The organism is Acidobacteriota bacterium (assembly GCA_030949985.1).
Taxonomy (GTDB): domain Bacteria; phylum Acidobacteriota; class Polarisedimenticolia; order J045; family J045; genus JALTMS01.
In genome coordinates this window covers 115,344-169,073 of sequence record JAUZRX010000051.1, presented here as the reverse complement: position 1 = coordinate 169,073, position 53,730 = coordinate 115,344, and the positions used below count along the sequence as shown (strand labels likewise).

At 70.4% G+C, this 53,730-nt stretch carries 54 protein-coding genes (1 of these 54 cut by a window edge); 23 read left to right on the top strand and 31 right to left on the bottom strand.

The window, feature by feature from the left end; translation table 11 throughout:
- The 7 genes from Q9Q40_11905 to metG form a co-directional block, all read left to right on the top strand.
- The coding region (locus Q9Q40_11905; GenBank protein MDQ7007926.1) for a hypothetical protein at positions 1-238 on the top strand (238 nt) is incomplete at its 5' end.
- A gap of 299 nt (positions 239-537) precedes the next feature.
- Entirely contained in the window at positions 538-1,212 is a 675-nt protein-coding gene (locus Q9Q40_11900; protein MDQ7007925.1) for a hypothetical protein, read from the top strand.
- The gene (locus tag Q9Q40_11895; protein MDQ7007924.1) at positions 1,206-2,276 is read left to right on the top strand and encodes a hypothetical protein; all 1,071 of its coding nucleotides are present in this window, start codon (positions 1,206-1,208) and stop codon (positions 2,274-2,276) included. The genes Q9Q40_11900 and Q9Q40_11895 overlap by 7 nt, the downstream gene beginning before the upstream one ends.
- Complete coding sequence (locus tag Q9Q40_11890; protein MDQ7007923.1) at positions 2,273-2,794, top strand: hypothetical protein; 522 nt, start codon at positions 2,273-2,275, stop codon at positions 2,792-2,794. Before Q9Q40_11895 ends, Q9Q40_11890 begins: the two co-directional genes overlap by 4 nt.
- Positions 2,795-2,940: 146 nt before the next feature.
- Positions 2,941-3,687: an NAD-dependent protein deacylase gene (locus Q9Q40_11885; protein ID MDQ7007922.1), complete on the top strand. Its 747-nt coding sequence runs from the start codon at positions 2,941-2,943 to the stop codon at positions 3,685-3,687.
- Positions 3,684-4,928 carry a nickel pincer cofactor biosynthesis protein LarC gene (larC, locus tag Q9Q40_11880; GenBank protein ID MDQ7007921.1) on the top strand — a complete coding sequence of 415 codons (1,245 nt, stop codon included), beginning with the start codon at positions 3,684-3,686 and terminating at the stop codon, positions 4,926-4,928. The genes Q9Q40_11885 and larC overlap by 4 nt, the downstream gene beginning before the upstream one ends.
- A 3-nt stretch (positions 4,929-4,931) precedes the next feature.
- Positions 4,932-5,273, top strand: coding sequence for a methionine--tRNA ligase subunit beta (metG, locus tag Q9Q40_11875; protein MDQ7007920.1), 342 nt, complete (start codon positions 4,932-4,934; stop codon positions 5,271-5,273).
- Between the two features lie 6 nt (positions 5,274-5,279).
- On the opposite strand, the gene Q9Q40_11870 is transcribed toward metG, so the two are convergent.
- Positions 5,280-5,852, bottom strand: coding sequence for a hypothetical protein (locus Q9Q40_11870; protein ID MDQ7007919.1), 573 nt, complete (start codon positions 5,850-5,852; stop codon positions 5,280-5,282).
- Entirely contained in the window at positions 5,849-6,625 is a 777-nt protein-coding gene (ricT, locus tag Q9Q40_11865) for a regulatory iron-sulfur-containing complex subunit RicT (protein MDQ7007918.1), read from the bottom strand. Before ricT ends, Q9Q40_11870 begins: the two co-directional genes overlap by 4 nt.
- 376 nt (positions 6,626-7,001) lie before the next feature.
- Here ricT and Q9Q40_11860 point away from each other — a divergent pair, with 376 nt between their 5' ends.
- The 4 genes from Q9Q40_11860 to smpB all read left to right on the top strand — a co-directional run bounded on the left by Q9Q40_11860 (position 7,002) and on the right by smpB (position 10,945).
- Positions 7,002-7,241 (top strand): hypothetical protein, encoded by a 240-nt coding sequence (locus tag Q9Q40_11860; GenBank protein ID MDQ7007917.1) that lies wholly within the window; start codon positions 7,002-7,004, stop codon positions 7,239-7,241.
- 67 nt (positions 7,242-7,308) lie between these two features.
- Positions 7,309-8,334 (top strand): hypothetical protein, encoded by a 1,026-nt coding sequence (locus Q9Q40_11855; GenBank protein ID MDQ7007916.1) that lies wholly within the window; start codon positions 7,309-7,311, stop codon positions 8,332-8,334.
- Positions 8,331-10,364 carry a thrombospondin type 3 repeat-containing protein gene (locus tag Q9Q40_11850; protein ID MDQ7007915.1) on the top strand — a complete coding sequence of 678 codons (2,034 nt, stop codon included), beginning with the start codon at positions 8,331-8,333 and terminating at the stop codon, positions 10,362-10,364. Before Q9Q40_11855 ends, Q9Q40_11850 begins: the two co-directional genes overlap by 4 nt.
- Before the next feature lie 92 nt (positions 10,365-10,456).
- Positions 10,457-10,945, top strand: a complete 489-nt coding sequence (gene smpB, locus Q9Q40_11845; protein ID MDQ7007914.1) for an SsrA-binding protein SmpB — start codon at positions 10,457-10,459, stop codon at positions 10,943-10,945.
- Here the strand turns inward: smpB and Q9Q40_11840 are convergent.
- The 3 genes from Q9Q40_11840 to Q9Q40_11830 form a co-directional block, all read right to left on the bottom strand.
- Positions 10,881-11,576 carry a hypothetical protein gene (locus tag Q9Q40_11840; protein MDQ7007913.1) on the bottom strand — a complete coding sequence of 232 codons (696 nt, stop codon included), beginning with the start codon at positions 11,574-11,576 and terminating at the stop codon, positions 10,881-10,883. The two genes, smpB and Q9Q40_11840, sit on opposite strands and share 65 nt — an antisense overlap.
- A 112-nt stretch (positions 11,577-11,688) precedes the next feature.
- Entirely contained in the window at positions 11,689-11,964 is a 276-nt protein-coding gene (locus Q9Q40_11835) for a hypothetical protein (protein MDQ7007912.1), read from the bottom strand.
- Between the two features lie 12 nt (positions 11,965-11,976).
- Positions 11,977-13,320: a Glu/Leu/Phe/Val dehydrogenase dimerization domain-containing protein gene (locus Q9Q40_11830; protein MDQ7007911.1), complete on the bottom strand. Its 1,344-nt coding sequence runs from the start codon at positions 13,318-13,320 to the stop codon at positions 11,977-11,979.
- 80 nt (positions 13,321-13,400) lie between these two features.
- Between Q9Q40_11830 and Q9Q40_11825 the strand changes: the two genes are divergently transcribed.
- The 6 genes from Q9Q40_11825 (at position 13,401) to Q9Q40_11800 (ending at position 18,057) form a co-directional block, all read left to right on the top strand.
- Positions 13,401-13,796: a GIY-YIG nuclease family protein gene (locus Q9Q40_11825; protein MDQ7007910.1), complete on the top strand. Its 396-nt coding sequence runs from the start codon at positions 13,401-13,403 to the stop codon at positions 13,794-13,796.
- 71 nt (positions 13,797-13,867) lie between these two features.
- Entirely contained in the window at positions 13,868-14,587 is a 720-nt protein-coding gene (locus Q9Q40_11820; GenBank protein MDQ7007909.1) for a response regulator transcription factor, read from the top strand.
- Complete coding sequence (locus Q9Q40_11815) at positions 14,587-16,053, top strand: ATP-binding protein (GenBank protein ID MDQ7007908.1); 1,467 nt, start codon at positions 14,587-14,589, stop codon at positions 16,051-16,053. The genes Q9Q40_11820 and Q9Q40_11815 overlap by 1 nt, the downstream gene beginning before the upstream one ends.
- Positions 16,054-16,190: 137 nt before the next feature.
- A complete protein-coding gene (locus Q9Q40_11810; GenBank protein ID MDQ7007907.1) occupies positions 16,191-16,877 on the top strand; it encodes a spondin domain-containing protein in 687 nt (228 codons plus the stop codon).
- Positions 16,878-16,949: 72 nt separating this feature from the next.
- Positions 16,950-17,453, top strand: coding sequence for a DUF4920 domain-containing protein (locus Q9Q40_11805; GenBank protein ID MDQ7007906.1), 504 nt, complete (start codon positions 16,950-16,952; stop codon positions 17,451-17,453).
- A gap of 19 nt (positions 17,454-17,472) precedes the next feature.
- The gene (locus Q9Q40_11800; protein MDQ7007905.1) at positions 17,473-18,057 is read left to right on the top strand and encodes a PepSY-associated TM helix domain-containing protein; all 585 of its coding nucleotides are present in this window, start codon (positions 17,473-17,475) and stop codon (positions 18,055-18,057) included.
- Between the two features lie 24 nt (positions 18,058-18,081).
- Here Q9Q40_11800 and Q9Q40_11795 read toward each other — a convergent pair whose 3' ends face one another.
- The 5 genes from Q9Q40_11795 to Q9Q40_11775 all read right to left on the bottom strand — a co-directional run bounded on the left by Q9Q40_11795 (position 18,082) and on the right by Q9Q40_11775 (position 25,012).
- Positions 18,082-18,927 carry a hypothetical protein gene (locus Q9Q40_11795; protein MDQ7007904.1) on the bottom strand — a complete coding sequence of 282 codons (846 nt, stop codon included), beginning with the start codon at positions 18,925-18,927 and terminating at the stop codon, positions 18,082-18,084.
- Positions 18,927-20,135, bottom strand: coding sequence for a glycosyltransferase family 87 protein (locus tag Q9Q40_11790; protein MDQ7007903.1), 1,209 nt, complete (start codon positions 20,133-20,135; stop codon positions 18,927-18,929). The genes Q9Q40_11795 and Q9Q40_11790 overlap by 1 nt, the downstream gene beginning before the upstream one ends.
- Positions 20,135-21,250, bottom strand: coding sequence for a glycosyltransferase (locus Q9Q40_11785; GenBank protein MDQ7007902.1), 1,116 nt, complete (start codon positions 21,248-21,250; stop codon positions 20,135-20,137). The genes Q9Q40_11790 and Q9Q40_11785 overlap by 1 nt, the downstream gene beginning before the upstream one ends.
- Positions 21,243-22,307, bottom strand: a complete 1,065-nt coding sequence (locus Q9Q40_11780) for a glycosyltransferase family 9 protein (protein MDQ7007901.1) — start codon at positions 22,305-22,307, stop codon at positions 21,243-21,245. The genes Q9Q40_11785 and Q9Q40_11780 overlap by 8 nt, the downstream gene beginning before the upstream one ends.
- A gap of 110 nt (positions 22,308-22,417) precedes the next feature.
- Positions 22,418-25,012, bottom strand: coding sequence for a trypsin-like peptidase domain-containing protein (locus tag Q9Q40_11775; GenBank protein MDQ7007900.1), 2,595 nt, complete (start codon positions 25,010-25,012; stop codon positions 22,418-22,420).
- Between the two features lie 248 nt (positions 25,013-25,260).
- Here Q9Q40_11775 and Q9Q40_11770 point away from each other — a divergent pair, with 248 nt between their 5' ends.
- Positions 25,261-29,016, top strand: coding sequence for a hydantoinase B/oxoprolinase family protein (locus Q9Q40_11770; GenBank protein ID MDQ7007899.1), 3,756 nt, complete (start codon positions 25,261-25,263; stop codon positions 29,014-29,016).
- 53 nt (positions 29,017-29,069) lie between these two features.
- On the opposite strand, the gene Q9Q40_11765 is transcribed toward Q9Q40_11770, so the two are convergent.
- The 5 genes from Q9Q40_11765 to aroC are packed head-to-tail and all read right to left on the bottom strand — an operon-like array spanning position 29,070 to position 33,930.
- Positions 29,070-30,104, bottom strand: coding sequence for an anion permease (locus Q9Q40_11765; GenBank protein MDQ7007898.1), 1,035 nt, complete (start codon positions 30,102-30,104; stop codon positions 29,070-29,072).
- A gap of 4 nt (positions 30,105-30,108) precedes the next feature.
- Positions 30,109-30,750, bottom strand: a complete 642-nt coding sequence (locus Q9Q40_11760) for a DUF47 family protein (GenBank protein ID MDQ7007897.1) — start codon at positions 30,748-30,750, stop codon at positions 30,109-30,111.
- The gene (locus Q9Q40_11755; protein MDQ7007896.1) at positions 30,747-31,202 is read right to left on the bottom strand and encodes a type II 3-dehydroquinate dehydratase; all 456 of its coding nucleotides are present in this window, start codon (positions 31,200-31,202) and stop codon (positions 30,747-30,749) included. Before Q9Q40_11755 ends, Q9Q40_11760 begins: the two co-directional genes overlap by 4 nt.
- Positions 31,199-32,788, bottom strand: a complete 1,590-nt coding sequence (locus Q9Q40_11750; GenBank protein ID MDQ7007895.1) for a bifunctional shikimate kinase/3-dehydroquinate synthase — start codon at positions 32,786-32,788, stop codon at positions 31,199-31,201. The genes Q9Q40_11755 and Q9Q40_11750 overlap by 4 nt, the downstream gene beginning before the upstream one ends.
- Positions 32,785-33,930, bottom strand: coding sequence for a chorismate synthase (gene aroC, locus Q9Q40_11745; GenBank protein ID MDQ7007894.1), 1,146 nt, complete (start codon positions 33,928-33,930; stop codon positions 32,785-32,787). The genes Q9Q40_11750 and aroC overlap by 4 nt, the downstream gene beginning before the upstream one ends.
- Positions 33,931-34,126: 196 nt before the next feature.
- On the opposite strand from aroC, the gene Q9Q40_11740 reads away from it, so the two are divergent.
- Together Q9Q40_11740 and Q9Q40_11735 are read left to right on the top strand one after the other, a co-directional pair.
- A complete protein-coding gene (locus tag Q9Q40_11740) occupies positions 34,127-35,761 on the top strand; it encodes a fumarate hydratase (GenBank protein ID MDQ7007893.1) in 1,635 nt (544 codons plus the stop codon).
- The gene (locus tag Q9Q40_11735; protein ID MDQ7007892.1) at positions 35,754-36,593 is read left to right on the top strand and encodes an HAD family acid phosphatase; all 840 of its coding nucleotides are present in this window, start codon (positions 35,754-35,756) and stop codon (positions 36,591-36,593) included. Before Q9Q40_11740 ends, Q9Q40_11735 begins: the two co-directional genes overlap by 8 nt.
- 8 nt (positions 36,594-36,601) lie before the next feature.
- Here the strand turns inward: Q9Q40_11735 and Q9Q40_11730 are convergent, their stop codons facing one another.
- The 3 genes from Q9Q40_11730 to Q9Q40_11720 all read right to left on the bottom strand — a co-directional run bounded on the left by Q9Q40_11730 (position 36,602) and on the right by Q9Q40_11720 (position 38,720).
- Complete coding sequence (locus Q9Q40_11730; protein MDQ7007891.1) at positions 36,602-37,426, bottom strand: mechanosensitive ion channel family protein; 825 nt, start codon at positions 37,424-37,426, stop codon at positions 36,602-36,604.
- A gap of 194 nt (positions 37,427-37,620) precedes the next feature.
- Positions 37,621-37,989 (bottom strand): thioredoxin domain-containing protein, encoded by a 369-nt coding sequence (locus Q9Q40_11725; protein ID MDQ7007890.1) that lies wholly within the window; start codon positions 37,987-37,989, stop codon positions 37,621-37,623.
- Positions 37,990-38,078: 89 nt separating this feature from the next.
- Positions 38,079-38,720 carry a redox-sensing transcriptional repressor Rex gene (locus Q9Q40_11720; GenBank protein MDQ7007889.1) on the bottom strand — a complete coding sequence of 214 codons (642 nt, stop codon included), beginning with the start codon at positions 38,718-38,720 and terminating at the stop codon, positions 38,079-38,081.
- A gap of 605 nt (positions 38,721-39,325) precedes the next feature.
- Here Q9Q40_11720 and Q9Q40_11715 point away from each other — a divergent pair.
- Positions 39,326-39,817: a hypothetical protein gene (locus Q9Q40_11715; protein MDQ7007888.1), complete on the top strand. Its 492-nt coding sequence runs from the start codon at positions 39,326-39,328 to the stop codon at positions 39,815-39,817.
- A 47-nt stretch (positions 39,818-39,864) separates the two neighbouring features.
- On the opposite strand, the gene Q9Q40_11710 is transcribed toward Q9Q40_11715, so the two are convergent.
- The 10 genes from Q9Q40_11710 to Q9Q40_11665 are packed head-to-tail and all read right to left on the bottom strand — an operon-like array spanning position 39,865 to position 49,478.
- Positions 39,865-40,716, bottom strand: a complete 852-nt coding sequence (locus tag Q9Q40_11710) for a shikimate dehydrogenase (protein ID MDQ7007887.1) — start codon at positions 40,714-40,716, stop codon at positions 39,865-39,867.
- Entirely contained in the window at positions 40,713-42,014 is a 1,302-nt protein-coding gene (gene aroA / locus Q9Q40_11705) for a 3-phosphoshikimate 1-carboxyvinyltransferase (protein MDQ7007886.1), read from the bottom strand. The genes Q9Q40_11710 and aroA overlap by 4 nt, the downstream gene beginning before the upstream one ends.
- Entirely contained in the window at positions 42,004-43,053 is a 1,050-nt protein-coding gene (gene aroF / locus Q9Q40_11700; GenBank protein ID MDQ7007885.1) for a 3-deoxy-7-phosphoheptulonate synthase, read from the bottom strand. Before aroF ends, aroA begins: the two co-directional genes overlap by 11 nt.
- Positions 43,050-43,832: a tryptophan synthase subunit alpha gene (trpA, locus tag Q9Q40_11695; protein MDQ7007884.1), complete on the bottom strand. Its 783-nt coding sequence runs from the start codon at positions 43,830-43,832 to the stop codon at positions 43,050-43,052. The genes aroF and trpA overlap by 4 nt, the downstream gene beginning before the upstream one ends.
- Positions 43,829-45,070, bottom strand: coding sequence for a tryptophan synthase subunit beta (gene trpB / locus Q9Q40_11690; protein ID MDQ7007883.1), 1,242 nt, complete (start codon positions 45,068-45,070; stop codon positions 43,829-43,831). The genes trpA and trpB overlap by 4 nt, the downstream gene beginning before the upstream one ends.
- The gene (locus Q9Q40_11685) at positions 45,067-45,675 is read right to left on the bottom strand and encodes a phosphoribosylanthranilate isomerase (protein ID MDQ7007882.1); all 609 of its coding nucleotides are present in this window, start codon (positions 45,673-45,675) and stop codon (positions 45,067-45,069) included. The genes trpB and Q9Q40_11685 overlap by 4 nt, the downstream gene beginning before the upstream one ends.
- Positions 45,672-46,487, bottom strand: a complete 816-nt coding sequence (locus tag Q9Q40_11680) for an indole-3-glycerol-phosphate synthase (GenBank protein ID MDQ7007881.1) — start codon at positions 46,485-46,487, stop codon at positions 45,672-45,674. Before Q9Q40_11680 ends, Q9Q40_11685 begins: the two co-directional genes overlap by 4 nt.
- Complete coding sequence (gene trpD / locus Q9Q40_11675; protein MDQ7007880.1) at positions 46,484-47,509, bottom strand: anthranilate phosphoribosyltransferase; 1,026 nt, start codon at positions 47,507-47,509, stop codon at positions 46,484-46,486. Before trpD ends, Q9Q40_11680 begins: the two co-directional genes overlap by 4 nt.
- Complete coding sequence (locus Q9Q40_11670) at positions 47,506-48,096, bottom strand: aminodeoxychorismate/anthranilate synthase component II (GenBank protein ID MDQ7007879.1); 591 nt, start codon at positions 48,094-48,096, stop codon at positions 47,506-47,508. Before Q9Q40_11670 ends, trpD begins: the two co-directional genes overlap by 4 nt.
- The gene (locus Q9Q40_11665) at positions 48,093-49,478 is read right to left on the bottom strand and encodes an anthranilate synthase component I family protein (protein MDQ7007878.1); all 1,386 of its coding nucleotides are present in this window, start codon (positions 49,476-49,478) and stop codon (positions 48,093-48,095) included. The genes Q9Q40_11670 and Q9Q40_11665 overlap by 4 nt, the downstream gene beginning before the upstream one ends.
- Positions 49,479-50,487: 1,009 nt before the next feature.
- On the opposite strand from Q9Q40_11665, the gene cyoE reads away from it, so the two are divergent.
- Together cyoE and Q9Q40_11655 are read left to right on the top strand one after the other, a co-directional pair.
- Positions 50,488-51,447, top strand: coding sequence for a heme o synthase (cyoE, locus tag Q9Q40_11660; GenBank protein ID MDQ7007877.1), 960 nt, complete (start codon positions 50,488-50,490; stop codon positions 51,445-51,447).
- A 4-nt stretch (positions 51,448-51,451) separates the two neighbouring features.
- A complete protein-coding gene (locus Q9Q40_11655) occupies positions 51,452-52,546 on the top strand; it encodes a DUF3179 domain-containing (seleno)protein (GenBank protein ID MDQ7007876.1) in 1,095 nt (364 codons plus the stop codon).
- Here Q9Q40_11655 and Q9Q40_11650 read toward each other — a convergent pair.
- The 3 genes in view from Q9Q40_11650 to Q9Q40_11640 are tightly spaced (at most 12 nt apart) and all read right to left on the bottom strand, a layout consistent with a single transcriptional unit that may run on beyond the window.
- Positions 52,500-53,105: a cytochrome c oxidase subunit 3 gene (locus Q9Q40_11650; GenBank protein MDQ7007875.1), complete on the bottom strand. Its 606-nt coding sequence runs from the start codon at positions 53,103-53,105 to the stop codon at positions 52,500-52,502. The genes Q9Q40_11655 and Q9Q40_11650 overlap by 47 nt on opposite strands.
- Positions 53,102-53,440, bottom strand: coding sequence for a cytochrome C oxidase subunit IV family protein (locus Q9Q40_11645; GenBank protein MDQ7007874.1), 339 nt, complete (start codon positions 53,438-53,440; stop codon positions 53,102-53,104). Before Q9Q40_11645 ends, Q9Q40_11650 begins: the two co-directional genes overlap by 4 nt.
- Positions 53,441-53,452: 12 nt before the next feature.
- Positions 53,453-53,730: the final stretch of a cytochrome c oxidase subunit 3 family protein gene (locus Q9Q40_11640; GenBank protein MDQ7007873.1), read on the bottom strand. 550 nt of this gene lie beyond the right edge of the window; the window shows 278 of its 828 coding nt (coding positions 551-828); its start codon lies beyond the right edge, outside the window; the stop codon is at positions 53,453-53,455.

Sequence of the window (53,730 nt, the reverse complement as noted above, 5' to 3'; positions counted from 1 at the left end):
CCACGGGGTGTGGCTGAACTACGTCAAGCTGCGCGCCGAGCGCCAGCCCCGGGCCGGTACCCGGGCCATGCATGCCGGGCTGAGCGACCGGCCCTGGGACTGGACGCGGATCCTCGCCCGCCGGCTCCAGCCCTTCGAGGTGGACCTGCCGCCGACCTGGGAGGCGGTCTATCGCCGCCGCCTGCCCTTCCCGTCCCACCTGGAAGTCAAGCCCCACGACCTGAAGAACGCTGTCTGAGCGCGCCCGGCCGGCCCGGCCGATGGATCCCGGGGCGCCCCCGCGCCCGGCGGCGCCGGGAGGGGGGGCCTGTGGGCGCTCCCCGGGCCGTCACCGGCTGGCGAGGGGGGGGCTGCGGGGCGCACCGGGCGCGCTCCGGGGGCCGGCGCCCGGCAGGAGGGGGCACCCCCCCGGCCGGGCAGCCAGGAACAACCTTGTTCGCTCCACGGTGGGGGGGTTGCCCTGCCGTGCGGAGGAGCCGAGCTTGCCCCCAGAGCCCGCGCCTCCCCCGGCGCAGAGGCCCAGTTGGCGAGGTCACCATGGCAGGTGCTCGTTGCCCGCGATGCGGCGGGCCCCGGGAAGACCGACAGCCCGATCCCCTTTCCCGCTGCGCCTACTGCGGGGCCCTGCTGGCCGCCCTCGAACCGGCCCGGCGCCTCGAGGCCCGGCCGCGGCTGGACGCCGCCGCCGCTCGCCGGCGGGTGGCCCGGACTCTGCTGCGCCGGGGGGAGAGGGGCTGGCGGACCCTCGAACCACGACCGGTGGTCTACCCCCTTCTCAGACAAGCCGATCCGCGTCATCCCTACCAACCCCTGGCCCCCCTGCCGCCGGCCCTGACCGGGCGGTGGCGTCCGTCGGGAGCCGACCTGGTGATCGACGAGAACTGGGCCGCCGCGGGCTCCTGTGCCAGCCGGGTGCCGATCTCCATCGAGCCGCCGGCCGGGGCCTCGGTGGTGTTCTATCCCTTTTTCCGCGTCCCTCTCAGCCGGGGCGACGAAGAGACCGCCGCCTGGGTCGACGCCGTCGATGCCCAGGTCATCCTGCCCGGCGAGTTGGGCCAGGGAGCGGGCGACGATCACCGGGGCCTGGAGCGGGCGCTGACCGTGGGCCTGGCCGGCGGCACGGGAGCGGGACTGCTGCTGCCGCTGCCCCTTTCCGCGGTGGCCGCCACGATGCTGGGAGCCTGGCTCTGGTGGAGGGCCGAGCGGTGGTGAGTCGGCTCCTGACCCCCGCGACCCGGCGGCTGGAAGCCGTCGCCTGCCCCCGCTGCGGGGGCAGTCCCGATCCGGAGGGGGGAGCGGGTTTCCTGGCCCGCTGCCCGGACTGCGGTGTGCTCGGTCGCATCGAAGACGCGGCGGGCGCCGGGCGGCTGGTGGCCCTGCCGGCCGTGGATGCCGACTTCGCCGCGCGGGCCGTGGAAGAGGCCCTGGGGCAGGAAGACCTGTCCGGCCCCTTCCGCCTCCACGACAGCGAGTTGATCTTCGCGCCCTTCTGGAGGATACGCAGCCTGCTGGCGGGCCATCTCTCCGGATTGCGGCGACGTTCCCGGCGGGTGCTCGAACGCACGATCCTCGAAAACGGCAACACGGCCTACCAGTGGACCGAAGTCGACGATGGACGGGAAAAGGTGACCCGGGAGATCCAGCGGGACCACCTGGCCGTGATCTCCGCCTGCCCGCTCGAAGAGTTCGGTGTCCCCACTCTCGACGGGCGGCGACAGGGAAGCGGCGGTCTGGGAGCCGGCCTGCCCCTCGAACAACTGGGCGTCGTGCAGGTCTTCCACCCCGACGTGCGCCGCCAGGGCACCGTGCTCGACCCGCTGCTTCGACGAGACGAGGCCGAGGCCGAGGCCGGCCGCCTGCTCGAACGTGTGCGCGAGGGCCTGTGTGCCGGGCTCGAGGAGGCCTTCAGCGAGACCTCCGTACTGGCCCGGGAAGTCGGACTTCTGTTCTACCCCCTCCACCTGATCCGCTTCCAGGTGGGCCGGCGCCGTGGCAGCGCCGCTGTGGATGCCATCCGCGGCCGGGTGGTAGGGCTGCGCCTGCCCGCGAGCGGCGACCGGCTGCACGATCGTCGGCTGGTGCTGATCGCCTCCCTCGCCGCCGGCTGCCTGAGCGCCGCGACGGCACGCCTGGCCCTGCTGCCACCGCAAGCCCTGGCCGACGCCGACGCCACGGGCTTCCGCCTGCGCCTCCTGGGGGCCGCCCTGGCCGCGGCGAGTCTCTCTGTGGTGAGCCTGCGCCGCTGGATCCACCGCCGCGGGGAGCGCCGGCGATGAAGGCCGCCCGCTTCGTCCCCCTGCTCTGTCCCCGCTGCAGCGGTGACCTCAGCGGCCGTGCCATCGACCGTGTAGCCTTCTGTCGCCCTTGCCGCGCGGCCTACCTCTGTTCGGGACAGGGGCTGGTGGCCATCGAAACCGCCCGGGTGATCGGACCCCCGTCCGGCGAAGGCGCCCTGATCCACCTGCCCTTCTGGGTCGAGGCGCCGGCGGTGATGCCGGCGTTCTACTCCGGTCGCCCCCTGACCCTCAGCCGCGTCGCCGCGCAGCGTCTCGACACCTGGGAGGTGGAACAGGACCTGCCGAATCCGCCTCCTTTCGGCGCCCGCCTGGATCCGACCCGCATCGCCGAGGTGGCCCGCCTCGCCGGCACGCCCCCCCCGAACGGGGTCCCCCTGACCCTGCTGGCCGTGCCCGCCCGCATCGACGGCGCTCAACTCCGGATCCCCGGCTACGAAGGCAAGCTCTACGGCGAGGACGTGGTGGAATCCCGCACCCTGATCCACCTCGCCTGCTGATCGCCCCCCCTCCCCGGACGACGGCCGGGCACTCCCCGGAGCCCCTGGAAGAGGCCCGGGCCCTCCATACATCCCCCGGCCCGCCGACGGCTGCGGAGTTCGCTGGGCTCACCCGCTCCCCCTACAATCGCCGCAGGAGGACGACGATGAGCGACTCGCAGCCGTCTCTGGCCCGGGCCCTGGTCACGGCCCGCCGAGTGGCGGTGATGACCGGGGCGGGGATTTCCGCCGAATCGGGGGTACCCACCTTCCGCGACGCCGACGGCCTGTGGGAAGGACGGCGGCCGGAGGAGGTGGCCACGCCCGAGGCCTTCGCGGCCGATCCGGTGATGGTCTGGGAGTTCTACGATGCCCGCCGGGCCAACCTGGCCCGCTGCCGGCCCAACGCCGGCCATCGAGCCCTGGCGCGACTCGAGAGTATCGTCCCCGAACTGACCCTCGTCACCCAGAACGTCGATGGCCTCCACCAGCTCGCCGGCTCCACCGGGGTCCACGAACTCCACGGCAACATCTGGCGCCTGCGCTGCGAGAGAGAGTGCGGCGTGGACCGGGAAGACCGCCGGGTCCCTCTCCCGCGCCCCCTGCCTCCCCCCTGCCCCTGCGGCGCCCGACTGCGGCCGGGGGTGGTGTGGTTCGGTGAGCCCCTTCCCCCCGCCCCCTTCGCAGCCGCCGAGCGGGCCGCGCGCCGGGCGGAGCTCTTCCTCGTGGTGGGCACATCGGGGGTGGTGGAGCCCGCCGCTTCCCTGGCCCGTATCGCTCACTCGGCGGGAGCACGGGTGGTCGAAATCAATCCCCGGGAAACGGCCCTGAGTTCCGTGGCCCACGACCGGCTGCGGGAGACCGCCGCCACCGCTCTGCCACGGCTGGTGGAGCCCGGAGACCCATCGCCATGAATCGACATCTGCACATCGATCCGGTCGGGGGCGTAGCCGGTGACATGTGGCTCGGCCTGCTGGTGGACCTGGGGCTGGAGCTGGAGGAGATCGAAGCCCTGGTCCGCCGCCTGGGCCTCGAGGGTGTGGAACTGCGCCGGGAAAGCGTGCGCCGCGGCGCCATCGCGGCGACCAAGGTTCACGTGGTGGTCGGCGGCTGGGAAGAGCCGCCCGGAGAGCAGGCCGGAGCCCCCGCCCCCCACGGGCATCACCGCCACCTGGGCGAGATGCTGGCCATGGTGGAGCGGGCGGAGCTGGGTGAGCGGGCCGCCTGCCGGGCCCGGCGCACCCTCGAGGCCCTCTTCGCCGCCGAGGCCCGGGTTCACGGCTGTCCGGTGGAAAAGGTCCACCTCCACGAGGCGGGCGCCGACGACGCCCTGGTGGACATCCTGGGCACCTGCCTGGGGCTCGACGCCCTGGAGATCACCACGGTGAGCTGCAGCACGCCCCTGCGGGTGGGCGGCGGACAGATACGCTGCGCTCACGGCCTGCTGCCGGTGCCGGTACCTGCCGTCAGTGTCCTTCTCGAAGGCCTCGAAATCGAGGGGGGGCCCATCGACAAGGAACTGATCACACCCACCGGAGCGGCCTTGCTCAGGGCGGTGGTGGACGACTTCGGCACCGTCCCGGCCCTGCAGGTGGAGGGTTCGGGCCACGGGGCGGGGGGCCGGGACGATCCGGGTCTGGCCAACGTGCTGCGGGGCCTGCTGGGCCAGGCTCCCGGACCGGCCGCGCCCCTGCGACGGCGGGTGGGAGTGGTGACCACCGCCCTGGACGACATCTCCCCCCAGGATCTGCCTCCCCTGGCCGAGGCGCTGTGGGCCGCCGGCGCCCTGGACGTGTGGACCCAGCCCCTGTCGATGAAGAAGGGCCGTCCGGGCTTCCTGCTGACCGTGATCACTCCCGCCGGGGAAAGCCGCCGGCTGGCCCAGGTGCTGCTGCGGGCCAGCCCCACCCTGGGCGTGCGAGTGCGGGAGGAGGAGCGACTGGAGTGGGCCCGGGATACGATGCCCGTGGAAACGCCTTGGGGCACGGTACGCATCAAGCGCGCCCTGGACAGCGCCGGTCACGTGCTGCGGGGCGTTCCCGAATTCGAGGACTGCCTGGACCTTGCCCGCTCCACCGGCCTCGGAGTGGACCGGGTACGGCGGGCCGCCCACCAGGCCTTCGAAGAAGGCCGCCGGAAAGACACGGAGGAATGAGGCGTGAACCGGGATGAAGGACTGATCTCCATCGACCAGGTGGGCAGCGTGGAGTTGCGCGCCGGGCGCATCCTTGTCGCCGAGCCCCACCCCGAGGCCGACCGCCTGCTGCGCTTGCAGGTGGATCTGGGCGCTGAACAGCGGCAGATCATCGCCGGTATCGCCGAGGCCTACGAGCCCGCAGAGTTGGTGGGACGCACCATCGTCGTGGTGGCCAACCTCAAGCCTGCGCGCCTGCGGGGCCAGATCTCCGAGGGCATGCTGCTGGCGGCCACCGGCGAGGATGGCCGGCCCCACCTGCTGACCCTGGACGGCGATCTGGCGCCGGGCGCCAGGGTGAGCTGAGCACCGTCAGTCGGCCAGACGCTCGGCCAGGGCGCCGAGCGTCTCGGAGTTCCAGCCGCCGGCCACCACTTCCACACCGTCGGCCGTTCCCGAAACGGCCGTGCTCCCCCCTTCGAGCACCAGCACCACGCGCACCCGCCCCGGCGGCTCCGCCGCCAGGGGCAGCAGGGAGGCCCCGCCGACCAGGGTGATCCCGGCGGGATCGACCCAGGGATCTTCGGCCAGCATCTCGAGGGCAGCGAGGACCTGTCGCTCGAGGGCGTCGGGACGCGGCGGAGTCTCGACCACCCACAGGGAGCGCCCCCCCCGCGCCCAGAAGTCGAAGGCCCGGACCGCCGGGCGGGCCCGGCGAGGGGTGTCGGCCCAGACCAGCATCGCCGGACGTCGGGAGGTGGCCGCCTCGCAGCGGTAGACAGCCGCCGGCAGCTCCGAGCCATCGTCGTCGATCAGGCTCAGCTCCTGGCGACAGCCGGCGGCGGGAGGCGGAGGCACGGAGAGTTCCGCCAGGTAGACTGCGGCCCCACCCACTCCCGCGAGCACCGCCGCGGCGATCAGGGCCCAGCGGGTCGAGGGCCTCATGACGGTTTCGTGGGAGGCCTCTCCCCGCCGGATGGGCCCGCCGGATCCGGGCGGGAGGAACGCTTCTGGGCGCACCCTCCCCCTTTGCAGCCACCACCCGAGCAACGCCGCGCCCCCTTGCGCCGGGCCTTGCCGCCTTGATCCGGACCTTCGAGTTCATAGCGCAGGCAGCACATCAGCCGGCCACACTGGCCGGAGATCTTCGACGGGTTGAGGGGCAGGCCCTGGGCCTTGGCCATGCGCATGGAAACCGGCGCGAAACCGTCGAGAAACCGCGCGCAGCACAGGGACTGGCCGCAGTGGCCCACGCCGCCCTGCAGCACCGTGGCGTCGCGCACGCCGATCTGCCGCAACTCCACCCGGGCCCTCAGGCGCCGCGCCATGTCGCGCACCAGGGCCCGAAAGTCCACCCGGCCCTCCGCCACGAAGTAAAAGGTGACCTTTCCCCCCGAGGGGGTCAGATCCGCGCGCAGCACCCGCATGGGCAGCCCATGCTCGAGGACCATCTCCCGGGCGATCTCCAGCCACTCCTGGCGCCGGGCCTCGATGTGGGACTGGCGTTCTTCGTCGGCCCTGCTGGCGCGGCGCAGCACCTTGCCCCGGGGCTTGCGCTCGCCCCACTCCAGTTCGAGGGGCACCCGCACCACCCAGGCGAAGGTCGTCTTGCCGTCGATCTCCACCAGCAGGCGGTCACCGATGCCGAGATCCTCGAAACGGGTCGAGCAAGTGACGGGCTTGGCCTGACCGGGAATCTCCACTTGGATGCTGAGCACGAAGCGATCTCCTCCGACGCCAATCGTAACCGATCCCCGCCACCCTTCCCCATCCCCCGCGCGCCCCGCCCCACGCAGCACACCCCGCGCAAACCCATCCCGCTAACTCGTAGGAGACGTGGTGAGCGAAGCCAGCCCTCTCCTCAACGTGCATCTGGAACACGATCCGAATCCCCGACAAACGATCACCACACGACAGCCACCGGACTTACATCGCCTGCCGTGGCACTTTCCAAGAAGAGCTTTGCTCCTCCCACCCACCGGCGTACCGTTATCCTCGAGTGCAGAACGTTCCGTAACCAGGAGGGGAGTCCATGATGCGTACGATCCGGCGGAACAACCCGTTCAGCTCTCTCCCCCTCTCTTCGCTTTGACCATGTTTTCGCTCTTCGGCGCAGGCTTCAGCTTCGCCCAGCAGCAGGTGGGCTACGGCTGCTTCTCCGAGCCGGTGGACATGGACGAGGCGCTCCTGCTCGAGCACCCGGGGCCGATTTACGCGATTCTCTGCCCCGATCCCATCGATCCACCGTGCACCGAGCCGGCTGCGCCCCAGGTCTCCCCCGTGCTCAAGCGGGGCACCTCCGAGACCTCGCATCCATGCCCAGTCGCGGCCTGACGGCAACTCGGCCTACAGCAACATCTGGTCCGAGGGCAACAAGGGGTACATCTCGTCCCGAGATGCCGTGCGACCCGAGTTCCGCACCTACAACGGCACCGCCGCCGTCTTCGAGGCCGCCGGCCTCGAAAAGGGCACATCCCACCGTTTCCGGGTGTCCTTCTGCCGCGAGGAGGACGGCGTCACCGGCTGCACCTGCCGGTCCGAGTGGACCGCCGCAGACACGCCGGGGACCTTCACCTCGGCGCCGGTCTCCCACGAAACACCCCAGCTTCACGAGGACTACTTCGATTGCCGCGAGCCCAAGCCCAAGCGCAAGCGAACCGGCGCTCTGCCCGCCGGCGGACGGGGCGACGGTATCGGCCCCGACGAGGCCTGGCAGGACGAGTGGCTGCTTCCCAACGGTTCGTCCCTCGACGTGGGCAACGGAGCCCACATCAGTGAGGACGCCGCGAGCGTACCCTTCGCCCTGGTGCCCACCCAGTCCTTGCTCGGCCTCCAGGCCGTCCAGGCCCAGGACCCCCACGTCTGGGCCGAGGTGGAGTTTCAGAGTCTCTCTACCGCGGAAGTCCCCAATCCGGGCAATGCCCAGAGCTACAACCTGGAGCTTCACGCGCGGTTTCTTTCCGTCGGCACGATCAGCAATTACATCATCTATTCCTACATGCTGAAGTTCCTCTACGAACCTGATGATTTCTCCCTCACTTCCACGCCCACCCTCAGGGTGTACCGCAACAACGGTACTCCGGTGGGCACCCAGGGGGACCTTGTCGGTAGCGTCACGCTGGCCGACTTGGAGACCGCCGACCCCTCCGACGACTGCAAGGACATCGACCAACTCGAGAACGGGAATGTGGATGCCTTGTTGCAGATTCGGGTTGAGAATGGGCAGAACAACCCGACGATTCATGCAACGGTCGCCCGGGGATGCACACTGACGAGCTGCTCGCACATCTGCAACAGGAGCGTTTCGGATCTACAAACCGTTCCAGGAGATCCCCTTTACGAGGCAAAGAATCGCTGGGCGATCTTCACTCACCATTGGGATCACCGGCTGGATGTCTTCCGTGTGGGGAGCACGCTTGCGCCATGAGCGGCTCAAGTGTTGCCGCAAAGGCCCTCCGGATCTACGCACTTGCAGCTCTCGGAACTGCTACAGGCGTTCTCGGCTCGGCGACCGCGCAAGCGCCAATCGTCATCGACCTGGCGACGGACACCGATTCTCTGCGTATCGACAGCACCGAGGTCAACGACGAACTTGGACGGGAAGCGGTGGCTTGCGACCTCAATGGCGACGGTATCCAGGATCTGGTCATCGGCGCCCCGGGAGCATCCGGCGTAACCAACGAACGATGGCAGGCGGGGGAAGTTTCGGTGATCTATGGCCGCCGAGGCCGCTGGGCCGGCGTCTTTCCAGTCGAAACCCTCCACGATCTCTGGATCATCGGCGAAGGGGGCTACGACGACCTCGGCGAGGGGCTGGGCTGCGGCGACCTCGACGGGGACGGCACCGACGATTTGATCCTCGGCGCTCCTCTGGCGGACGCCGAAGGCAATCTCAAGGATGCCGCGGGTCAGGCTCACATCATTTTCGGCGATCCGGCTCTGAGCGGCACCATCGATCTCTTCTACGATCCCGGAACGGTGATCTACGGCGCCCGGGCGGACGACCGTTGCGGCGACGAGGCCATTCCCACCGGTGACGTGAACGGCGACGGCCTGGTTGACCTGGTCTTGTCCCGTAATCGATCCCATGGCAAACAGCAGTTTTTGCTCTTCACCGGCCGTTTCGACATTCTCTTCGGACGCTCCACGTGGCCGGCAGTGATCGATCTCACCAGTGACAGCGATGTCACCGTGTGGGGGAAGGAGCAGTCCGACTTCATGGGTATCAACATGGGTGCCGCCGATCTCGATCAAGACGGCACTGTCGACATCATCGCTTCGGCCAGCGGCGCGGACGGCCCAGGTAACACCAGAGATCGGACGGGCGATCTCTACGTCTTCCGAGGCAGGCCGAATTGGCCACCGGAAATCGAGCTGCGCCTTGTCGACTCCGATCTGACGGTCTACGGCCCGGACGCTCTTGACCGAATCTGCAACCCGGACCACTTGGCCACGGGAGACCTCGACGCGGACGGAATGCCGGAGATCTTCTGTGGGGCTGTCAATGCGGATGGACCCGACAACGGGCAACCCTACACGGGAGAGGCACGCATATACGAACCCGGCGCGACTTGGCCGGCAACGGCAGACCTCCTGACGGACACCGACTACGTGGTTTATGGACAGGAAGCCGAAGATCAAGCGGGCGAGGTCCAACTGGGGGACATCAACGGCGACGGCGCAGATGACATCTGCCTCAGCGCAAGCGCCGCCGACGGACAGGACAATGCGCTTGTTGGCTCGGGAGAGGCGTCGGTCTACTTCGGGCCGTTTTCTTTTCCTGGAGAGAACCAGATCGGGGATCCGGACGAGGATGTTCACATTTACGGCCCCGACGAGGACGGGGCTCTCCATTTCGAATCCCCGGTCGACATCAACGCCGACGGCATCGCCGACATGGTTCTGGCTTCCTCGGTGACCGGCGGTACTCGCGTCTCCTCGGTCTGGGTGGTCAGTCCGGTGGACATGGACGGTGACGGCATCACCCAGCTCGCCGACAACTGCCCCCTGGTGGCCAACGCCGACCAGGCGGACGGCGACGGTGACCTGGTGGGCGATGCCTGCCAGGACGACTACGACGGCGACGGCCAGGCGGACGCCGCCGACTGCGCCCCCAGCGACAGTAGCGGGGGCGTCCCCGAAGAGGTGGCCGGCGTGCACCTGGAAGGATCCTCTCCCACGGTGATGACCTGGCAGCCGGCTCCCTTCGGCGACCTCTACGATGTCTCACGGGGGCTGCTGAGCCAGCTCGCGGGCGACGACTACGGCGCCTGCCAGAACCACCGCGACGCCGACCGCAGCGACACCCGATTCGAGGACGCCGAGACTCCCCCCCCCGCCGACGGCTTCTTCTACCTGGTCCGCGCCTTCAACCGGGTCTGCCCCGCCACCGGCCCCTGGGGTCGCCACAGCGACGGCACAGCCCGCGCCAACACCAACCCTGACGCCTGCCCTTAGACTTCGGCTCGAGTGCAGCGACCCACGCAGCAAGAGCGGGGCTTGGCCGCCCGGGCGGGTAGCCGCTATGCTGGCGAGGAAAGGGCGAGAGTGTGGGAAAGAGCAAGAGGGACGGCGGCCAGCGCTACCGGAACCTGGCCGTCCATCGCCAGGCCCGCCGGGACTTCGAGATCATCGAGACCTACGAGGCCGGCATCGCCCTCGAAGGCACCGAGGTCAAATCCTGCCGCGAGGGGCGGATCCAGATCAAGGACGCCTACGCCCGGGTGAAAGACGGCGAGGTGTGGCTCCACGACTGCCACATCGCCCCCTACTCCCACGCCACCCACAGCAACCACGAGCCCGAACGGGTGCGCAAGCTCCTGCTGCACCGCCATGAGATCGCCCGCCTGCTGGGCAAGACCGAGCGCAGCGGTTTCACGCTGATCCCCCTACGCTTCTACATCGAGGGTTCGTGGATCAAGGTGGAGATCGCCCTGGCCCGGGGTCGAGCCAAACACGAGAAGCGGGACGCGATCAAGAAGAAGATACAGGAGCGGGAGATTCAGCAGGCGATGCGTGCCCGGGGCGGGGGTCGCTGACCCCTTCGGCTTCCAGGTCGATCCGCAACCGCCCCGCACCGGCGGCCGACTGGGCCGAGAAGACGATCGCCGCCGGGCGCATGGGTGGCAGCGCCAGGGCGATGGTGATCTCTCCGCTGGCACCCGCGTGCCCCTCGAAGAGCCGGGCCGGATCGAACCCCGGCGACACCAGGCGAGCCGAGACCTCCACGCCGGGGGCCGCTTCTCCCGCAGGGCCGACGATGGAGAGGGTGCCGCTCAGGCCAAAACGGCAGGCCTCGTCCGGCTTCCAACTCAACTCGAGGGGCATGATCACATCGGCGCTCAGATCACCGCCGAGCAGGCCGTCTTCCAGGTCGCCGAACACATCGGCCAGGGTCGGGGGACCGCCGGGCACGAAGCCGCCGTGCCGCGCCCGCCTGACCAGGTCACGGTGCTGAGCTTCCAGGCGACGGGCCAGGGCCCGGTCCAGTTCGTGGCCTTCGAGACCCTGGTCGAGCAGATCCCGGTAGCTCGTCTTCTCCTGGTGGAGGATCTGACCGCCACAATAGACGAGACTGTCGAGGATCGGGTTGTCGAGTCCACGGTCCTCGCTCTGCACGTGATAGGTCACGCCGTCGAAGTTCACATCGGTATTGAATCCGGTCAGCATGGTCTCGCCCTTCGCCGGGAATGTCGGCTCCGGGACCGGCCAGGTCAAATCCCGGCGAAAGGAACCCGAACGGGGGGACCGAGCCCACCGGCCGACGCACGCCCGGCGACGGTCAACGACGCAGGCGGGAGGGCAGCCGGGGCGCAAGGGGGCGAGGCCCTTCGTCCTTGACGTGCCCCAGGCGGCTGACCGCGTGCTGCACCCGGCGCCGGAACTCCTTGACATCGAAGGCCGCAAGGCGCTCGGCGGCCTCGTCGAGGATGGTGGCGATCTCCGCGTGGCCGGCGGCCCGCACCTCGCCCCGGACCTCGTCGAGACGGGTGCTCAAGCGGGAAAGCTCGCCGAAACGCAAGCTGTTGAGGGTGTCGATCAGGGCCTTCTTGTTCATGGGCCGCGTATTCTATCCCGCCTCGGGGGCCGTGCCAGCAGGGCTCGAGGCCCAGCCGCCCGCCACCAGAGAATCGATGATGAGCCGGCCTCGATGGCCCCAGATCGGATGTTCTTCCAGCGAGCGCCGCTCGGCGATCTCCAGGGCCACCCGGGCCGGGGGAAGCTGCCGCCGTGCGGCCTCCTCCAGCACCGCCAAGCCCAGGCGGTAGATGCTGTTCTCCCATTGATCGCCCAGGTGCGCCTCGAAGGCCGGATCCTGGTCCACCGAGCCGAAGGGCTCGTCGGCACAGTTGACGATGCCCATCCGGTTGACCAGGAAATCAGGCATGTAGAGCACGCCCCGCTCGGCCAGGGCCAGGTCGTCCCGCTGGTCGTCCTCGAGTTGGTTGTTCGCCGCGCCGCAGACGACAGGGGCGCGAATACCCGGAATCGTCGCCGGCGAGAGGATACCCCCCGTCGCGCAGGGCGCGAGCACGTCGGCCTCGGCGGCGAGGATCGACAGGTCGCCTCGCTCCACCGTGCGCAGGTCCATCTCAAGCTCCGGGTAGAGCCGGCGCAGGGCAACGGGGCGCCGGGGATCCAGGTCGGCACCGATGACCCGGGCCACGCCTCGCTCCTGCAGGAAGCCGATCAGGGGTTCGCCCACGTGGCCCAGGCCCTGGATCGCCACGGTCTTGCCTGCCAGGCCGCCCCGCCCCAGGTGTTCGAGGGCCGCTTCCATGCCCCGCACCACCCCCAGGGCCGTGGGCACCGAAGGATTGCCGCTGCCCCCCAGTTCGGGCGGAATGCAGGTGGTAAAGCGGGTGCGGGAGAACACCGCCGCCATGTCCTCCACCGAGGTACCCACGTCTTCGGCCGTCACGTAGCAGCCCCGCAGGGAGGAGATGAAGGCGCCATAGTCCTGGTAGACCCGGCGGCGGTACCCGGGATCCGCCGAAGCCGCGCCGCTGTTGCGCGCCATCACGCCCTTGCCCCCACCCCACCACAGCCCCGCCAGGGCGTTCTTGAGGGTCATGCCCCGGGCCAGCCGCAGGCCGTCGCGGATGAGATCCTCCACCGTGTCGTAGTGCCAGTAACGCACCCCCCCCGCAGCCTGGCCGCGACAGGTGCGATGCACGGCGGCGGCCTGGAGCACACCACTGGTCGGCCCGACCTGGGCGAAGAAACCCTCGTGGTGGTCGAAGTCCCGCCGATCGCCTTCCAGGAGCGCGGCCAGGGGCTCGAGGACGGGATGGGAAGCCCGCACCCGGCCCGCGTCCCGGTCCCAGACCAGGTAGAAGCGTTCGATGCCCTGCTCGCCGAGGGCCTGGACGAAGCTCTGGGGAGAGAGCCGGAGCCAATCGATAGATGTCATGGTCGTATCACCAGCAGGAGGGGGGAGCGCCCAGCTTGCCGCGAAAGCCGGGCGGCCACAAGCCGGGGGATAATCGTCCCATGCCGGCCATCAGCTACCAGCTCCTGATCCTCCTGGGGCGGCCCGTCCGGCTGCAGGTGGGAGCCCTGGGGCGTTTCTGCTTCCCGGCCGGGCGATGGGTCTACACCGGCAGCGCCCGTCGGCACATGGATGCCCGCCTGGCTCGTCACCTTGCCGGGCCCGCGGGCAAGCGCCTGCGCTGGCACATCGACTACCTGCTGGCCCATCCCGCCGCGCGGATCGTCGCCTGGCGCCGCTCTCCGGTGGCCGAGTGCCGCCTCCAGGCCGCCACCCCGGGAGACACTCCGATCCCCGGATTCGGCGCCTCCGATTGCCGCGCCGGTTGCGGGGCCCATCTCAAGCTGCTGCCGGAGGCACTGGGGGATCCGCCGGGAAGGGGCTGGAAAACCCCGTGAACCGGCCGTGATAGTCTCGTGAGTTCTGCCGCGTAGGATGGCATCAGCCACCGCTGACGAGGAAACCCCGCATGGCCAAGCGCGCCCTTGCGATCGAAGACGACCCGGACCTGCGCCGGCTGATCACCCTGCACCTGGAAGACCTGGGCTGCGAGGTGGTGGCCGCAGCGACGGGCCGGGACGGGCTGGAGCAGCTCGAAGCGGCGCCTCCCGACCTGGTGGTGCTCGACCTGATGCTTCCCGACCTCGACGGCCTGGAGATCTGCCGGCGAATCCGTGAGCGGGACACCTGGATCGGCGTGCTGATGCTCACGGCCCGCTCCTCGGAAGCCGACCGGGTGCTGGGCCTCGAGCTGGGGGCCGACGACTACCTGACCAAGCCCTTCAGCGTCCTGGAATTCAGGGCCCGCATCAAGGCCCTTTTCCGCCGCGCCGATGCCCTCACAGCCCCGGCACGCTCCGACGAGGCTCCGGCCCCGATCCGCGCGGGGGAGCTGACCATCGATCCCGGCCGACGACAGGTCCGGCGAGGAGAGGAGAGGATCGAGCTGACTGCCCGCGAATTCGACCTGCTGTGGGCCTTCGCCCGCCACCCGGGACAGGTCTTCACCCGGGCCCAGCTCCTGGACCAGGTCTGGGGTTACGGCCACGAAGGATACGAGCACACCGTCAACTCCCACATCAATCGCCTGCGGGGCAAGATCGAGCGGGATCCACGCAACCCCCGCTTCATCCTCACCGTCTGGGGGGTGGGCTACAAGTTCGGTGAGTTCAAGGAGAGCCCGTCGTGATGCCCCGTTCCCTCTATGCCTCCCTGGCCCTGGGTCTGACGGTGATCCTGATCCTCTTCGGAAGCGCCTACCTGGCGATCACCCTGGTCACCACCCGGCTGCACATCGAAGAACTTCAGCAGGGCCTGCACCGCCATCTGGCGGCCCAGCTCGTAGGCGAGGGCCTGCTTGCCGTCGACGGCAAGATCGACGAGGCCGCCCTCGAGGACATCTTCCACGACCTGATGGTGATCAACCCGGCGATCGAGGTCTACCTGCTCGATCTCGAGGGGCGCATCGTGCGCTACAACGCGCCCGGCCCCCTGCCCCTGACCCGGGTACGGCTGGAACCGATCCGGCGTTTCTTGAACGAACCCGCCGGGCGCATCGTGCGCGGTGACGACCCGCGCCACGCCGGTCGCGAGAAGGTCTTCTCGGTGGCCCCGATGATGGTCGGTAACGACTACTGGGGCTACCTCTACGTGATCCTCGGGGGCGACGCATACGCCTCCGTGGCGGCGATGCTGCAGGACAGCTACATCCTGCGCCTCGGCCTGGCCGGGCTGGCCGTGGTACTGGCCGTGGCTCTGGTGGCCGGACTGCTGCTCTTCGGTGTGCTGACCCGGCGACTGCGCCGACTCAGCGACGCGGTGGAGGCCTTCACCGCCCGGGACTGCCGAGGCACACTCGAGGCGGAGACAGGTGGCCGCGACGAGATCGCGCGCCTGGGAGCCAGCGCCTCCCGCATGGCCGAGCGCATCGGCGAACTTCTGGCCCGGCTCGAAAAGAACGACAATTTGAGGCGCGAGATGGTGGCGGGGGTCTCCCACGACCTGCGAACGCCCCTGGCCTCCCTCAAGGGTTACCTGGAGACCCTGGTGATGAAGGAGGGCAGTCTCTCGGCCCGGCAGCAGCGCTCCCACGTGGAAACCGCCCTGCGTCACGCCGATCGTCTCTCCCGGCTGGTGGATGATCTCTTCGAGCTGGCCAAGCTCGACGCCCAGTTCGAAAGCCCCCGGGCCGAGCCCTTCTGCCTGGCGGAGCTGGTGATGGACCTGATCCAGAAGCTGGAGCTGCGGGCCAGGGAAGCGGGGGTACGCATCGAGGCGCAGATTCCCCAGCACCTGCCCTTCGTCAACGGGGAGATCGGCCTGATCGAAAGGGCTCTCGAGAACCTGCTGGACAACGCTCTGCGCCACACCCCCGCCGGAGGCAACGTCACCGTGCGAGCCCGGCTCGAAGGAGAAGACGCGGTGAGGATCGCCGTCGAGGACACGGGCCGCGGTATCGACCCCGAGCAGCTCCCGCGGGTCTTCGACGCCTTCTTCCGTGCCGCCCCGGCCCGGGAGGGCGAGGGGGGCGGGGCCGGGCTCGGTCTGGCCATCACCCGCCGCATCCTCGAGCTGCACGGCCGCGACGTCTCCGCCCGGAGCACTCCGGGCCGGGGAAGCACGTTCTTCTTCTCCCTGGAGGCGGCCACATCCTGATCCTGGAAGCCGAAGCGGCCGCCAATCCACGGGACCGAATCGTGAACTCCCGGGGAACGCACTGTGAAACGCGACAGGCAAGCTCTATCCCGTGTTCGACCCCGCCTTTCGCGGGGCCGCGAAACCAGGAGAGTCTCATGCGCCGTCATCTTTCACGCGTCCTGTCCCACACCCTGTTCGTGCTGCTCGCGGCCGCCCCGGCCCTGGCCCAGGGCACGGCCCGTTACGAGGTCTCCATCACCAACCTCACCCGCGGCCAGGTGATCACGCCACCGGTGGTGGTCGCCCACGACGCAGGATTCCAGCTCTTCACCCCCGGCATGCCGGCCCGGGAGGGGCTGCGCCCGCTGGCGGAGGACGGCATGACCGCCGCCCTGACCGCGGAGATCGGCTCCGAGCCCGGCGTGATGGCCGTGGCGGTAGGCGACGGCGTGATTCTCCCCGGCCAGACCCTGGCGGTGGAAGTGGAAACCTCGTCTCCCTGGCCGCAAATCAGCGTGGTGGGCATGCTGGCCAGCAGCAACGACGCCTTCCTCGGCGCCGCCGCCCTGCCGGCCCCACCCCCGGGGATTCGCGGGCTGGGCCTGTCGACGGCCCTGGCCCGCCACACCGCCATCGCCTACGACGCGGGCACGGAAGCCAACACGGAGTCCTGCGAGGAGATCCCCGGTCCGCCCTGCGGCAGCCCCGGCGTGCGCCACGAGGAAGGCGCCGAGGGTTTCATCGCCGTCCACCCGGGGCTTCACGGCGGCGCTGACCTGGATCCGGCCGCCCTGGACTGGAACAACCCCGTGGCGCTGATCCGTATTCGCCGTCTGCCCTGACGCGGTCGCCCGAGGCGGGGAGGAAGGCTAGAATGCCTTTCCCCCCGCCTTGGAGACAGCACAGGAATCGCCATGAGAAAAGTCGCTCTCCGCCTGGCCGCAGCGCTTGCCGCCGGGCTCGTCCTCGTCGCCCTCACCCCGGCCTTCGCAGGCGATGCGCCGGCCGGAATCACGGGCAAGGTCTACGGCCAGGGTGTCTCCAGCGCCGAAACCGTGCCCATCTCCCAGCTCCTGGCCAACCCGGAAAAGTGGCTCGGCAAGACGGTGCGGGTGGAAGGCACGATCACCGGTGTCTGCGAAAAACGCGGCTGCTGGATCACCATCGGCTCCGACAAGGAGTTCCAGGATCTCCGGATCAAGGTCGATGACGGAGTGATCGTCTTTCCCGTCGAGGCCAAGGGTCGCTACGCCGTCGCCGAAGGCGTGTTCACCAAGATCGAGATGAGTCTCGAGCAGACCATCCGCTACAAGAAGCACCACGCCGAGGAGCACGGGGAAGAGTTCGACCCCGCCAGCGTCACCGAACCGTTGGTCTTCTACCAGATCAAGGGTACCGGCGCGGTGATCCGCAACTAGGCTCCCGCCGGCGAACCCGATGAAAAACGAAGACCGGCGCCGCCAAGGCTTCTCTTGGCGGCGCTGGAACAATATCCTGCACCGGGATCTGGGTTATTTCTGCGTGGCCCTGACGATCATCTATGCCGTCTCCGGTATCGCCGTCAATCACGTCCACCAGTGGAACCCCAACTACACCTTCGAGCGGATCACCAGGCCCTTCGATCCGGTTCCCGTCGCCGACCGGGAGACCATGGTCGCCGCCCTGGTCGAGGCCCTGGGCCTGCCCGGCCCCCCGGTGCGATCCTTCCGCCCCGCCCCGGAAACCGTGATGCTGTTCTACGACGGATGGAGCGTGGAAGCCCATGCCGAGGAAGGCCGCGCGGTCATCGAACGTCCCCGCGAGCGCTGGCTGCTGCGGGACATGAACTTCCTCCACCTCAACCACGGCAAGGGCCTGTGGACCTGGTTCGCCGATGCTTACGCCGCCGTCCTGCTGCTGCTGGCGATCACCGGGATGTTCGTCCTGCGGGGCCGCAAGGGCCTGGCCGGCCGCGGCAAGTGGTTCGTCCTGGCCGGGTTCGTGGTGCCGATCGTCTTCCTGCTGTTCCAGCGTTACCTGTAAGACACCGCGCTCCCTGCGGATCCTTCAGCGAGCGGCCGGGGCGGCGCCCCGGTCGCCGAAGGGACGGACGGGCTGCACGAGGAGCTGATCGAGGCTGCGCCAGGCATCGTGGAGTTCCTCCCTCCAGCCGTGGCGCACACGGTCGAGGACCAGGGCCTGGGCGAATCCCGCCACCTCGGGGGTGAAGGCGGCGCTCTCGCCACCCGCCGCCTGCTCGAGAGCTTCGAGCAGGACCGACCGCAGGGCGGGCGCGAGGGTGTAGGCGAAATCCCCGCCGCCGGCGGCGGGGCTCTCGTGACGGGCCCGAAGCAGGGCGTGATAGGCGGTGTAGAGGGCCAGACCCTGCTGCCGCTCGGCAAGGCGCCGTCGCGCGATGGCGGCGGGAGAGAGCATGGCCACCCGGCGAAAACGAGCCGCCGCCGCCCGGGCCGCCAGGCGCCGGCTGTCGGAAGCCCCGGAAGCCTCGAGGGCCCGGGCCAGGAACCCCGCTTCCCGGGCCACGAGTCCGGGCAGCGCTTTCTTCACCCAGGCTTCGGGAGCCGGCGGCTCGGCATCCTCGAAAGTCGGCGGCGCCGGCAGGGCGTCGCCCAGGCAGCGCCTCCAGGCCGCCGCCACCCGGGCGGCGATCGCCACCTCGAGACGGTCGGCGCTGCCTCCCCGCACGGCGCGGGCGAGCAGACTCCCCGGCGGCAAGGGCGCCGGCCCCGGCTCGTCGAGCCGGCAGCTCACATCCGGCCAGAGCCGGGTGAGCGCGGCGATCAGGCGACGCGCCTCCCCGTCGATCCGTTCCGACCGCCCGACCGCCTCCCCGCCGGCGAGCGCCGATCCCACGACGCCCGCCAGCAGCAGAAGCACGGTACGCCTTCCCATCAGGCCCTCCTCTCCCCCGCCGTAGATCCGACGACGATGACGAGGCCCACGAGCAGGAGCAGATCGGCCAGCAGGGGCAGACCCCACAGCCCGTAGAGCTTCCAGCCCCCCAGCAGAATCGCGGGTAGGACGCTGCCGACGACCACCGAGGCGGCGCAAGCCACCCGCGCGATCCAGCGCAGCCCCCCGGCCGCCCCCGACAACCGGTGGAAGACCCAGACCTGGGCCAGGGGCAGGAAGGCGAAGTAGTGCGGCCAGGAGGTGCTGACCACGAAAGGAACCATCGCCAGCAGCAGAGCGGTGGCCAGCACGGGGTCCTTTTCCATCACCCGGCGACGATGGATCAAGGCCAGCGAGGCGGCGACGACAAGGCCCCCCGCCACGGTCAGGGCGATCCCCAGCCGGGGCGCGGCATCGCCCCGCCCGTACAGCCGGCGCAACACCACGTGAGACAGGGCCTGCGAGTTGGGATCGCCGGAGACCCATGACTGGGCCTCCACGGCGGCTTCCGTGAGCTGCCCGTAGAAAGAGAGCAGGGCTCCCGGCCCCATCACCCAGGCGGGGAGGAGAAAGAGGAAGGCCGCGGTGGCAGCGGCCATGACCATCACATGCGACCAGCGCCGCCCGAGCACGAAGGGCAGCGCCAGCAGACCCGTGTAGTACTTCAGCGCCGTCGCCAGGGCGATCAGAACCGCACCCATCCCGCCCCGCACGCCGCGGAAGCCGAGCCCCGCCGCGAGAAAGACCAGCGCCGCCAGGGGCGTGCTCACCTGGCCCCACTTGAAGTTGTGCAGCAGGGGAAAACTCGTCAGTTGCAGCAACGTCAGCATCAGCGCCAGAGAGCGGCGCCCCGTACTCAGCCGAAAGACGAGGACGGGCAGCGCGGCCGAGAGCACCTGGACGAGGGCCCAGAGGCCCATGGCGGTCCCCGGCTCGACCCGCGTCAGGGGCTCGAGCAGCAGGGCCAGCAGCGGCGGGTAGAAATAGCCCGCCACCGGGCCGTGAGCCGTGGCGATCTTCTCCGCCATGGGCATGTAGTGATAGACGAAATCGTAGAAAAGCTGGTCACCATGATCGAAGAAATGCACAAAGCGCCGCCAGCTCCCGAAGAAAACGACGTAGCCGCCCACCACGCTTCCCGCGAGCAGCAGGTGGGCCAGCGTCTCCCGCAGCGGCGTGCCGACGACCCGCCGCCACCTCGCCGTCATCACCCGCCCGCCTTCCGGCCGGCGCGCCCCGCCCCCCTGAGCTCCAGGGCCGTGCGGTAGGCCGCGAGGGTGTCGTCCACCAGCCTCTCCGGCGAGAAGCGCTCCCGCACGCCGGCCGCCAGGCCGGCCGTGACGACAGGCCCCCGTCCCTCGAGGGCCCTGCGCAGCAGGCCCGCCAGGGCATCGACGTCTCCCGGCGGGAAGGTCCAGTCGGCGTCGATGCCCACTTCCCGATGGGCCGGCAGGTCGCTGGCGAGGGTCGGCACCCCCATGGCGAGGGGCTCCTTGAGACCGGCGGGCGACCCCTCGCCGGAGAGGGAAGGGAAGACGTAGAGATCGCAGGCCGCCAGCAGGTCCGCCACGTCGCTGCGCTGGCCGACGAAACGCACCTGCCCGGACAGTCCTTTCCCGCGGACCCGGTCCTCGAGTTCTCGCCGGAGTTCGCCTTCCCCGGCGATCACCAGGCAGAACGGTCCCTGCAAACGGGCGGCCGCCTCGATCAGGCTCGCATGCCCCTTGTGCGCGGCGAGAGCTCCCACGCTGACGATCAAGGTCACACCATCGGCCACACCCAGTTCCCGCCGCACGGCCTGGCGGCTGCGCCGGGGCTCGAGCCTCGCAGGGTCGATGGCCGAGGGCACGACCTGGATCTTCTCCGGCGGCACGCCGTCCCGCTCGAGCTGCCGGGCCACACTCCCCGCCACCGCGACCCACAGGTGCGGCCAACCCCGCTTGCGACGCGCCAGCGGATTCCGGCCCAGGGGGAAGTCCACCCGGCGGTGGGCCACCAGCGCCGCGCGACGACCGCAGGCGAAGGCCGCGTAGGAGATGGCGTGGGGGGTGTGACAGGCCACCACCTGCCAGCCGCCCTCCCGGAGCAGTCGCCGCAGCCCGAGGAGGGCCGCCAGGGACCATTCTCCCCGGAAGGGAAGCTCGCTCCGTGCCAGCCCCTCGAGGGAGCCCAGTCGGCGGGCCAGCGGAGCGTCGGGGGGCGTAACCAGTCCCGTGCGGATCCCGCGACGCATCGATCCTTCCACGACGAACGCCACCTGCCGCTGGCCGCCGCGCAGTTCGCGCCCGGTGTCCAGGTGCAACGTGGCGGGCGCGTCACTCATCGCCACCGCCAGCCGCCGCGCCCAGTGCCGCGAGCACCTGCTCGGCGCGGATCTCCCGCATGCAGCGGTGGTGTTCGAGGGGGCAGCGGGCGTCGCCGTGGGGCGAGCAGGGCTGGCACTCCAGGCCCCGGTGCAACACCGGAAAAGGGCGCCCGTCGGCCACCAGGGCCGGATCGGTCGGTCCGAACAGGGCCACCACCGGACGGCCGAGGCCCCGGGCGATGTGCAGGGGGCCGGAGTCGCCGCAGAGCACCACCCGAGCCTGGGTGAACTCCGCCGCCAGCCGGGCCAGGCCGATGCCACAGCGATCGAGCACTTGCCGGCCGCGCCCTTGCACCAGGCGGGTGATCAGCCCCCGCTCGGCGGGACCGCCGTAGAGTGCCACCTGCACCCCGTCCTCACCGGCCAGCAGGTCCAGCAGCCGGGCCACGTGCTCCTCGGGCCAGCGTTTGGTCGCGTAGTTGGCCCCGGGCGCCACCGCCACCAGCCCCCCGCCGTGCCACCCCGCCCGCCGCAGATCCTCCACCGCGCGCTGGAGCCGGACCGGCCCCACCTCGAGGTGCAGCGGGAGGTCGTCGCCGACGGCACCCAGGGCCTCGAGCAGGGCCAGGGGCCGCCCGGGCAGGGGACGCGCGGGACCCGGACGGGGAACCAGGCGGTTGTAGGCCAGCCACCGCCCGGGACCGGCGAAACCCACACGCACCCGCGCCCGCGACAGCGCGGCGAGAAGGGCCGTGCGCGGCGAGCGGGTGACCCCCAGGAAGAGGTCGGGCTCGAGGGCGGCGATCCGGCGGCCGACGGTGAGCAAACCGGCCCCGCCCCGCTGATCGGCATCCTTGTCGTAGGGGAGACGGAGATCCACCGCCGGGTGATCTTCGAGCACTTCCAGCGCCCGCGGGCGCCCCACCACCGTGATCCGGCACCCCGGCCAGCGCCGACGCAAGGCGTCGAGCAACGGCGTGGTGAAGACCATGTCTCCGATGAACGCGAGTTGGGCGACGACGAGGGTGGCGCCGGAGGCGAACGCCATCTCCGTCGCCGGGGGCGTTGAGGTCAAGGAAAGCTCCTGGGACCCGCCTGCCATCGCTTCCCGGTGCGGAAGGCCACGGGGCCGGCGACGATTATCGCCCATCCACAGTCCCGGCGGCGGTCCGCCGGTCCAGGTTTTCAGGGACAGGCGTCGGCGGCGCTGGCCTTCGGGCGGGGATTGCCGCCGCTGTCGGCGCCGTAGGAACCTTCCCCGGAGGCGTTGCGGGCCACGGCCACGAATTCGCTCTGGTCGCTCAGGCTGGGCAGCACGATGGACAGTCCCGTACCCAGGTCCGCCTCGCAGACCGCCGCCAGGGCGCCACCGAGGGCCGAGCGATAGAGCTTGTAGACATCCACGGGCCCTCCGTCCGGGGGCGCCGACCATTTCAGCTCGAATCCGCCGGGATGTTTGGCCACGGTGAACAGGGCGCCGCCCCCCGAGGGGTCGGAGACCTCGCCGGGGAGGGCCGGTCCCACCGGGTTGCAGGTGTAGGAGGTGGCGTCGACCACCACGTCATCGATGTACCAGCCCTCGTCGCTGACCGAGGAGTCGGTGGCAAAACGCCAGCGGAAGCGCACGTCGCCCCCGGCGAAAGACGCCAGGTCCACCTCGACCTCCTTCCAGCCCCCGGAATCCCCGGACCAGGCCTCGCGCCCGCCCAGGGGCGAGCTGGAGCCGCTGGAAATCGTGTTGTCATAGCCGCCACGAACGATCAGCGGACCCGCATCGACCCAGGTGGTGCCGTCGGTGCTGTACTCCAGCACACCGCCGTCGTAGCCCGACTCGGAGTTGATGCGGTGCTGGAAGATCATCTTCGCTTTCTCCGGCAGGGCGGTGAGCGGGGTCATCAGCAGCACCGAATCGCTGACCGAGGCGATGTCGGAGACGAACCAGCTGGTGGTGGGGCTGGCGGCATCGGCGGTGCTCTGGCCCCAGGGGTTGTTGCCCGAAAGGGTCTGCTGGGTCCAACTCCCCACCCCCGATTCCATGTCGTCCTGGAAGATACCGTTCGTCTGGGCCGTGCCGGTGGGCACCTCGAAGTCGGAACTCCAGCTCCCCGGGTCTTCCACCGCGCTCATGTGTACCGTCAGGGCGATGGGCTGACCGCAGGGGTGATCGCCGGGCACCACCAGGGTGAAGTGGGGCGGATCCGAGCGGCGGGTCTGCCCCTGGGGAATGTCGGGCCAGGTGGCCGAGTCATCGGTGATGCTCACTCCCGTGGTGGTGGTGGTCAACGTCCCCGAGACTCCCGTCGCGTCGAGGGTGCCCGTGTTGCTCTCGTCGACCTGCAACTCGATGGTCTCCCCGGGATCCACCACGCCGTCCCCATTGCCGCCGGGGCCGTCGTTGGCCACGTGACCGGCGTAGAGCAACTTGGGCCGCGGCGTACCACAGACCGTCGCGTCGTAGCCGTCCTGGGTCACCACCCCGGTGCCCGAGGGGTCGAGCCAGTCCCGCAGACGGCTGGCCGCCGTGCCGCCCCCGGTCCAGGACACATCGAACTTGCCGAATTCGTCGTAGGTCAGGCTGGTGCAGGAAGCCGTCCCGCCGTGAAGCTGGCCGACGATGCGGTGATTCTGGTCGAAGAGGGGCGAGCCCGACGAACCCGGCTCGGTGGTGCCGTCTTCCCATTCCGTGACACGCCAGTGATCCGGCCCCCAGTTCGAACCGTCGATCAGCGGATCCAGGTTGCGGGAGATGGACTTCTCGTCGTTGTTCGGATGGTGGATGCACCAGCTCTGGGTCGCCGCCGTGGTGGAGCGGGACCACCCGTTGTAGTAGGCCTGGTACCCCGCCGGCGGTTCGACGTCCATCAGCAGCAGGGTGAAGTCGCTGGCCGAGTAGGTGGCCTTGAGGGTCGAACCGGTCACGGTCTGGTCCGTCGGAGCCGTGCCGGAGTTGCAGCCGGGGCGTTCGAAGTTGAACTGAAAGGTCGTACTCGCCGCCGCCCCGTTGGACGAAAGGCAGTGCGCCGCGGTCAGCACGTAGGGCGTGCATTCGTTGTCGGCGTTGGCAATCAGCGAGCCCGAGCAGTAACCGCTGCCGCCGTCGAGCAGATTGACGACGCCGCGTTTCTCGTCCTGCCAGGCATCTCCCAGGGGACAGTTGACGTCGATGTTGCACGAGCCCGCATCCGGACCCGGCTCTTCAGGACGCCCGAAATCTCCCCAGGGCTTGTATCCGTGGGAAACGGTGCCCAGATGCAGGTTCGGGGAGGTGTCGGCCAGAGCCTTGGGCCAGCGCAACTCCATCACCGCCGTATCCCCCTCGAGGGGCGGAAACCAGAGCTGGCCATGGGAGCGCACGTCGGCCGCCGTGAACGGGCCGAGCGTCTGGCGACCCGCCGCGTCGTAGACCCACAGTTCGCCTCCCTGCTGCAGGCGGTAGGTGCCCAACCCGAGAACGATCCACTTCGCGCCGGCGCTCCGCACCCGCAGGCGCCAGACCCGGGAACCATCGGGAAGGGTCTCCCACGTACCCGCCCGGTCGGGGGCCAGGTCGGCTTTCATCGGGTAGCCCACCCGCAAGGGCTCGTCCTTGCCCCGCAGGGCGTCCTCGGCCAACAGCGCCGCCACGTCCACCGGCGGCATCAGGTGCAACTCGACCCGCTCGAGGGGCGCCATATCGAAAACGCGGGAAGGCGGAAGAACGGGCTGAGCCGCCAGGGCGACGGCCCCCGTCGTCGCGGCGGTGACGAGCAGAGCGAGACCTATGGACCGGAACCAGGGCATGACCATCCTCCAGGGTCCTGCACTTACAGGACCTCCCCCAGGGTGTACATCCAACCCCTGACTCCCGCCAGGAAAATGCCAGACCGGGCGGGGCCGGGCCGCGGCATGCCGCCGTCCGGCCGGGTGGACAGGGCCGGGAGTCTCGCGAAACACTGGGTGGGGCCCATCGGCAAGCGCCCGCGAGGAGACCAGCCATCGTAGATCCAACGCCTTCCAGCCCCGGCTCTTCCAGGCCATGGCGGGTCCTGGTGGACACCGGCGGCACCTTCACCGATGCCCTGGCCCTCGGCCCCGGAGGCGAGGTCCGGCGAACCAAGGTACTGACCTCGGCCTTGCTGCGGGGACGGGTCGAGCGCCACGACGGCGGCGCCTCGATCGCCCTCTCCGGCTCGTGGCCCCGGCACGACGACCTGCTGCGAGGCCTGCGCTTGCGCACCGACCACGGCTACACCGCACGGGTCACCGGGTACCGCGGTGCCGACTCCAGCCTGGAACTGGACCCGGCGCCCGTCGGCCTCCTGCCCCCGGGCACCGTGGTGGAACTGGCCTACGACGGCCCGGCCCCCCTGCTCGCCGCCCACCTGCTCACGGCAACACCCGCCGACGCCCCCTTGCCGCCGATGGACTTGCGGCTGGCCACGACCCTGGCCACCAATGCCCTGCTCACCCGCAACGGCGCACCACCGGTGCTGATCACCGCCCGGGGGCTGGGCGACCTGCCCCGCATCGGCACCCAGGCCCGGGACGACCTCTTCGCCCTTGCGATCCGGCCGCGTCCCACCCTGTACCGGGAAGTGGTGGAGATCCGTGGCCGGCTTTCCGCCCGGGGCCAGCCGCTCGAAGACCTCGACGAAGACGAGATCACCGCGCTGGCCCGCCGCCTGGCCGACGAGGGAGCACCCGTCGCCGTCGCCCTGCCCCACTCCGACCGTTTTCCCGAACACGAACGGCGGGTCGGCGCTATCCTCCGCCGGGCCGGCGTGCGCCACGTTTCCCTCGGCTCGGAGCTGGCGCCCTTCATCGGCCTGCTCGCCCGGACGGATACGGCCCTGGTCAACGCTTATCTCGCGCCGGTGTTCGAGGGTTACGTCGAACGCCTGCGGCAGGCCGTGGGCACGGGAACGACCCTGATGCTCACCAGCGCCGGCAGCCTTACGCCCGCCACCGCGTTTCGTCCCTGCCAGGGTCTGCTCTCGGGTCCGGCAGGAGGCGTGGCGGGCGCCGCCGCGGCGGGGCGCGAGACCGGTGACGGCCCCTGGCTGAGCTTCGACATGGGTGGCACCAGCACCGACGTGGCCCGGCACGACCGGGGTTTTGCATACGTCGCCGAGCACCACGTGGGGGGCGTGGGCCTGCGGGCGCCGGCGCTGGCCATCGAAACGGTCGCCGCCGGCGGCGGATCGATCTGCCGCTTCGACGGACTGCGCCTGACCGTCGGGCCGGAAAGCGCCGGCGCCGATCCCGGTCCGGCCTGCTACGGGGCGGGCGGCCCGCTGACCCTCACCGACGTCAACCTGCTCCTCGGACGGCTCGCCCCGGAACGCTTCGGTATTCCCGTGAACCTGGAGGACGCCCGGCGGCGGGCCGACGCCCTGCTGGAGCGGCTCGAGCAGGCCACTTCCCGCCGGGAAGACCGGGACGCCGTGCTCGAGGGATTGATCGATCTGGCCGACGAGAAGATGGCCGACGCCATCCGGCGCGTCTCGGTTCGCGAGGGCTACGACCCGGCCGATCACGGCCTGGTGGTCTTCGGCGGCGCGGGCCCCCAGCACGGCTTCGGAGTGGCCCGCAAGCTGGGCATCCGCCGGGTGCTGATACCCCGGGACGCCGGACTGCTCTCGGCCCTCGGCCTGGCGGACGCCATGCGGGAAGAGGTGATCGAACAGCAGGTCCTCGAGAACCTCGACAGCGACCTGGAACGGGTGGAACGGGTCTTCGAGCAGGCTGCCCGCCGGGCCGCCGGTCGGCTCGAAGCCCAAGGGGCCGACCCGGCCCGCATCGTCTGCCGGCGTCGCCAGGCGGGGGTGCGCTTCGCGGGACAGGAAGCCACGCTGACGGTGGATGTACCGCCGGGCGGCGACCCCCGCACGATCTTCCACCAGCGCTACCGCGCCGTCTTCGGCCACCTCCCCGGTGAGCGGGAGGCGGAATGGGTCTTCTTGCGGGTGGTGATGGCCGAGCAGACCGCCTCCACCGACGCCTTCGCCGCCGACCCGGCGACGGCGGAGGCGAGCCCGGCACCCCCGGCCCATCAGCGCTGCCGCCTGGACGGCGCCTGGCGCGAGGTTCCACTCTTCGACCGGCGCTCCCTGGCCGTCGGCCGGTCCATCGACGGCCCGGCGCTGATCGTCGAGGCCCACAGCACCACCGTCCTGCCGGGAGGCTGGAGCCTGGCGGTCTCCCCCGCCGGCCACCTGCTGGGGACATGGACGGCCGGGGCCGCCGGCCCGAGCGGCGCCCGGCCCCGGGCCGTGGAGATCGAACTCTTCGCCCGCGCCATCGGGCGCGTGGCCGAGGAGATGGGCGAATCCCTGCGCCGCACGGCGGTGTCGCCCAACATCCGACAGCGCCTCGACTACTCCTGCGCGGTCCTCGATGCCGAGGGCCGGCTGCTGGTCAACGCACCCCATATCCCGGTGCACCTGGGCAGCCTGGGCCTTTGCGCCCGAGCGGTGATGGCGGCCGTCGCTCTCCAGCCGGGCGACACGGTGTTGACCAATCACCCGGCCTTCGGTGGCTCCCACCTTCCCGACCTGACCTTGATCTCGCCGGTGTTCGCCCGCGGCCGGAAACTGGCGGCCCTGGTCGCCAGCCGGGCCCACCACGCCGAGATCGGCGGCCGGCGGCCGGGCTCCATGCCCCCCGACTCCCGCCACCTGGCCGAGGAGGGCGTCGTCCTGCCGCCCGTGTTGCTGATGCGTGGCGGGCGGACCGCCTGGGAGACGGTACGCCGGATCCTGGCCGCCGGCCCCTGGCCCAGCCGGGCCGTCGAGGACAACCTGGCCGACCTGCGGGCGGCCCTGGCCGCCAACCTGGCCGGGGTCCGCGCCATCGAGGCGGTCCTCGCCCAGCGGGGCCCCCGGGGCTTCGAAGACCTGTGCCGGGAACTCCGCGAGCGGGTCGAACGGCGGGTCCGACAGAAGCTGGCCCAGCGCGGCCCGTTCTCGGCCCGCACCGTGGAGATCCTCGACGACGGCTCACGGCTGCCGATCGCCATCGCGTGGGACGGCCACCGCCTGCGGGTGGACTTCCGCGGCGCCGGAGGCGTCGACCGGGGCAACCTCAATGCCACTCCAGCCATCGTCAACAGCGTGGTGCTCTACACGCTGCGCGTGCTGCTCGCCGAGGACCTGCCTCTCAACGAAGGTCTGCTCGGGGTGGCGGAGATCGTCCTCGAAACCGGCCGTCTCGACCCGCCCTTCCCCGACGACCCCCGATCCTGCCCCGCCGTGGTGGGAGGCAACGTGGAAATCAGCCAGCGCCTGGCCTGCGGCCTGCTGCGGGCCCTGGGCCTGGCCGCCTCCAGCCAGGGCACGATGAACAACCTGCTGTTCGGCGACGACCGGCGCAGCTACTACGAGACTCTCGGCGGCGGCGCGGGCGCCGGCCCCGGCTTCGACGGCGCCCACGCGGTACACACCCACATGACCAACACCCGGCTGACCGACCTGGAAATCCTCGAGCAGCGTTTTCCGGTGCGCGTCGAGCGGATGGCCCTGCGTCGCGGATCGGGAGGCGGCGGCCGGTGGCGGGGAGGGGACGGCATGGTGCGGGAACTGCGCTTCCTGGCCCGCCAGGAGCTCTCGGTCCTCGGCGAACACCGCCTCGGCGCCCCCCCTGGCCTGGACGGCGGCGGCGACGGCCAGCCGGGCCGCCTGCGCCTGCTGCGGGCGGACGGCCGCTTGGAAACCTTGCCCCCGGCTGCGGCCCGCACGGTCGAGCCCGGCGACCTGTTGATCCTCGAAACCCCCGGCGGGGGCGGCTGCGGAAAACGACCGGCGTGAAAGCCCCGGCGTCGCGGATCCGTGTGGATCCTCCCCGCCGGTCGAGCCGCCGGTCAGCCGACAGCCAGGAGGTTCTGGAACACGAAGAGCATGCCGAAAGCGAGCCCTCCCGCCGCCACGGGAGTCAGGACCCAGCCCGCGCCGATACCTCCGAGCAGGCGGTAGCGAATGCCGTGACCGCCGCGCAGCAGCCCGATGCCGAGCACCGCCCCCACCACCGCCTGGGTGCTCGACACGGGCACCAGGGGCAAGGCGGGCAGACCGTGACCGACCAGCCAGCTCTCCAGGCCCTGGGAAGAAAACACGAAGAGCACCAGGGCGTTGGCCAGCACCGCCACCAGCGCCGCCTGGGGGTTGAGGGCCAGCAGGCCGCTGCCGACGGTCTCCATCACCCGGCGCGAGTAGGTGGCGACCCCCACGGCGATGGCCAGCGATCCGAGGAAGAAGAGCTGCCGCGCGCCGCCGATTTCCAGGCCGACCACCCGCAAGACGGGCAGGTCGACGGATTCGACGAAGACACCCATCACGTTGGCGATGTTGTTGGCCCCCAGGCTGTAGGCCCCGAAAGCGCCGACGATCACCAGGCCGACACGAGTCAGCAGGTCGATCCGGAACAGATGCAGCCCGAGCACCCCGAAGAGCGAGCGCAGCGCCAGGTAGAGCACCACCGCGACGGCCGCCGCCAGCAACGGACAGGCAAACCAGGTCAGAACGATCTTCACCAGCACGGCCGTATCCGTCGGCTCGCCGGCGAAGAGGTTCCAGCCGACGATCGCCCCGACGATGGCCTGGGAGGTGGAAACGGGCAGGGAGAGCCGGGACATCCAGAACACGGTGACCGCCGCGGCCAGCGCTACCAGGAAGGCCCCGGACAGGGCGTCCACCGCACCCAGGGCGCCCAGGGTGCCCGTGGCCCCCGCGCCTCCCACCGTGGCCCCGATCACGACGAAAACACCGCAGATCAGCGCCGCGGTACGGAAGCGGATCATTCGCGCCCCCACCGCCGTACCGAAGACATTGGCCGCGTCGTTGGCCCCCAGCGACCAGCCGAGGAAGAGACCGCTCGAAAGAAAAAAGAGGACGGACACCGCCTCAGACGCTCCGCTTGACGGCATAGATCGCGATGCGATCGGCCACCGACTCCGCCCGGTCGGAAACCCGCGCCAGCCGCTCGACGAAACCCGCCAGGTGCAGTTTGACGGCCAACTCCAGGCTCGAGGCGAAAATCCGCCGGCGCAGCCGGAGAGAGATCTGGTCCGATTCCTTCTCGTAGAAGTACACCTTGTGCAGGTGATCCTTGACCGCCCCCACGTCGCGGAAGAAGGCCCGGGCGGCAAGGACCAGGGCTTCCACGCTGGCCGCCCCGGCCCGGGCCAGCTCGGTGAAATCCGCACGCTCGGCATCGTCGATCCGGGGGCGCTCCACGTCCAGGTGGGCCAGGGCCGAGTAGGCCTCGTCGATCACGTCGTCGGAGGATTCGAGCAGACCCAGCACGTCGCCCCGCTGATCGGGAATCAGCGCATGGGAATAGAGCTGGTTCTCCACCTCCCGGCGCAGCACGTCGGCCCGCTGCTCGGCCCCGCGCACCGCCTCGAGATCGGCGGCGAAGGCCTGCTCCTCACCGGCCAGGTAGTGTCCGACACCCCTGGCGAAGATCAGCGCGCCCTCGCTGACCGCATCGAAGAACTCGTCCACCCGCATCTCGAGCCGCCGTGTCTTGCCGAAGAGGATCATCGGCCCGCCTCACTTTCTTCGTTCACCGCGACGGCCAGCATCTCGAGGGCCCGACGGTAGCCGTCCACCCCCCGGCCCTCTACGTAGCCGCGGCATACCGGGCGGATCACGCTCACCCGACGCCAGGGTTCCCGCTGACTGATGCGGGAAAGATGCACCTCGATGACCGGACGCTGAAAATCGAGCAAGGCGTCGTGCAGGGCGTAGCTGGTGTGGGTCAGGGCTCCCAGGTTGACCAGCGCGCCGACAGCCCACGCCACGGCGCGTTGCAGTTCATCGATCAACGCTCCCTCGCAATTCGACTGGAAGGCCCTCAGTCGCCAGCCGCGCTCGGCGGCCCATGCGGTGACCTGCTGCTCCAGCTCGGCGAGGGTGATGCGCGGATAGATCCCCGGATCACGCCGGCCGAGAGCGTTGAGATTCGGGCCGTGAAGCAGGAGGATCTCGTTCATCTCCAGTCTCCCAGCGCCGCCCGGACGGTCTCTCCATCGACCACCGCACGGCGCACCTCCCCGACCGCCTCGGGGAGGATCCACAGGTTTTCACCACCCCGTCGTTTCTTGTCCTGCCCCAGCGCGGCGACCAGGGCCTCCGTCTCCCCCCGCGCCCACTCCGGCAGCCGGGCCGGCAGGCCGAGAGCCTCGAGCAGGGCGGCGATGCGCGCAGCGAGTGCTCCTTTGCCGGCCAGGCGCGCGGCAAAGACCAGGCCCACCGCGACGGCCTGTCCGTGACCGAACGCGACATCCCGCGCCCGGGCCAGGGACTCGAGGGCATGCCCCAGGGTGTGGCCCAGGTTGAGCACATGGCGGCGACCGGCTTCGTGCAGGTCCTGGCCGACGACCTCCAGCTTGACCGCGGCGGCGGCCGCCATCACCTCTTCGAGCCAGTCGAGACGGCCGCAGAGGAGGGCTTCCGCCCGGTCCTCGAGCAGGGTCAACAGCCGCGGATCGCCGATCAGGGCGCTCTTCACCGCCTCCGCCAGACCTTCCCGAAGCTGGTCCACGGGCAGGGAGAGCAGGTAGAGGGGATCGATCTGGACCGACGCGGGCAGGCGAATCGTACCCACCGCGTTCTTCGTTCCCTCGAGGTTGATGCCGTTCTTGCCTCCCAGGGCCGCGTCGAGCTGAGCCAGCAGGGTCGTGGGAAACAGGTGCAGTTCCAGGCCCCGCTTGTAGGTGTGGGCCACCAGGCCGCCGAGATCGCTGATCGTGCCGCCCCCGACGACCCAGAAGGGGCGATCCTTGTCCACTCCCGCCCGGTGCAACTCGCGCCAGGCCTCGAGCAGACCCTGGGGAGTCTTGCATCCCTCGCCGCCCCGTCGGGAGATCCGCAGCACCGTCCCCCCCGCGGCGGCTTCGAGCCGCGAAAGAGCGCGCCGATGGCCGGCCGGCAGATCCGCGTCGACCAGCAGCACCGCGCCGGAAGGCGCCGCGACCCGGCACAGACCGCGGCCGATCCAGACCCCCGGTCCCGCCTCCCGCGGCGTCAGGCTCCAGGGTCCTTCGGAGGGATCGTAGAGGGCGCGCAACAGGTCCAGGGCCACATCCGCGGGAACCATGCCCGTGGTATCGATACGCAGGGCGGCGCGCCCGTAGCCCGGTGCCCGGCGCCGGAGCAACGGGTCGAGGCGCGCGCGCGGATCGGCGGCGTCGGCCAACAGGGGCCGGGCGCGAAGCTCCTCCGGGGTCAAGCGGGCCAGCAGGGTTTCCACGTCGGCGTCGAGATGGACGAGGGTCGCCACCTGCTCGAGGGCGTCGGCGGTCGCCGGATCTTCCAGGGTGCCGCCCCCCAGGGCCAGCACGCCCCCCGACGCGGCGTTCTCCGCCAGCCAGGCGCGGGCGGCCCGGCTCTCGGCCCGGCGAAAGACCGCCTCGCCCCGGGCGAAGAGAGTCGGCACGTCGGCACCCTCCCGGCGGCAGATCTCGGCGTCGAGATCGGCCCACGCCACGCCGAGCCAGCCAGCGAGGATCCGCCCGACGGTGCTCTTGCCCGCCCCCATCGGCCCGGCCAGCACCAGGGGTCGCGGTATCCGGCTCATCGGTCCTTCCAGCGGGGCAGCCGCCGCCGGTAGGCCGCCAGCGCCGCCTGCAGGTCGTCCATGCACTCGCCGCCGAATTTCTCGAGCAGGGCATCGGCCAGGACCAGCCCCATCACCGCCTCGGCCACCACTCCGGCGGCCGGAAGCACGGCCACGTCGCTGCGCACGTAGCGTCCCTCCACCACCTTCCCCGAGTCCAGGTCCACCGTGGACAGGGCCCGGCGCTGAGTGGGGATCGGCTTGAGAGTCAGCCGGACCACCACCGGCTCGCCGTTGCTCACACCACCCTCGAGGCCCCCCGCCCGGTTGGTGACCCGTCCGAGCCCCTCGCCCCGACGGACGATCACGTCCTGGGCCTGACGGCCGAAGGCCCGGCTGGCCTCGCGGGCCTGGCCGATCTCCACGCCCTTGACCGACTGGATTGCCATCAGCCCCTGGGCCAGCCGCCCGTCCAGGCGGCGATCCCACTGGCTGTAGGCTCCCAACCCCGGGGGCAGCCCCCAGGCGATCACCTCCACCCGGCCTCCCAGACTCTCGCCCCGCTCGCGGGCCTGGTCGATGCATTCGACCATGCGCCGACCCGTCGGGGCGTGGCAGCAGCCCACCGGCGAGCGCGAGCGCGCCCGGGCGATGCGCTCCGGTCCCCAGTCCTCGGGCAGCGGCGGCGCCTCCACCTCGCCCAGGGCGATCACATGGGCGGTGATGGACACGCCGAGCACCTCGAGCAGGTGACAGGCTGCCGCGCCCAGGGCGGTACGCATGGCCGTCTCCCGGGCGCTGGACCGTTCGATCACGGGATTGATGTCGTCGAAGCCGTACTTGAGCACCCCCGCCAGGTCGGCATGCCCGGGCCGCGGAGTGGTCTTGCGGCGCTGGGTACGACCCTGACGGTTGGACCGGTTGGTGATCAGCAGGGCCAGGGGCGCGCCGGTGGTGCGCCCTTTCCAGACGCCGCCGACGATCTGCGCCCGGTCGGTCTCCAGGCTCATTCTCTTGCCCCGCCCGTAACCTCCCTGGCGCCGACGCAAACGGGGCTGCAGATGCTTTTCGGCCAGTTCCAGCCCCGCGGGCAAGCCCTCGAGAACACCCACCAGCAGCGGTCCGTGGGATTCGCCCGCCGTGACGTATCGTAGTCCGCCCATCGCCTCGCCTTCTCCATCGCGGATCCGCTCTCGGTCACCGCCAGCCTAACGCATCGATCGCCACGGGTGCAGCCTCCGCAATGCGGGACCGGGCCCGGGAGGTATAGAATCGGCCTTCGCCACCCGGGCGGCCTCCCACCCCGCGCCCGCACCCGTCGCGATCCCTTCCCCTAGGGATCGGTCCCGATGAGGAGTCTTGTCAATGCCCGACTTCGTCTACCAGGAGCCCTTCCCACTGGCCGGAGACGACACCCCGTACCGCCTGTTGACCGACGAATTCGTTTCCACCGGAGAGTTCGCGGGCCGGAAGATCCTCATCGTCGAACCCGAAGCCCTGACCCGGCTCGCCCGCCAGGCCTTCCGCGACGTGGCCTTCATGCTGCGCCCCCGGCACCTCGAGGCGGTGGCGGCGATCCTCGACGATCCCCAGGCGAGCCCCAACGACCGGGGCGTGGCCCTGGCCCTGCTCGAAAACGCGGCCGTGTCGGCCGGGGGAGTCTTGCCCCTGTGCCAGGACACGGGCACGGCCACCATCGTGGCCAAAAAGGGCCAGCAGGTCTGGACCGGAGCCAACGACGCCGAGTACCTCTCCCGGGGAGTGTACGAGACCTACACCCGGGAGAACCTGCGCTACTCCCAGACGATTCCCCTGACGATGTACGAAGAGAAGAACTCGGGCACCAACCTGCCGGCCCAGATCGACATCTACGCCACCGCCGGCGAGAAGTACGAGTTCCTCTTCCTGGCCAAGGGCGGGGGCTCGGCCAACAAGACCTACCTCTACCAGGAGACCAAGGCGCTGCTCGATCCCGAAAGCCTGCTGCGCTTCCTCTCCGAAAAGATGCGTACCCTCGGCACGGCGGCCTGCCCTCCGTATCACCTGGCCTTCGTCATCGGCGGCACCTCGGCGGAGGCCAATCTCAAGACGGTCAAGCTGGCCAGCGCCAAGGCCCTCGACGCCCTGCCCACCTCCGGCAACGAACACGGCCGCGCCTTCCGCGACCTCGAGCTGGAGGCCAAGCTGCTCGAGGCCGCCCGGGCCTGCGGCATCGGCGCCCAGTTCGGAGGCCGGTACTTCGCCCTCGACGTGCGGGTCGTTCGCCTCCCCCGCCACGGCGCTTCCTGCCCGGTGGGCATGGGGGTGTCGTGCTCGGCGGATCGCAACATCAAGGCCCGCATCGATGAAAAGGGGCTGTGGATCGAGCAGCTCGAGACCCGACCCGAGCGCCTGATCCCCGAAAAATACCGGGGCCGGGTCGATGGACACCGGGCCGTGCGCATCGATCTGAACCGGGAAATGAAGGAGATCCTCGCGGAACTCTCCCAGTACCCGGTGGCCACCGCCCTGTTGCTGACCGGCACCCTGATCGTGGCCCGGGACATCGCTCATGCCCGGCTCAAGCAGCGCCTCGAACGGGGCGAAGACCTGCCTGAATATTTCAAACGACATCCCGTCTACTACGCGGGCCCGGCCAAGACTCCCGCGGGCCTGCCTTCGGGCTCCTTCGGCCCGACCACCGCGGGCCGGATGGACCCCTACGTGGACCTTTTCCAGTCCCATGGAGGTTCGATGATCATGATCGCCAAGGGGAACCGCTCGCGGCAGGTGACCGAGGCCTGCCGCAAGCACGGCGGTTTCTACCTTGGTTCGATCGGGGGACCGGCGGCCCTGCTGGCCCGGGAAAACATCCGCAAGGTCGAATGCATCGACTTCGAAGAGCTGGGGATGGAAGCGGTGTGGAAGATCGAAGTGGAAGATTTCCCGGCCTTCATCCTGGTCGACGACAAGGGCCACGACTTCTTCGCGCAGCTCCCCGCTCTCGATGGCTAGCGCGAAGTCGCTCGTGCCGGCGGCGCTGCTGCTGACCGCCGCCGCCTGCGGGCCGGCACCCCCGCCGACGCCGTCTCACCCCGCCCTGGACGCGGTGAGCTGGACTCAACTCTCGGCGGAACGGGAAGCCCTCGTGAGAGGGATCTATACGTCGGCCACCCGGGCGCTCGACGTCGCTCTCGGGGAGCATCGCCCGGCCGGGGACGCACGCCCTCCTGCGGTGGTGCTCGACGTGGACGAAACCGTCCTCGACAACGCCCCGTTCGAAGCGGCGCTGCTGAAGAGCGGCGCCCCCTTCGACCCGGCACTGTGGAACCGCTGGGTCGACGCCGCGCGGGCCGAACCCCTGCCCGGCGCCATCGGCTTCCTCGCTCATTGCCGCGACGCGGGCGTGACGACCTTTTTCATCACCAACCGGCGGGCCGACCAGGAAGAGGCCACCCGTCGCAACCTCGAGCGCCTGGGCATCCCGGTGCTCGACGAGCCGGACGGCCTGCTGATGCGGGAGGAAAAGCCCGAATGGGGACGGGACAAGGCGAGCCGCCGGGCCCAGGTCGCCCGCACGCACCACATCGTGCTGTTGATCGGCGACGACCTGGGCGATTTCCTCCCCAACGTCACCGATGCGGGTGTCGACACGGCCCGGCGCCGCGAACGGGTGGCCGAACACGCCCAGCTCTGGGGCCATCGGTGGTTCGTGCTGCCCAATCCCCTCTACGGATCCTGGAAGGGCGCGCTCTGGGGATTTGCCCGGGGGTTGAGCGAAGAGGAGCGCCGCCGCGCCCAGTTCGACGCGCTCCACGGCGACACGGGCGCCCCCCCCGCCGAGTGAGGCCCGACTCAAGCCCGGGCTGAAGGGTCCAGGTGCACGTCCAGCTGCGGGTAGGGAATCGCTATCGAAGCCTCGTCGAGGGCCATCTTGACCGCCCGCACCAGGGCGTCGCGTACGGCCCAGTATTCCGGCGTCTTGCACCAGACCCGCACCGACCAGTCCACCGAACTGGCACCGAGATCCGTCAGGACCACCTGGATCGGCCGGCTCCGGTCGACGCCCGGAACCTTCTCCGCCGCGGCCAGCAGTACCGCCCGCGTGCGATCGATGTCGGCGCCGTAGTCCGCGCCGACGTTCACATCCACACGTCGACTGTCGTGGAAAGTGATGTTCTCGATGGTCGCGCCGAACACCGCGCCGTTGGGCAACACCAGGCGGCGGTTGTCGGGCGTGTCGAGACTGACGGTGAAGATGCCGATCTCGTGCACCGAGCCGGTCACGCCGGCCACGGAAACCACGTCACCGACCTTGAACGGCCTGAAGACCAGGAGCATCACGCCGCTGGCGAAGTTGCCCAGGGTCCCCTGAAAGGCCATACCGACGGCAAATCCCGTCGCCGCGAGCACCGCCGCGAAACTCGTGGTCTCGACGCCGAACAGACCCAGCCCGGCGAGAACGACCAGCAGCATCACCAGCCAGCGGATCAATTTGCCGGTGAAGCGGGTCAGGGTGATATCCACTTCGGCCCGGGCCATCCCCCGGCTGACCACGCGGCCGCTCCAGCCGGCGACGATCCAGCCCACGATGAGCAACACCACGACGCCCACGACCCGCACCCCGTAGGTCGTCAGCAAGGGCATCAGGCCCGATCCCGGAAATTCCAGGCTCTCCATCGGCGTACCTCCCTGCCATCAGTGAGCCGCCGACCCGCAAACAGGCATCGAGAGCTGATAGCCCGTGGATGATGACGAGTCGGGGGGGCCTGCGTCAAGCCACCTCCCCGTCTCCGCCCGGCTGGAGGCGCCGCCGATGGGGCACGGGAGCCGCCCGCACCGGCGATCCGCGTGGAAAGGCGTTTTTCCCCCGATCAGGCGCCCTGCAACTCACCCTTGACATGCTGGCCGAAAACCTGGCGCAGTCCATCGGGGGGCAGGGCTCCGGGCAGCAGGCCGACGCAATCGCCCCCGTTGAAGAAGGCCATCGTGGGAATCGACTGGATATCGAAGCGCGAGGCGGTGGCCGGGTTGGCGTCCACGTCGACCTTGATCACCTGCAACTTCCCCTGAAAGTCCGGGGCCACTTCCTCGAGCGCCTTGCCCAGAAAGCGGCAGGGCGCGCACCAGGAAGCCCAGAAGTCGACCACCACGGGAAGCTCCGCTTCCCGGATCAGGCGATCGAAAGACGCGTCGGTGGCATGAATGATGAATTCGGACGAGCTGTCGGGATGGGTCTGCATGGTTTTCGGCTCCCGGCGCGGCTGGAATCTTTCGCCGCCCCACGCCATGAAGAGATGCAGAGCCGGGGGAAAGGGTACAGCAGGCGGGATCATTCCGCGGAGACTCGACCGGAAAGGTGATAGGCCAGTTCGGCGAGGCCTACGGAAAGATGTTCATGGCGCACGTAGACGCCTTCCGGTACGTCGATGCCGGCGGAGGCGAAGTTCCAGATGGCCTGGACACCGGCACAGGCCAGGCGCCGGGCCATCTCGCCAGCAGCCGCATCCGGCACCGTGAGTATGCCCAGGCGGACTTCCTTGTCCCGTACGATCTCGCCGAGCCGCTCCACCGGGTGGACGATCAGGCCTCCGATGGACGTGCCGATCTTGAGCGGATCGGCATCGACCAGCGCCACGACCTCCAGGCCGTAGCGGGCGAAACCCGGGTAGGCGATCAGGGCACTGCCCAGCCTGCCCGCGCCCACCACCACGGCCCGGTAGCCCTGGTCCAGGCCAAGCCGTTTTTCGATGGCCGAGAGAATCTCGGCCGGGCGGAAACCCACCCGGGGGCGCCCCCGCACCCCCACCGCGGCCAGATCCTTCCGCACCTGGGACTCATCGAGGCCCGCATGTTCGGCCAACCGCGCGCTGGACACCGCGGCCGAGCGCCCTTTCGACTGGCGGACGAAATGCAGGTAGCGCACGAGTCTTTCTACCTGCGCACGTTTGAGGGGTGGACCCGAGGTCGTCATGATTTTTCCCGCCAGATCGCCAAACTTTCGTTCTACGACTACTTGCGAGCTCCCGCGGGATCTCGCCCCACCGTGATTGTTTCACCACCAGCCGTCCCGGGGCAATCACCGCCCCGCCGCAGAGCGCGGCACCGGCCCCCGGTCACTGCCGCAACCCCGCACTGACGCACAACACGATCGCGGAAACCGCCGGAAAGGTCATTCCCATCGGCTACAGCCACCACTGCGCCATCGACTGGCACCATCCCAGCCGCTGCAACGGCCGGGCCGTGGACCGCTGCCGGGTCTCCGCCAACGCCAGTACCAAGACCCGTACCCAGAACCGAGCCTCCGGCAAGATCCGCGGCGGCGCGTGAGGGCCGGCCTGCGCGAGCGGCGTGTCGGGCCGTGTCCGTGAACTGTCCGCATTCCGGGCACCCTGACCGGACGCGGGCTGCCACCGGGCCCGGCGGGAAGGCCCTCCACCGACCCGCCCGCCGTGCTCTTTCCCCTTCCACGGCAGTCACTTGGCCGTGCACCGGCACCGGCTTCGGACGCCTTTGGCACCGTCGTTGCTTCGGTCCCGCCTCGCCAACCGATTCTACCCAGACCCCAGGAGGTGGCCCATGATCCGCTCGACCCGACTCGCTCCCCTCGCCCTGATCGCCCTGCTCTTGGCAGCCTTCGCCCTGCCTACCCTGGCCGAGCCCACCTTCGACCTGCGCATCGACCTGGCCCTCGACGATTCCACCGCGTCCGCCCTCCGACCGGGTGACGTGGTCCGGGTCGAGCTGCTGGCCGCCGAACAGTTCGGCGTCGAACCCGTCGAACAGCCGCTGCGCGAGGAGCGCACCGTGGGTCGGGACGACCTCCAGGCCGAGTGGCGCTTCGCCCGCGCCCTGGTTCCCGGGCAGATCTATCGCATGGAGATGACCATCATCCGCAACGGCGTCGAAGTGCGTTACCTTTCCGCCCTCTCCCGTCTTGCGCGCCATGCCGCGGACCACCCGGGAACCATGCGCCTGGTCCGCACGCGCCGGCAGGACAGGCGTCACACCCTCGTGATGCTCCATCGGGACGCCGACGGTGTGGTCCGGCTGTCGGTTTTCACCGCCTGATCGGCGACCCGGTACTCGCGCGCCCGGGGCCCCGGAAACCGGGGCCCTCAAGCCGACGCTGCCGCGGGATCCCGGGACTCCATGGCGGCCGCCGCCGTGAGAAAACTTCCGGCAGCCGCAACGCCGAACCACTTCTGTGCGGCCAGGTGGGCCTGGTGGACGAGCATGGGCCAACCGTTGAGTGCACGCAGACCCCGGGCCCGGACACGGCGCAGGAAGAGCGTCTCCCAGGGACGATAGACCAGGTCGACGACCAGGTCGGCCCTCAGCCACTCCACGGGCAACGGTGGCACCGCATCCACCGCGGGCTGCATGCCCAAAGGCGTCGCCTGGATCACCAGCGCCGCCCTACCGGCGACCCGTTGCAGCTCCGCCGCATGCCACGCCAGGCAGGCCTCGGCCAGTCCCGCGAAATCACGCGCCGCGCGCTCGGCGTCGCGACTGACCACCACCACCCGGCGACCGCGCCGGGAGAGCAGCTCGGCCACCCCGCGGGCCGCGCCCCCGGCCCCGAGGATCAGCACGGCGCCACCGGGGAGCGCCTCGCCCAAGACCGCACGGCAACCCGCCCAAAAGCCCTCCCCGTCGGTGTTGGCGCCGAGCAGCGAACCGTCTTCCCTGCGCACGATCACGTTCACGGCTCCCGCACGCCGCGCCGCCGGTTCGAGCTGATCGAGCCTGGGGGCGATGGCGGTCTTGTGGGGAATCGTCACGTTGACTCCCCGCCAGTGGCCGGCGCGCAGCCGGGCCAGCGCCGCGTCGAGGTCCCCGGGCGCCACGTCCACCGCCTGGTAGACCAGGTCCGGCCCGCCCCTCGCGCTCCAGGCCGTGAAAATCCGGGCGGAGCGGCTGTGGCCGACGGGATGCCCCAGCAGGGCCAGGCGTGCGGGACCGCTCACGCGCGCATGCGCTCCAGGTCATCGAAGAAGCGGGGATAGGAAATAGCCACCCAACCGGGATCCTCCAGCACGCTCCCGCCACGGGCGTGGGCGGCGAGGAAGGCGGCACACATGGCGATCCGGTGGTCGCCTTCCGCCGAAACCCGGGCGCCCTCGAGCCGGGCGCCGCCGCCGATCAGCATGCCGTCGTCGGCTTCTTCCACGTCGGCGCCGAAGGCCCGCAACAGGGCCACGGTGGCGGCGATGCGGTCCGACTCCTTGCGTCGCAGCTCCGCCGCGCCGCGAATGACGGTTTCCCCCTCGGAAATGGCGGCCACGCAGGCGAGCAGCGGAATCTCGTCGATCGCGTCGACCACGTCGGCGGGACCGACCTCGATGCCTTGCAACTCACCGCCGCGTATCGCCAGCCGCCCCCTTGGCTCCGCCGCCTCGGTGATCACTTCTTCATCGATCTCGGCGCCCATCCGGCGCAACAGGCGGTAGAAACCCAGGCGGGTAGGATTCAGGCACAGGTCTTCGACCACCAGGTCGCTGCCCGGCAGGCTGGCCGCAAGGGCCACCGCGCAGGCCGCCGACGAGGGATCTCCAGGCACCACCAGGGAGAGCGGGGAAAGGGCCAGGCAGCCCCCCCCCACCCGGTGGTGACAGCCCCGCCCGTCGACCGGCTGCAGCGGCGCTCCCATCGCCCGCAGCAGTCTTTCGGTGTGGTCCCGGGTCAGCCGTTCTTCCTTGACCTCGCTGGAACCCTCGGCCTGCAGGGCGGCGAGGATCACGGCGCTCTTGACCTGGGCGCTGGCCACCGCCGTGGAGACCACCGCGCCGTGCAGGCCACCTCCGACCACGGTCAGCGGCAGCGTGTCGCCCCCTTCGATCACCGCTCCAAAGGCGGCCAGGGGCTCCCGCACCCGGGCCATCGGCCGGCGGGAAAGCGAGGCGTCACCGCTGAGGCGAAAACGGCCCCGGCGCCCGGCCAGCAGACCCATCATGAGCCTCGCGGTGGTGCCCGAGTTGCCGCAATCCAGATCCAACAGCGACGAGGGATCGTCCTGATCGAGAGTCGACCAGCCATGTCCCTCGACGACCAGGGCCTCGTCTTCGTCACGCAGGACCGCTCCGGCCCGTTCCAGCAGACGGCGGGTACTGCGTACGTCCTCACCGGGCGCCAGGCCCGCGATGCGACTCGTCCCGCGGGCCACCGCCGCCAGCATCAGCGCGCGGTGGGAAATCGACTTGTCACCCGGAACACGGATACGGCCCCGCACCCGACGGCAGGGTGCCAGCTTGCGTTCACCGCTCACGCTCGCTCTTCTCCTCGGCGGCAGGCGCCAGCCGCCGGTCCACGGCGGCGCAGATCCGCCTCACCCTTTCCATCATCGCATCGAATCCATCGAAGGTGAGGCTCTGCCGACCGTCACTGAGGGCTTTTTCGGGCTCCGGGTGGACCTCCACCATCAGCCCGTCGGCCCCGGCCGCCACCCCGGCCAGGGCCAGGTCGGGCACCATCTCGCGCAAACCCGCGGCGTGGGAAGGGTCGACGATCACCGGCAGGTGGGAGCGGGCCTTGACCACCGGCACCGCCGCCACGTCGAGGGTGTTGCGGGTCGCCGTCTCGAAGGTACGGATACCCCGCTCGCAGAGCACCACCCGGGGGTTGCCCGAAGCCACCACGTACTCCGCGGCCATCAGCAACTCCTCGGCGGTGGCCATCAGCCCCCGCTTGAGCAACACCGGGCGCGGCTGTTCCCCCACCGCCTGCAGCAGGCGGAAATTCTGCATGTTGCGCGCGCCGACTTGCAGCACGTCGGCGTATCGCGCCACCAACTCCACGTCGTCGGGCGCCAGCACCTCGGTGACCACGCCCAGGCCGGTTTCCTCCCGGGCCCGGGCCAGGAGCTCGAGCCCCTTCTCCCCCAGTCCCTGGAAGCTGTAGGGCGATGAGCGCGGCTTGAAGGCACCACCCCGCAAGAGCCGCGCCCCGGCGGCCGCGACCCGGCGAGCCGTGGAAAGAAGCTGGTCGAGAGATTCCACCGAACAGGGACCGGCGATCACCACCACCTCCCTGCCGCCGATGGTGACGTCCCCCACCTTGACCCGGGTCGACCGCGGTTGATGCTCGCGGGAAACCATCGGGTAGGGTGGTGCCACGGGGCGTACCTGCTCGACACCGGGCAGGGCGGCGAGGGGCTCGGCCAGGCGCGCGGCACCGTCGCCGATCACGCCCACCAGGCTGCGCCCGCCGGCCTGGCTGACCTGCACACGAAAACCTTCTCCCTCGATGAAGCGTACGATCTCGGCCTTGACCCGGACGCTGCAGCCTTTCTCCAGTACGGCGATCATGACTCCTCCTTTCCAGTCCCGGCGATCAGCGCCTCGAGAAAGGCGCCGGGATCGTCTCCCCGTTCGAGAGCCTCCACCAGCGCCGATCCCACGATCACGCCATCCACCTCACCCGCCAGGGCGGCGACCTGAGCCGCCGAACGGATGCCGAAACCGGCACAGACCGGCAAGGCGGCCGCGGATCGAACGCGTCCCAGGTACTCCCGCACCGCCGGGGAAACGCTGACCTGGCCCCCGGTGATGCCGGTGGTGGTCACCGCGTAGACGAAACCCGCGCTGGCCCGCACCAGACGATCGAGGCGCCCGGGCGCGGTGACCGGAGTAACCAGTTGCACCAGGGCCATCGATTCCCGCTGCAGCAGTTCGCGCAACAGGCCCGCCTCTTCGAGGGGCAGGTCGGGGACGATCATCCCCGCCACGCCGGCGGCGGCCGCCCGCCTCACGCAGCGCTCGAGCCCCCCGGCCAGCAGGGGGTTGAGATAGCTCATCAACACCACCGGCGCGGCCAGTTCCTCCCGCAACGCCTCGAGCTGTTCAAGGATCCACTCCAGCGTGACCCCGGCCTCGAGAGCCCGCCGACTGGCCCGCTGAATGGTGGCGCCGTCGGCCATCGGGTCCGAGAAAGGCACCCCCACCTCCACCACCGCCGCCCGCGCCGCGGTGGCCAGCAACGCCGGCCGAAAGGCCTCGAGGGAGGGAAAACCCGCCGTGAGATAGGCCACCAGGGCGGGTGGTCTCGCCCGACCCAGGGCCGTGGTCAAGGCCTGGGCGCCCTTCATCGGCCCTGGCTCCCGGCGAGGGCCGGCAGGTCCTTGTCCCCTCGCCCCGACAGGCAGATCAACACCCGGGCCCCGGGATGCTTCGCCGCCCAGCGCCGCGCCCCCGCCAGCGCGTGGGCCGATTCGAGGGCGGGCAGAATGCCTTCCGCCGCACAGCACTCATCGAGAGCTTCGAGGGCCTCCTCGTCGCTGGCCGTGGTGACCTCCACCCGGCCGATGGCCACGAGCAGGGCGTGTTCCGGTCCCACCCCGGGGTAGTCGAGACCCGCGGAAACCGAGTGGGTCTCGATCACCTGGCCGTGGCGATCCTGAAGCAACAGGGAGTAGGCGCCGTGCAGCACGCCCGGCGTGCCCCGGGCCAGGGTGGCGGCGTTGTCCCCCACCGCGGTACCCCTCCCCCCGGCTTCCACCCCCAGCAGGCGCACCCGGCGATCGGCCAGCAGGGGATGGAACAGGCCGATGGCGTTGGAGCCTCCGCCCACACAGGCCACCGCCACGTCCGGCAACGCGCCCTGGTGCTCGAGGATCTGCCGGCGGGCCTCTTCACCGATCACCGCTTGCAGGCGCTGGACGATCCATGGATACGGATGGGGCCCCACCGCCGAACCCAGCAGGTAGTAGCTCTCCTCCGGATCCGCGACCCAGGCCCGCAGCGCCTCGTCGATGGCGGCGCGCAACGTGCGATCGCCGGAAGTCACCGGCACCACTTCGGCTCCCAGGCGCTGCATGCGATCCACGTTGGGAGCCTGGCGCTCCACGTCCACCGCGCCCATGTAGACGGTCACCGGCAAGCCCACCCGGGCGCAGGCGGCGGCCGCCGCCACCCCGTGCTGGCCGGCGCCGGTCTCGGCGATCACGCGCCGGGCTCCCATGGCCTGGGCCAGCAGGGCCTGCCCCAGGGCGTTGTTGATCTTGTGGGCCCCGGTGTGGGCCAGGTCTTCCCGCTTGAGAAAGACCCGGGCCCCCCAGCGCCGACCCAGGCCGCGGGCTTCGGTCAGGGGCGTGGGGCGCCCCGCCCAGCTCGCCAGTTCCGCCTCCAGGCGACCGACGAAGGTGGGGTCGACGAGCAACGCCCGGGACCTTTCCTGGAGCCGGGCCAGGACACCCGCCAGCAGCTCGGGAACGTAGCAGCCGCCGAAAGGACCGTAGCGACCTCGCGCGTCGGGCCATTCGCCCCGAATCAGGGCCTCGAGGACCTCGTCGCCGTCCAAGGCGGCGCCATGCCTTTCCTGCATCATTCCTCTCCCACGGTGCGTTCGGCCTGCCGCACCGCCCTGACGAAGGCGCGGATGCGCGCCGGATCCTTCTCGCCCCGCTCCCGCTCCACCCCGCTGCTCACATCGACGCCCCAGGGCCTTACCACGGCGATCGCCCGGGCCACGTTCTCCGGGTCGAGGCCTCCCGCCAGAAACAGCCGGCGACGGCGGGCCCAGCGCGCGGCCTGTTCCCAGTCCGCCGGCCGGCCCACGCCGCTGCAGGGACCTTCGAAGAGCAGGCTCTGACCCTCCGTGGTGGCGGCGAGTTCCTCCTCGTTGCGACAGACCGGCAGCAGGCAGCGTGGCGGCAGGGCGGAAAAGAGCGCCTGGTCGGCCATGTCGGCCTGCACCCAATCCGGGCGCAGGGCGGACAGCACCTCGGCGACGAGCTTCGGCGCGGGCCGGCGAAACACCGCGACCCGCGCCACGGGGGCGGGGACAGCGGCCGCCAGGCGCGCCGCGGCGGCGGGATCGACCCGCCGCGGCGAGTCGGCGAAGACCAGGCCCACCGCGTCGGCACCGGCCTCCGCCGCGGCTTCGATCGCCTCCACCGTGCGCAGGCCGCAGATCTTGATCCGCACCCTCATCCCCTCGCCTCCCGCCGGCCGGCGGCGAGCATGTCTTCGATCAGGACGGCGGGGTCCACCGCCCGCATCAGGGCGGTGCCGGCCAGCAGGCCCCTGTAACCCATCCGGGCCACGGCGGCCGCACCCCCGGCATCGCTCACGCCGCTCTCCGCCACCAGGGGCCACGAACCCGGCGCCCGGGGAGCCAGCCGCTCGAAGCGCGTCGGCTCCACGGCGAGGGTCTCCAGGTTGCGGCAGTTGATGCCCACCAGCAGCGTGCCGACATGGGCCGTCAACGCCGCGACGCGCTCGAGGTCCTGTTCGTCGAAGGCCTCGACCAGACAGAACAGGCCCACGCGATCGGCGGCATCGAGCATTTCGCCGAACAGGTCGCCCGGCAGCATCCGCACGATCAGCAGCACGCCCGCCGCACCCCAGGCGCGGGCCTCGAGGACTTGCAGAGGATCCACCAGGAAGTCCTTGCGCATCACCGGCAGAGCCGTCGCCGCCGCCACGCCCCCAAGCATTTCGAGACTCCCGCCGAAACTCTCGGGTTCGGTGAGCACCGAGATCGCCACCGCCCCCGCGCCTTCGTAGAGCCGGGCCCGGGCGGCGGCCCGGCTGACGGAAAGCGTGGCGGCCAGAGAACCCTCCGACGGCGACCGGGGCTTGATCTCGGCGACCAGGTCGAAGCCCCCGCCCCCGAGGTCCGGCGGGGGCGGCACCTTCGTCCCGAGGGCCCGCGCCTCCAGCGAACCCCGGTCGCCCCCCGCGTGCAGGCGCCGGGCCCGCCGGCGGGCACTTTCGGCCATACGAGCCAGAAAACCGCTCATGGCCCGCTCTTCCCGGCGGCAAAGGCCCGCAAGCGGGCCAGGACCCGCCGGGCGGCGCCGGAGTCGATGGCCTCCGCAGCCCGCGCCACGGCGCTTCGGCCGTCGTTCTCCCGGCCCGTCAGCTCGAGGACGAGAGCCGCACCGAGCACCAATGCGTCCCGGTGGGCACCGGTCTCGCCATCGAAGACCCGCTCGAGGGCCGCCGCGTTGGCCTGACTGTCCCCACCCGCCAGATCTTCGGGGCGGCAGCGAGCCAGACCCCAGTCCAGGGGATCGCAGCGGCGCTCGCTGACCACGCCGGGACGCACGTCGAGCAGCAGGAACTCTCCGCAGGGCGTGGCCTCGTCCCAGCCCGGCTCGCCGTGGACGACGAAGGCCCGGCGCAGGCTCGTGTCACCGGCCAGGCACTGGGCCATCAGCCGGGCCACTTCCGGGGACCAGGCGCCGACCAGGGCGAAGTCGGGCTCGGCAGGATTGACCAACGGGCCGAGGATGTTGAACACCGTGCGCACGCCCATGGCGCGGCGGATGGGCACGACGCTTCTCATCGCCGGGTGATACCAGGGAGCGAAGAGGAAAGTGAAGCCCGCCTGCTCCAGGCAGCGACCGGCAGCGGCGGCATCGAGGGGCAGGCGCAGACCGAGGGCTTCGAGCAGGTCGGCGCTGCCCGAGCGGCTGGAAACGGCCCGGTTGCCGTGCTTGACCACCCGTAGCGAGCAGGCGGCGGCCAGCAGGGCCGTACCCGTGGAGATGTTGAACGAGCCCGACCCATCGCCTCCGGTGCCCACCACGTCCACCAGGCCCTCGCCCCTTTCCACCTCGGGTCGGCGGGCCAGTTCGCGCAGAGCCCGGGAGAAACCGCGAACTTCCTCGGCAGACTCGCCCTTGAGGCGCAAAGCCGCCAGCAGCGCCCCCGCCAGGGCCGGCTCCAACTCGCCCGAGGCCAGCGCCTTCATCAGGGCTGTGGCCTGGGACTCGCCCAGATCGCGGCCGCCAAGGAGTTGCTCGAGAAGTTCTGTCACAGCTCTTCCTCCGCGTCCTGGTCGAGGAAGTTGCGCAGCAGGCTCTCACCCCGGGGCGTGAGAACGCTCTCCGGGTGGAATTGCACGCCTTCGACAGGCAGCGAGGTGTGGCGCAGACCCATGATCTCTCCGTCGGAAGTGTAGGCGCTGACGCTCAACTCGCCGGGCAGATCGTCTTCGAGCACCGCCAGGGAGTGATAGCGGCCCGCGGTGAAGGGGTTGGGCAAACCCTGGTAGAGGGTGCGGCCGTCGTGGTAGACCTCCGAAGGCTTGCCGTGCATCAGGCTGCGGGCCGGGCCGACACTTCCCCCGAAGGCGGCCGCCAGGGCCTGGTGGCCGAGACAGACCCCCAGCACCGGGACCTTGCCGGCGAAAGCACGAATCGCTTCGACGCTGATGCCGGCCGTCTCGGGACGTCCCGGGCCCGGGGAGACCAGCAGGTGCGTCGGCTCGAGGGCCCGGGCGGCCGCCAGGTCGATGGCGTCGTTGCGCTGTACGAGCACTTCCGCGCCCAGTATGCGCAGAGCCTGGACCAGATTGAAGGTGAACGAGTCGTAATTGTCGATCAGCAGCACGCGGCAGCTCACATCTCACCTCCCGCCACTTCCATCGCTCGCCGCAGCACTGCGCTCTTGGCCAGCACCTCTTCGTACTCGCGACGGGGAACGGAGTCGGCCACGATTCCGGCGCCCGCCTGGAAGGTATAAGTATCGCCCTCGAGAACCAGAGTCCGGATGGCGATGGCCTGGTCCATCTTTCCCTGGTGGCCGAAGTAGCCCACCGTGCCCGCGTAGACGCCACGCGGGACAGGCTCCAGCTCGTCGATCAGTTCCATCGCGCGGATCTTGGGCGCTCCGACGACCGTTCCAGCCGGGAAGGCCGCGGCGAAGAGGTCGAAGGCGTCGGCATCGGGCAACAGCACACCCTCCACGCCGCTGACCAGGTGCATCACGTGAGAGTAGCGCTCGATGATACGCGAGGGATCGACCCGCACCGTTCCCGGCACGGCCACGCGGCCCAAATCGTTGCGGGCCAGATCGACCAGCATCACGTGCTCGGCAGCCTCCTTGGGGTCAGCGAGCAGTTCTTCCTCCAGCCGCCGATCCTCCGCCTCGTCCGCGCCTCGGGGCCGCGTGCCGGCGATCGGACACAAGGTGGCTCGACGGCCATCGAGACGCACCAGGGCTTCCGGGGACGAGCCGATCACCGTTCGCTCACCGAACGTGCAGGTGTACATGTAGGGCGAGGGATTGAACAGGCGCAGGGCCCGGTAGACCTGGAAAGGGTCCACGTCACAGCGCCCGGAAAAGCGGATCGAGAGCACGAGTTGGTAGACCTCTCCCGCAGTGATCTCCCCTTGCACTCGCCGTACGGCGGCTTCGAAGGCACCGGGGGTGAAGCTGGCCTCAACCGGCGAAGGAGGACGGCCGGCCCGGGTGCGCACGGTCGTCGAGCGCAGCGCCGTCTCCACCTCCCGCCGCAGTGAGCGCCGTTCGGCCTCGCTGCCATCGTGGAATACCGCCGCGCGCCGGGTCAGGTGGTCGAAGACGAGCAGGGAGCGCGGCGCGGTGGCCATCAACTCGGGTCCAGCGCCCGGCGGCAGAGGCGGCAAGGACTGACCTTCGAAGTCGCGCACCAGGTCATAGGAAGCCACCGACACCAGCCCGCCGGCAAAGGGGCAGGCCCCGCCCTCGGCCCGGGGCTGCGGCGCACGCTCGAGGGCTCCGCGCAGGGCATCGAGAACGGCTTCGCGGCTGTTCGGACGGGGCTGACGTTTGCCGCCCATCTGCAGCCCTGCGCCGTCGAGCAGCAGGTCCTCGCCGCCACCGAAGCCGATGAACGAGTAGCGGGCCTGGCGTTCGCCGCCCTCCACGCTCTCGAGTAGAAAACGCGGCTGCAGGGGCTGCAGCTTGAGGTAGGCCGACACGGGCGTGTCGAGATCGGCTGCAATGTCGAATGGTGGCTTCATGCCGCATCCTCCGGGCCCCGTGGCCCACTCTGAACAAACGAAAACCCACCTCCGTGGAGGTGGGCTCGGTGGGTGCCGCCGTCGCAAGCCGCGATCAACTTCCCGCCGGAGTCACCTCCGTACAGTCGACGGACCAGAACCACCATCCGGTGGTGGGCAGTCGGCGGGCAGCGTCACGGTAAATCGTCATCGCGCCCCAACAAGTACTCCCTCCCTCCCTTCCCGTCAACCGGAAAAGCTCGAAACCCGACTTCAGCAGGACAGGCCTTCTCCGGATTCAGTCGTACTCCTCCTGTGCCGTGCACCCGCTGCGCCCACAGTCGCGACAAACAAGGCGAGAACCCGGCCAGAGGAAGACAGCCCCACCCCAGGGCGCCAGGAGGAGAGCGAAGATCGCCATCACGACGATCTCCACCGCCAGGCGGAGCCGGTCGACATCCAGGCTCTCGCACTGCGGGCAGGGAGGATGACACGGTTCCCATCGACCGGTTTCCGGCTCCTCCGGCTGGGCGTTCCACTCCCCGCCGATCGCCTCTCGCGTCCTTGGCAGATCTGACGGACGGACGCCCACGCGCCCCCCCGCCAGTCGAGCGCTCCCCTGAACAGATGGGCTGACTCCACGTCGAGGCCCCGGGCCACTGTCACGAGGGGAATGAACTCCGGTCTGTGTTCCTCGCTGGGGTCCCCGTCAACCAGAGCGCTCCCGCAGTCGGAGCACGCCGCAACCCCCTCGCGAAACTCCGCAGCACGCTCCGTACTTCCGCGGTGCGGACACTCAGGATGGGGGGCACCGCATCCTCCCCTTCCCCGCTTGTCCCGCGGCATCCCCTCCCCCACGATCGAGATAGCGACACCACGGAAGGACCGTGCCGAACCCCGATGACGCATCACCACCCGCCCTGACCCGGTGACGATGCGGAAGCTCACGCTAACTCAATGATAAGCCTCGGGGTTCCCCGCGCGGAAAGCCGCGATAGCTGCTAGAATGCGGCGTTTTCCGAAGGGTCCCATGCAGACACGATCCCCCCAGGCTCTCCCACCGAAACGCACCACGAGCTGGCTGGCCGTCTACGCCGAGCTGGGCAAGCTGCGCCTCGGCTCGCTGGTGGTTCTCACGGCCATCGTCGGCTACGCCCTCGGCGTCCGGGAGGGCTTTTCCTGGCTGACGGCCCTGGCCCTGGCCCTGGGCACTCTGCTGGCCGCGGCCGGCGCCAACACCCTCAACCAGTGGCTGGAAGTCGAGCGCGACGCCCGCATGCACCGCACCCGTACCCGTCCGCTGCCCACCGGCCGGATCACCCGCCGTCACGCCGTGGCCGCGGCCCTGGGCGAGAGCGTTCTGGGCACGCTGCTGCTCGCCCTGGCCTGCAACCTGCTGACGGCCGTGCTGGCCCTGGCGGTGATCCTGCTCTACGCCCTGGTCTACACCCCTCTCAAACCGCGGAGTTCCCTCAACACCCTGGTCGGCGCCGTCTGCGGCGCGGTGCCGCCCATGATGGGCTGGGCCGCCGCCCGGGGCAGCCTCGATGCGGGAGCGTGGGTTCTGGCCGCGACCCTCTTCGTCTGGCAAATCCCCCACTTCCTCGCCCTGGCCTGGCTGTATCGCGAAGACTACGTTCGGGGCGGCTACCGTATGCTTCCGATCAGCGACCCCAGCGGCGCGGTCACCTGCTGGATGGCCCTGCTCTACTCGCTGGCCCTGGTGCCCGTCGGCCTGGCGGCCACCGCGGCGGGCATGGCGGGCTGGGTCTACGCCATCGGCGCCGTCGTGCTCGGCGGCCTGATGATTGAACGGACCGTGCGCCTGCTCCGCCGCCGCACCGACCGCGCCGCGCGCCACGTGTTCTGGGCTTCCCTGGCCTACCTGCCGCTGCTGCTGGGGCTGATGGTCATCGACGCCCATCCGGCGTCCCCGCGGGCCGATGCCCCGCCGGCCACCCGCAGCGCCGCCACCCTGTTCTTCCGCTGAGACGATGAGCCTCGGCTACCGTTCCGCTCTCTGGCCGGTGTTCGGCTTGCTGGCCGCGGCCCTGGCCACCGCGGCCTGGCTCGGCGGGCCGCGCCTGCTCCACCCCAGGCACACGCAGGCGGGCGAGGGCCTGGACGTCGCCGCCCACGGCTTCGACCTCGCCGGCTTTCAACTCGATCGCACCTTGCTGGCCGCCTCGGGACAACCCCCCGACGGCCTGCTGGCCCTCCACGCCCCGCCCCACTTCAGCGCCTCCCTGGCGGACCGGTGGAACACCGAGCACCGGGGCAAGTACCTGGTCGGCTCCGACAGGGTGATCGGCCTGGCCTGGGGCGGCCAAGCCCGGGCCTATCCCCTGCGCGTGCTCAACTGGCACGAAATCGCCAATGACACCCTGGGCGGAATTCCCGTGGCTGTGACCTACAACCCCCTCTGTGACGCCGCGGTGGTCTTCGACCGGCGGGTGGACGGCGACGTGATCGACCTGGCCTTCAGCGGCCTGCTCTACAACTCCAACCTGCTGGCCTACGACGTCCAGCCGGAACGCGGTCGCCGGAGTCTCTGGAGCCAGCTCCTGTTTCGTGCCGTCAGCGGCCCCCGGGCGGGCCGCCGTCTGAAGGTGCTGCCCGCCAGCCTGGCGCGCTGGGGCGATTGGCGACGGGCCCACCCCGACACCACCGTCCTCGAACCCGACCCCAACCTGGTGCGCCTTTACAAGCGCGATCCCTACGCCCCGTACTTCGGCGACGAGCGGCTGCGTTTCCCGGTTCGTCCGCTGCCCGAACCCCATCGACGACGCAAGGAGGGCGTGGTTGCGCTGGTCAGCGACGAACAGACGCGGGTCTGGACCCACGGGGAACTGGCAACCATGGCGGCGGCCGACGGCGTCTTGCGGCTCCCCTTCCGCGGGCGGACCGTTCGTGCCCGCTGGAACCCGGAGCCACCCACCGTCCTTGTCGAGGATCTCGCCCCGGAATCAGGCATCGGTGTCGTCCACGCCTTCTACTTCGCCTGGTATGCCTTCCACTCCGCACCGGAGGCGGCCGGCAGGGCTACCAGAGCACCATCAGGACGAAGAGCAGCAGCCACACGGCCGTGAGAAAGTGCCAGTAGGCGGCGAGGTATTCCACGGCCCCGCAATGGTGCGCATCGTAGGCGCCCCGCCCGGCTCTCCACAGGACGAAAACCAGCGGAACGGCACCGCCGACGACGTGGACGGCGTGGAGCGCACTGAAGACATGGAAGGTAAAACCGTAGAGACTCGACCGGACCCCGCCCCCCGTCGCCTGGAGCTGGACCCACACCGCAGCCTGGCTGCCGAGAAAAGCCACGGCCAGCGCCAGGGCGCCGCGAAGCCGGCCGGCCAGCCGAACCCGGTCTCCCGCTCTCGCCGCGCGGAGAGCGCGCGCCATGAGCACGCTCGCCCCGACGGCCAGCGCTGTGCTCAGCCAGGTGCTGCGGGGGATCGGTGGAGCGAGAGCGGGCGGCCACGTACCGGCGCCCAGCCGGATCGAGACGTAGGCCACCATGACCGCGCCGAAAAGCATGCTCCCGGACAGCAGAAACAGGGCCAGGCCCAGCCGGCCCCTGGCGGTAGCGGCCAGTGCGGGCCCCGTGATCCACCTCTCGAGCCGGGCGGACCTGGGGCGCGATCTCACTGGGAATGCATCGCCGGGGCGTAGCGGGGAATCAATTCCGGCTGGTAGGCCGTGCTGTCGAGAAGGGTGATGCCGATCAGCAACGCGAGAAAGAACAGCGAGGCGATGAAGACCACCGCGTTGAACGGCCGTTCCCATCGCATGTGCATGAAGTAGAGCACCACCAGCGATCCCTTGACCGCCGCGATCGCCATGGCGATGACGATGTTCAATTCGCCGAAATCGAACTGCGCCACGCCCACCGTGACGACCGTCAGCGCGACGAGCGCGCCCCAGACCGCCAGAAGCAGTCTCACGGGCACCACGTGGGGGCTGGAACTATCGTGTTTGGACATCGTCGGCCTCGTCTAGCTGATCAGGTAAAGCAGCGGGAAGAGGAAGATCCAGATCAGGTCCACCAGGTGCCAGTAGAGCCCCACCATGTCCACCGGCGTGAAGTAATCGGGACCGAAGTCGCCGCGCGCAGCACGCATCAGGACCCAGCCGATGACGCCCATGCCGATCAACACGTGCAGGCCGTGCAGCCCCGTCAACGCGAAGTAGATGCCGAAGAAGATGTGCAGGTTCTGGGGAGGCCGGGGTATCACCTCCACCGGCTCCGGCTGCCCGGCGCCGGCGTCCCCGG

What these genes read in the sequence shown, in the direction of transcription:
- Q9Q40_11655 (MDQ7007876.1), top strand. Translation starts at nt 51,452, where the DNA reads ATGAGCCTCGGCTACCGTTCCGCTCTCTGGCCGGTGTTCGGCTTGCTG.
- Q9Q40_11870 (MDQ7007919.1), bottom strand. Translation starts at nt 5,852, where the DNA reads ATGAGGCCCTCGACCCGCTGGGCCCTGATCGCCGCGGCGGTGCTCGCG.
- Q9Q40_11825 (MDQ7007910.1), top strand. Translation starts at nt 13,401, where the DNA reads ATGCCGGCCATCAGCTACCAGCTCCTGATCCTCCTGGGGCGGCCCGTC.
- Q9Q40_11830 (MDQ7007911.1), bottom strand. Translation starts at nt 13,320, where the DNA reads ATGACATCTATCGATTGGCTCCGGCTCTCTCCCCAGAGCTTCGTCCAG.
- Q9Q40_11735 (MDQ7007892.1), top strand. Translation starts at nt 35,754, where the DNA reads ATGGCTAGCGCGAAGTCGCTCGTGCCGGCGGCGCTGCTGCTGACCGCC.
- Q9Q40_11665 (MDQ7007878.1), bottom strand. Translation starts at nt 49,478, where the DNA reads ATGAAGCCACCATTCGACATTGCAGCCGATCTCGACACGCCCGTGTCG.
- Q9Q40_11645 (MDQ7007874.1), bottom strand. Translation starts at nt 53,440, where the DNA reads ATGTCCAAACACGATAGTTCCAGCCCCCACGTGGTGCCCGTGAGACTG.
- Q9Q40_11680 (MDQ7007881.1), bottom strand. Translation starts at nt 46,487, where the DNA reads ATGAGCGGTTTTCTGGCTCGTATGGCCGAAAGTGCCCGCCGGCGGGCC.
- trpA (MDQ7007884.1), bottom strand. Translation starts at nt 43,832, where the DNA reads ATGAAGGGCGCCCAGGCCTTGACCACGGCCCTGGGTCGGGCGAGACCA.
- Q9Q40_11730 (MDQ7007891.1), bottom strand. Translation starts at nt 37,426, where the DNA reads ATGGAGAGCCTGGAATTTCCGGGATCGGGCCTGATGCCCTTGCTGACG.
- Q9Q40_11840 (MDQ7007913.1), bottom strand. Translation starts at nt 11,576, where the DNA reads ATGCTGACCGGATTCAATACCGATGTGAACTTCGACGGCGTGACCTAT.
- trpB (MDQ7007883.1), bottom strand. Translation starts at nt 45,070, where the DNA reads ATGATGCAGGAAAGGCATGGCGCCGCCTTGGACGGCGACGAGGTCCTC.
- Q9Q40_11775 (MDQ7007900.1), bottom strand. Translation starts at nt 25,012, where the DNA reads ATGCCCTGGTTCCGGTCCATAGGTCTCGCTCTGCTCGTCACCGCCGCG.
- cyoE (MDQ7007877.1), top strand. Translation starts at nt 50,488, where the DNA reads ATGCAGACACGATCCCCCCAGGCTCTCCCACCGAAACGCACCACGAGC.
- Q9Q40_11860 (MDQ7007917.1), top strand. Translation starts at nt 7,002, where the DNA reads ATGTTTTCGCTCTTCGGCGCAGGCTTCAGCTTCGCCCAGCAGCAGGTG.
- Q9Q40_11720 (MDQ7007889.1), bottom strand. Translation starts at nt 38,720, where the DNA reads ATGACGACCTCGGGTCCACCCCTCAAACGTGCGCAGGTAGAAAGACTC.
- Q9Q40_11725 (MDQ7007890.1), bottom strand. Translation starts at nt 37,989, where the DNA reads ATGCAGACCCATCCCGACAGCTCGTCCGAATTCATCATTCATGCCACC.
- Q9Q40_11900 (MDQ7007925.1), top strand. Translation starts at nt 538, where the DNA reads ATGGCAGGTGCTCGTTGCCCGCGATGCGGCGGGCCCCGGGAAGACCGA.
- Q9Q40_11785 (MDQ7007902.1), bottom strand. Translation starts at nt 21,250, where the DNA reads ATGAGTGACGCGCCCGCCACGTTGCACCTGGACACCGGGCGCGAACTG.
- Q9Q40_11815 (MDQ7007908.1), top strand. Translation starts at nt 14,587, where the DNA reads ATGCCCCGTTCCCTCTATGCCTCCCTGGCCCTGGGTCTGACGGTGATC.
- Q9Q40_11850 (MDQ7007915.1), top strand. Translation starts at nt 8,331, where the DNA reads ATGAGCGGCTCAAGTGTTGCCGCAAAGGCCCTCCGGATCTACGCACTT.
- Q9Q40_11800 (MDQ7007905.1), top strand. Translation starts at nt 17,473, where the DNA reads ATGAAAAACGAAGACCGGCGCCGCCAAGGCTTCTCTTGGCGGCGCTGG.
- Q9Q40_11835 (MDQ7007912.1), bottom strand. Translation starts at nt 11,964, where the DNA reads ATGAACAAGAAGGCCCTGATCGACACCCTCAACAGCTTGCGTTTCGGC.
- larC (MDQ7007921.1), top strand. Translation starts at nt 3,684, where the DNA reads ATGAATCGACATCTGCACATCGATCCGGTCGGGGGCGTAGCCGGTGAC.
- Q9Q40_11790 (MDQ7007903.1), bottom strand. Translation starts at nt 20,135, where the DNA reads ATGACGGCGAGGTGGCGGCGGGTCGTCGGCACGCCGCTGCGGGAGACG.
- Q9Q40_11805 (MDQ7007906.1), top strand. Translation starts at nt 16,950, where the DNA reads ATGAGAAAAGTCGCTCTCCGCCTGGCCGCAGCGCTTGCCGCCGGGCTC.
- Q9Q40_11715 (MDQ7007888.1), top strand. Translation starts at nt 39,326, where the DNA reads ATGATCCGCTCGACCCGACTCGCTCCCCTCGCCCTGATCGCCCTGCTC.
- Q9Q40_11755 (MDQ7007896.1), bottom strand. Translation starts at nt 31,202, where the DNA reads ATGAACGAGATCCTCCTGCTTCACGGCCCGAATCTCAACGCTCTCGGC.
- Q9Q40_11760 (MDQ7007897.1), bottom strand. Translation starts at nt 30,750, where the DNA reads ATGATCCTCTTCGGCAAGACACGGCGGCTCGAGATGCGGGTGGACGAG.
- Q9Q40_11795 (MDQ7007904.1), bottom strand. Translation starts at nt 18,927, where the DNA reads ATGGGAAGGCGTACCGTGCTTCTGCTGCTGGCGGGCGTCGTGGGATCG.
- Q9Q40_11885 (MDQ7007922.1), top strand. Translation starts at nt 2,941, where the DNA reads ATGAGCGACTCGCAGCCGTCTCTGGCCCGGGCCCTGGTCACGGCCCGC.
- aroC (MDQ7007894.1), bottom strand. Translation starts at nt 33,930, where the DNA reads ATGGGCGGACTACGATACGTCACGGCGGGCGAATCCCACGGACCGCTG.
- aroF (MDQ7007885.1), bottom strand. Translation starts at nt 43,053, where the DNA reads ATGATCGCCGTACTGGAGAAAGGCTGCAGCGTCCGGGTCAAGGCCGAG.
- Q9Q40_11685 (MDQ7007882.1), bottom strand. Translation starts at nt 45,675, where the DNA reads ATGAGGGTGCGGATCAAGATCTGCGGCCTGCGCACGGTGGAGGCGATC.
- Q9Q40_11750 (MDQ7007895.1), bottom strand. Translation starts at nt 32,788, where the DNA reads ATGAGCCGGATACCGCGACCCCTGGTGCTGGCCGGGCCGATGGGGGCG.
- Q9Q40_11820 (MDQ7007909.1), top strand. Translation starts at nt 13,868, where the DNA reads ATGGCCAAGCGCGCCCTTGCGATCGAAGACGACCCGGACCTGCGCCGG.
- Q9Q40_11810 (MDQ7007907.1), top strand. Translation starts at nt 16,191, where the DNA reads ATGCGCCGTCATCTTTCACGCGTCCTGTCCCACACCCTGTTCGTGCTG.
- Q9Q40_11890 (MDQ7007923.1), top strand. Translation starts at nt 2,273, where the DNA reads ATGAAGGCCGCCCGCTTCGTCCCCCTGCTCTGTCCCCGCTGCAGCGGT.